Annotated in this window: 47 protein-coding genes, 1 tRNA gene, 2 pseudogenes and 1 CRISPR repeat array (1 of these 51 running past the window's edge); of the genes and pseudogenes, 31 read left to right on the plus strand and 19 right to left on the minus strand. The window is 64.4% G+C overall.

Going from position 1 to position 57,671, the window contains the following annotated elements:
- Positions 1 to 10: 10 nt before the first annotated feature.
- Positions 11 to 466: direct repeats of the CRISPR family, unit length 29 nt; unit sequence GGTACCCCCGCGCATGCGGGGATAGACCC.
- A gap of 41 nt (positions 467 to 507) precedes the next feature.
- The 4 genes and pseudogenes from ACK5JE_RS04660 to ACK5JE_RS04675 all read right to left on the minus strand — a co-directional run.
- A pseudogene (locus ACK5JE_RS04660) lies at positions 508 to 618 on the minus strand (integrase core domain-containing protein); the annotation flags it as partial.
- 106 nt (positions 619 to 724) lie between these two features.
- A complete protein-coding gene (locus tag ACK5JE_RS04665) occupies positions 725 to 1,114 on the minus strand; it encodes a hypothetical protein (protein ID WP_416800538.1) in 390 nt (129 codons plus the stop codon).
- Positions 1,115 to 1,361: 247 nt separating this feature from the next.
- Complete coding sequence (locus tag ACK5JE_RS04670) at positions 1,362 to 2,078, minus strand: hypothetical protein (RefSeq protein ID WP_416800539.1); 717 nt, start codon at positions 2,076 to 2,078, stop codon at positions 1,362 to 1,364.
- On the minus strand, positions 2,075 to 2,932 hold the full coding sequence (locus ACK5JE_RS04675; RefSeq protein ID WP_416800540.1) for a DUF2167 domain-containing protein: 858 nt from the start codon (positions 2,930 to 2,932) through the stop codon (positions 2,075 to 2,077). The genes ACK5JE_RS04670 and ACK5JE_RS04675 overlap by 4 nt, the downstream gene beginning before the upstream one ends.
- A gap of 438 nt (positions 2,933 to 3,370) precedes the next feature.
- Between ACK5JE_RS04675 and gnd the strand changes: the two genes are divergently transcribed.
- Both gnd and ACK5JE_RS04685 read left to right on the plus strand, forming a co-directional pair.
- The gene (gnd, locus tag ACK5JE_RS04680; RefSeq protein ID WP_416800541.1) at positions 3,371 to 4,384 is read left to right on the plus strand and encodes a phosphogluconate dehydrogenase (NAD(+)-dependent, decarboxylating); all 1,014 of its coding nucleotides are present in this window, start codon (positions 3,371 to 3,373) and stop codon (positions 4,382 to 4,384) included.
- Positions 4,385 to 4,751: 367 nt separating this feature from the next.
- A complete protein-coding gene (locus ACK5JE_RS04685; protein WP_416800542.1) occupies positions 4,752 to 5,600 on the plus strand; it encodes a mechanosensitive ion channel family protein in 849 nt (282 codons plus the stop codon).
- 67 nt (positions 5,601 to 5,667) lie between these two features.
- On the opposite strand, the gene cysE is transcribed toward ACK5JE_RS04685, so the two are convergent.
- A complete protein-coding gene (gene cysE / locus ACK5JE_RS04690) occupies positions 5,668 to 6,615 on the minus strand; it encodes a serine O-acetyltransferase (protein WP_416800543.1) in 948 nt (315 codons plus the stop codon).
- A gap of 50 nt (positions 6,616 to 6,665) precedes the next feature.
- Entirely contained in the window at positions 6,666 to 7,493 is an 828-nt protein-coding gene (locus ACK5JE_RS04695; protein WP_416800544.1) for an RNA methyltransferase, read from the minus strand.
- Positions 7,494 to 7,532: 39 nt separating this feature from the next.
- On the opposite strand from ACK5JE_RS04695, the gene ACK5JE_RS04700 reads away from it, so the two are divergent.
- On the plus strand, positions 7,533 to 8,315 hold the full coding sequence (locus tag ACK5JE_RS04700; RefSeq protein WP_416800545.1) for an inositol monophosphatase family protein: 783 nt from the start codon (positions 7,533 to 7,535) through the stop codon (positions 8,313 to 8,315).
- A 12-nt stretch (positions 8,316 to 8,327) separates the two neighbouring features.
- The gene (locus ACK5JE_RS04705) at positions 8,328 to 9,893 is read left to right on the plus strand and encodes a TerC family protein (RefSeq protein WP_416800546.1); all 1,566 of its coding nucleotides are present in this window, start codon (positions 8,328 to 8,330) and stop codon (positions 9,891 to 9,893) included.
- 1 nt (position 9,894) lies between these two features.
- Here ACK5JE_RS04705 and ACK5JE_RS04710 read toward each other — a convergent pair whose 3' ends face one another.
- The 3 genes from ACK5JE_RS04710 to ACK5JE_RS04720 form a co-directional block, all read right to left on the minus strand.
- Complete coding sequence (locus ACK5JE_RS04710; protein ID WP_416800547.1) at positions 9,895 to 10,722, minus strand: UDP-2,3-diacylglucosamine diphosphatase; 828 nt, start codon at positions 10,720 to 10,722, stop codon at positions 9,895 to 9,897.
- A complete protein-coding gene (locus ACK5JE_RS04715; protein ID WP_416800653.1) occupies positions 10,715 to 11,224 on the minus strand; it encodes a peptidylprolyl isomerase in 510 nt (169 codons plus the stop codon). The genes ACK5JE_RS04710 and ACK5JE_RS04715 overlap by 8 nt, the downstream gene beginning before the upstream one ends.
- Before the next feature lie 153 nt (positions 11,225 to 11,377).
- On the minus strand, positions 11,378 to 12,079 hold the full coding sequence (locus ACK5JE_RS04720) for a tetratricopeptide repeat protein (RefSeq protein ID WP_416800548.1): 702 nt from the start codon (positions 12,077 to 12,079) through the stop codon (positions 11,378 to 11,380).
- A gap of 131 nt (positions 12,080 to 12,210) precedes the next feature.
- Between ACK5JE_RS04720 and cysS the strand changes: the two genes are divergently transcribed.
- From cysS to ACK5JE_RS04755, 7 genes are all read left to right on the plus strand, one after another.
- The gene (gene cysS / locus ACK5JE_RS04725; RefSeq protein WP_416800549.1) at positions 12,211 to 13,653 is read left to right on the plus strand and encodes a cysteine--tRNA ligase; all 1,443 of its coding nucleotides are present in this window, start codon (positions 12,211 to 12,213) and stop codon (positions 13,651 to 13,653) included.
- 8 nt (positions 13,654 to 13,661) lie between these two features.
- Positions 13,662 to 14,309, plus strand: a complete 648-nt coding sequence (locus tag ACK5JE_RS04730) for a DNA-3-methyladenine glycosylase family protein (RefSeq protein WP_416800550.1) — start codon at positions 13,662 to 13,664, stop codon at positions 14,307 to 14,309.
- A gap of 36 nt (positions 14,310 to 14,345) precedes the next feature.
- Positions 14,346 to 15,308 (plus strand): acetyl-CoA carboxylase carboxyltransferase subunit alpha, encoded by a 963-nt coding sequence (locus ACK5JE_RS04735; RefSeq protein ID WP_416800551.1) that lies wholly within the window; start codon positions 14,346 to 14,348, stop codon positions 15,306 to 15,308.
- 76 nt (positions 15,309 to 15,384) lie between these two features.
- Entirely contained in the window at positions 15,385 to 16,422 is a 1,038-nt protein-coding gene (tilS, locus tag ACK5JE_RS04740; protein ID WP_416800552.1) for a tRNA lysidine(34) synthetase TilS, read from the plus strand.
- A 70-nt stretch (positions 16,423 to 16,492) separates the two neighbouring features.
- Complete coding sequence (locus ACK5JE_RS04745; RefSeq protein WP_416800654.1) at positions 16,493 to 17,761, plus strand: aspartate kinase; 1,269 nt, start codon at positions 16,493 to 16,495, stop codon at positions 17,759 to 17,761.
- A 69-nt stretch (positions 17,762 to 17,830) separates the two neighbouring features.
- Positions 17,831 to 17,923 (plus strand) — tRNA-Ser (locus ACK5JE_RS04750).
- Between the two features lie 310 nt (positions 17,924 to 18,233).
- The gene (locus ACK5JE_RS04755) at positions 18,234 to 19,376 is read left to right on the plus strand and encodes a YbfB/YjiJ family MFS transporter (protein WP_416800553.1); all 1,143 of its coding nucleotides are present in this window, start codon (positions 18,234 to 18,236) and stop codon (positions 19,374 to 19,376) included.
- Between the two features lie 8 nt (positions 19,377 to 19,384).
- On the opposite strand, the gene ACK5JE_RS04760 is transcribed toward ACK5JE_RS04755, so the two are convergent.
- The 3 genes from ACK5JE_RS04760 to ACK5JE_RS04770 all read right to left on the minus strand — a co-directional run bounded on the left by ACK5JE_RS04760 (position 19,385) and on the right by ACK5JE_RS04770 (position 22,448).
- A complete protein-coding gene (locus ACK5JE_RS04760) occupies positions 19,385 to 19,867 on the minus strand; it encodes a hypothetical protein (protein WP_416800655.1) in 483 nt (160 codons plus the stop codon).
- Between the two features lie 197 nt (positions 19,868 to 20,064).
- A complete protein-coding gene (locus ACK5JE_RS04765; RefSeq protein WP_416800554.1) occupies positions 20,065 to 21,294 on the minus strand; it encodes a nucleoside recognition domain-containing protein in 1,230 nt (409 codons plus the stop codon).
- Positions 21,288 to 22,448, minus strand: a complete 1,161-nt coding sequence (locus ACK5JE_RS04770; RefSeq protein WP_416800656.1) for an alpha-hydroxy acid oxidase — start codon at positions 22,446 to 22,448, stop codon at positions 21,288 to 21,290. Before ACK5JE_RS04770 ends, ACK5JE_RS04765 begins: the two co-directional genes overlap by 7 nt.
- Positions 22,449 to 23,167: 719 nt before the next feature.
- Here ACK5JE_RS04770 and ACK5JE_RS04775 point away from each other — a divergent pair.
- The 16 genes from ACK5JE_RS04775 (at position 23,168) to ACK5JE_RS04850 (ending at position 39,979) form a co-directional block, all read left to right on the plus strand.
- Positions 23,168 to 24,280 carry a porin gene (locus ACK5JE_RS04775; protein ID WP_416800555.1) on the plus strand — a complete coding sequence of 371 codons (1,113 nt, stop codon included), beginning with the start codon at positions 23,168 to 23,170 and terminating at the stop codon, positions 24,278 to 24,280.
- Positions 24,281 to 24,810: 530 nt separating this feature from the next.
- A complete protein-coding gene (locus ACK5JE_RS04780) occupies positions 24,811 to 25,170 on the plus strand; it encodes an NADH-quinone oxidoreductase subunit A (protein ID WP_416800556.1) in 360 nt (119 codons plus the stop codon).
- A 13-nt stretch (positions 25,171 to 25,183) separates the two neighbouring features.
- Positions 25,184 to 25,660 carry a NuoB/complex I 20 kDa subunit family protein gene (locus ACK5JE_RS04785; RefSeq protein WP_416800557.1) on the plus strand — a complete coding sequence of 159 codons (477 nt, stop codon included), beginning with the start codon at positions 25,184 to 25,186 and terminating at the stop codon, positions 25,658 to 25,660.
- Positions 25,661 to 25,698: 38 nt separating this feature from the next.
- Positions 25,699 to 26,310: an NADH-quinone oxidoreductase subunit C gene (locus ACK5JE_RS04790; RefSeq protein WP_416800558.1), complete on the plus strand. Its 612-nt coding sequence runs from the start codon at positions 25,699 to 25,701 to the stop codon at positions 26,308 to 26,310.
- 1 nt (position 26,311) lies between these two features.
- On the plus strand, positions 26,312 to 27,565 hold the full coding sequence (locus tag ACK5JE_RS04795) for an NADH-quinone oxidoreductase subunit D (protein WP_416800559.1): 1,254 nt from the start codon (positions 26,312 to 26,314) through the stop codon (positions 27,563 to 27,565).
- A 28-nt stretch (positions 27,566 to 27,593) separates the two neighbouring features.
- Entirely contained in the window at positions 27,594 to 28,079 is a 486-nt protein-coding gene (gene nuoE, locus ACK5JE_RS04800; protein WP_416800560.1) for an NADH-quinone oxidoreductase subunit NuoE, read from the plus strand.
- Between the two features lie 74 nt (positions 28,080 to 28,153).
- A complete protein-coding gene (gene nuoF, locus ACK5JE_RS04805) occupies positions 28,154 to 29,443 on the plus strand; it encodes an NADH-quinone oxidoreductase subunit NuoF (protein ID WP_416800657.1) in 1,290 nt (429 codons plus the stop codon).
- A gap of 14 nt (positions 29,444 to 29,457) precedes the next feature.
- On the plus strand, positions 29,458 to 31,788 hold the full coding sequence (nuoG, locus tag ACK5JE_RS04810; RefSeq protein WP_416800561.1) for an NADH-quinone oxidoreductase subunit NuoG: 2,331 nt from the start codon (positions 29,458 to 29,460) through the stop codon (positions 31,786 to 31,788).
- Entirely contained in the window at positions 31,788 to 32,861 is a 1,074-nt protein-coding gene (gene nuoH, locus ACK5JE_RS04815; RefSeq protein WP_416800562.1) for an NADH-quinone oxidoreductase subunit NuoH, read from the plus strand. Before nuoG ends, nuoH begins: the two co-directional genes overlap by 1 nt.
- 10 nt (positions 32,862 to 32,871) lie before the next feature.
- Positions 32,872 to 33,360 (plus strand): NADH-quinone oxidoreductase subunit NuoI, encoded by a 489-nt coding sequence (gene nuoI / locus ACK5JE_RS04820; RefSeq protein WP_416800563.1) that lies wholly within the window; start codon positions 32,872 to 32,874, stop codon positions 33,358 to 33,360.
- Positions 33,361 to 33,376: 16 nt separating this feature from the next.
- Positions 33,377 to 34,003 (plus strand): NADH-quinone oxidoreductase subunit J, encoded by a 627-nt coding sequence (locus ACK5JE_RS04825; protein WP_416800564.1) that lies wholly within the window; start codon positions 33,377 to 33,379, stop codon positions 34,001 to 34,003.
- Positions 34,000 to 34,308: an NADH-quinone oxidoreductase subunit NuoK gene (gene nuoK / locus ACK5JE_RS04830; protein ID WP_416800565.1), complete on the plus strand. Its 309-nt coding sequence runs from the start codon at positions 34,000 to 34,002 to the stop codon at positions 34,306 to 34,308. Before ACK5JE_RS04825 ends, nuoK begins: the two co-directional genes overlap by 4 nt.
- Positions 34,309 to 34,315: 7 nt before the next feature.
- Positions 34,316 to 36,427, plus strand: a complete 2,112-nt coding sequence (gene nuoL / locus ACK5JE_RS04835) for an NADH-quinone oxidoreductase subunit L (RefSeq protein ID WP_416800566.1) — start codon at positions 34,316 to 34,318, stop codon at positions 36,425 to 36,427.
- Between the two features lie 11 nt (positions 36,428 to 36,438).
- On the plus strand, positions 36,439 to 37,926 hold the full coding sequence (locus tag ACK5JE_RS04840; protein WP_416800567.1) for an NADH-quinone oxidoreductase subunit M: 1,488 nt from the start codon (positions 36,439 to 36,441) through the stop codon (positions 37,924 to 37,926).
- 12 nt (positions 37,927 to 37,938) lie between these two features.
- Positions 37,939 to 39,417 (plus strand): NADH-quinone oxidoreductase subunit NuoN, encoded by a 1,479-nt coding sequence (gene nuoN / locus ACK5JE_RS04845; protein ID WP_416800568.1) that lies wholly within the window; start codon positions 37,939 to 37,941, stop codon positions 39,415 to 39,417.
- 295 nt (positions 39,418 to 39,712) lie between these two features.
- Positions 39,713 to 39,979 (plus strand): DUF2818 family protein, encoded by a 267-nt coding sequence (locus ACK5JE_RS04850; protein WP_416800658.1) that lies wholly within the window; start codon positions 39,713 to 39,715, stop codon positions 39,977 to 39,979.
- Between the two features lie 55 nt (positions 39,980 to 40,034).
- Here the strand turns inward: ACK5JE_RS04850 and ACK5JE_RS04855 are convergent, their stop codons facing one another.
- Positions 40,035 to 41,156, minus strand: a complete 1,122-nt coding sequence (locus ACK5JE_RS04855; RefSeq protein WP_416800569.1) for an alpha-hydroxy acid oxidase — start codon at positions 41,154 to 41,156, stop codon at positions 40,035 to 40,037.
- 188 nt (positions 41,157 to 41,344) lie between these two features.
- Between ACK5JE_RS04855 and serB the strand changes: the two genes are divergently transcribed.
- Positions 41,345 to 42,196: a phosphoserine phosphatase SerB gene (serB, locus tag ACK5JE_RS04860; RefSeq protein WP_416800570.1), complete on the plus strand. Its 852-nt coding sequence runs from the start codon at positions 41,345 to 41,347 to the stop codon at positions 42,194 to 42,196.
- A 10-nt stretch (positions 42,197 to 42,206) separates the two neighbouring features.
- On the opposite strand, the gene ACK5JE_RS04865 is transcribed toward serB, so the two are convergent.
- The 3 genes from ACK5JE_RS04865 to ACK5JE_RS04875 form a co-directional block, all read right to left on the minus strand.
- Positions 42,207 to 42,887, minus strand: a complete 681-nt coding sequence (locus ACK5JE_RS04865) for a Fe2+-dependent dioxygenase (protein WP_416800571.1) — start codon at positions 42,885 to 42,887, stop codon at positions 42,207 to 42,209.
- An 11-nt stretch (positions 42,888 to 42,898) separates the two neighbouring features.
- Entirely contained in the window at positions 42,899 to 43,738 is an 840-nt protein-coding gene (locus ACK5JE_RS04870) for a tetratricopeptide repeat protein (protein ID WP_416800659.1), read from the minus strand.
- A gap of 140 nt (positions 43,739 to 43,878) precedes the next feature.
- Positions 43,879 to 46,122 carry a TonB-dependent receptor gene (locus ACK5JE_RS04875; RefSeq protein WP_416800572.1) on the minus strand — a complete coding sequence of 748 codons (2,244 nt, stop codon included), beginning with the start codon at positions 46,120 to 46,122 and terminating at the stop codon, positions 43,879 to 43,881.
- Between the two features lie 194 nt (positions 46,123 to 46,316).
- Between ACK5JE_RS04875 and ACK5JE_RS04880 the strand changes: the two are divergent.
- Positions 46,317 to 48,332: pseudogene (locus ACK5JE_RS04880) on the plus strand (prolyl oligopeptidase family serine peptidase); the annotation flags it as partial.
- A gap of 30 nt (positions 48,333 to 48,362) precedes the next feature.
- Here ACK5JE_RS04880 and ACK5JE_RS04885 read toward each other — a convergent pair.
- The 3 genes from ACK5JE_RS04885 to mfd all read right to left on the minus strand — a co-directional run bounded on the left by ACK5JE_RS04885 (position 48,363) and on the right by mfd (position 55,589).
- Entirely contained in the window at positions 48,363 to 49,694 is a 1,332-nt protein-coding gene (locus ACK5JE_RS04885; RefSeq protein WP_416800573.1) for an MFS transporter, read from the minus strand.
- The gene (locus ACK5JE_RS04890; protein WP_416800574.1) at positions 49,685 to 51,823 is read right to left on the minus strand and encodes a TonB-dependent siderophore receptor; all 2,139 of its coding nucleotides are present in this window, start codon (positions 51,821 to 51,823) and stop codon (positions 49,685 to 49,687) included. The genes ACK5JE_RS04885 and ACK5JE_RS04890 overlap by 10 nt, the downstream gene beginning before the upstream one ends.
- Positions 51,824 to 52,043: 220 nt before the next feature.
- Positions 52,044 to 55,589, minus strand: a complete 3,546-nt coding sequence (gene mfd / locus ACK5JE_RS04895) for a transcription-repair coupling factor (RefSeq protein ID WP_416800575.1) — start codon at positions 55,587 to 55,589, stop codon at positions 52,044 to 52,046.
- Positions 55,590 to 55,835: 246 nt separating this feature from the next.
- Here mfd and ACK5JE_RS04900 point away from each other — a divergent pair, with 246 nt between their 5' ends.
- Together ACK5JE_RS04900 and ACK5JE_RS04905 are read left to right on the plus strand one after the other, a co-directional pair.
- Positions 55,836 to 56,972 (plus strand): LacI family DNA-binding transcriptional regulator, encoded by a 1,137-nt coding sequence (locus ACK5JE_RS04900; protein WP_416800576.1) that lies wholly within the window; start codon positions 55,836 to 55,838, stop codon positions 56,970 to 56,972.
- A 147-nt stretch (positions 56,973 to 57,119) separates the two neighbouring features.
- A protein-coding gene (locus tag ACK5JE_RS04905) for an amino acid ABC transporter permease (protein ID WP_416800577.1) crosses the window boundary here: on the plus strand, positions 57,120 to 57,671 show its 5' portion. The gene runs 123 nt beyond the window's last position; the window shows 552 of its 675 coding nt (coding positions 1-552); it begins with the start codon at positions 57,120 to 57,122; the stop codon falls past the right edge of the window.

Genomic DNA, 57,671 nt, shown 5'->3' on the forward strand with positions numbered 1-57,671 from the left:
AAACCCATTAGGTACCCCCGCGCATGCGGGGATAGACCCAATCGGCGCGGCAGCTACCACCGCTTCCAGCCGGTACCCCCGCGCATGCGGGGATAGACCTTCAGCGGCCCCAAGGCGCTTGACCGTCAGCTAGGTACCCCCGCGCATGCGGGGATAGACCCCGATAGCGAATTTACAGGAGCCGGGAAATGAAGGTACCCCCGCGCATGCGGGGATAGACCCCGAAAGGCATGGATGTCAGGCCGGTGCCAAGGGGTACCCCCGCGCATGCGGGGATAGACCCTGGCGGCCCTGGACGCGCAAGCGGCCGAAGACGGTACCCCCGCGCATGCGGGGATAGACCCGTAATCGCCGTCGATCAAGCCATGGGCCGCCGGGTACCCCCGCGCATGCGGGGATAGACCCAGATGGCATTCCTTCATTACCTGGGGGTGTCTGGTACCCCCGCGCATGCGGGGATAGACCCTGTGGATTTGCCCCCGTATTACCGGACACAGAATCACCCTTGGTTGATAAATCCTGGTGATGCCTGAACTCCCTGGGGGATCTGTATTTCAGCGCACTGTGGGGGTGCCGTTCGTTGTAATGTTCGAAGGCGGTCGCCAGATTCTGCAACGCGACGGGTCACCTTACGCTTGCCAGCGAACTTGGCATCGGAAAAACTCAACTGGCTCATCGGACATGTCCTGATTGGCTCTCGTTCAACAAACCGTATTCTGACAGGTCATCGGGACTTGTTCAGACCATCCTTAGATGATCTGGAAGCGGTATGCCTTGGGATTCGTAATAGCTCTGCAATCGCTCTAAGGTTTCCTTCGGATAAGGGGACATCAGCCATTCCTTGACGCTGCCTGCCTGCGACGAAAGTGGCTCCAAGCTCTCGCCCTTCAATATCACGCGCGAGCCTGCCATCGCTTCCAACTGTTTGTGAGATATAGTCATCTGCAAATGGTCTCTGTGGTGTCGGTTTTGGATCATAAATACTTGGCTGTCTACTGGCGTAAGACGCTGTTTTATTTTCTAATTTTCGACCAAGATTCTTGACTATATTATACCCAGACAGGCCAATCCAAGCCACACCGGCCACATCCATCAACCCAGGATCTACCGTCATTCCGTTGACCGCACCGGTACCCCCGCGCATGCGGGGCGGCCCCTCTCCAGGAACGCCGCTCATTCCTGTAGCTTGTTTTCGTCCGATGGGGTTTTCCGGGAATGAGGGTCGAGATCGTTCTTTTTTTCTCTTTCCGTTTCTTTGCCGATCTGATGAGGTGGTCTTTCGTTATTGTCGATTATTTTTGATACGGCATAATATCCGATGATCAGGCATATGAAGATGATGATGATTTCGTTGCTGGATATCATTTGCTCATCTCCAGAATTGTTTTCCTTGATCTTTTCAATCGATTGATCGTTTCCTCGAGATCCGTTTCCAATATCGCATCATCGATGTTCTGTACGATCTCGGCCTTGAATTCATCCCATTGGCGGGGGCTGAGCAGCGCAAAAGCCGATTGGACAAGATTCGATTTCTTGTTTGCCGAGATGGACAGTTTTCTGACGATATTGATGGTCAGGACAGGACATAATATACATTCTGCCGCTATGGTCAGCATGTCCTTGTTGCTCAGCCACAATCTCTTTTTATGAAGATTGATCCCTATGCTCGTCAGGATGGGGATCAGGTAGATCAGGGCGACGCACCATAAAAGATCTCTGGTGAGCCCGGATAGATGATAGATGGCGGGTGTGAGGATGAACAAGGCGAAAAACATGCCGTATGCCGGGATCGAGAGCCAAGAAAAGGCTGGCTTGCCTGCGTCCCAGTCGACGGAGGCTTTTGCTATGGTTTCCGGATTCCAGGATAATTTATAGATCGGCCTGTGTGGAAGCAACAGGTTCGGGATGAATAATTTTTTGCCTGTGATGACCAGTCCGTTGCCGCCGGTGGTGGCGGCATATTCTTTTCTTTTCTTGGTGATGATGCCTTCATTGGCAAACAGAAGCTGGCAGGAGTCATAAACATAAATGAGTATGGCGACTGCCAGCGTCTGGGTTTCTGTTGATACAGAGATCATTTCTTTTTCTTGAATATCTTCATCAATCCAAAGAATCCAGCGGCAATGACGCCGACAATGATCTTCCAGAAGGCAGCCAATGCACCACCGATGATGGCCATGAATCCTTTTTTCGTGGCGACGGCCGCAGCCCCCCCGACAATGAGCGCGGCCAGACCGTATCCCGCGACCTTGTCGCCCTCTTTGAACTCGGCGTAGGTCTCCCCGGCGTTGTAGGTGAAACCTGCCAGGACCTTCTTGAGCTCCTTGGCATCCTGATCCATGGCTTCGGCATCGGTGACCAGCGTGACATTCATGACCCCGGTTCTGCCAAGAATCCGGCTGGTGTAATTCACGTTCTCCGAGCCGTCCGAAGAGCGCAATATGATGCCCCATTCAAGCCGTTTTGTATCGATGTCGTAATGTGGAGGGCTGGCCCAGCCGACAGTATGTAAAGCATCAAGATTCAATTTCCGCCGTTGCTTGTTGCTTTCTATGTCGTCTTCCTTGAGCTCCTTCAGCAAGGCGTCCGCGTCTATCTTGTCGTCATCCGTGATGTAGCCGATCTTGTCGAAATTGAGCACGGAAAACCAATTGAGGTCTTTGGGCGCGAGGGTGTAATTGTTGTCTTCCGGCAGGTTGCCGTTGAGTGCAAGAAACTTGCTGGTATTGGCTGAATCCAGGAAGACATATCCTTTGGGAACCTCGATGGATGCCATGGTCCCGATGGCCCCTTTCGAAGGGCCTTCTTGCCATGCCAGTTTGGCCAGTTCCTGACTGAGTTGGTTCTCATCCTGCTGTGCGGGCGCCAGAGAGGGAAGAGACAATAGAATTGCAAAAATACCCGCCGTGAATTTTGAGATTTTTTGTTTCATGATTTAATGGAATTAAAGGTTGTTCGAGTAAACAATCGATTTTTGTTGTGACAAAATCGGGCGGGGAACTGCGTATTCCCAGCGTGACTCATAATAGATAAGCACTTCGTCAAAGTACATATTCATTGTTGGGTTTCTGATTTTTTTGACGTAATTTGACCCTTTTCTCCGATATATTATTCGGCATGGAAAAGCGCCCTGCTTTGTGGTTTTTACGCCCAGGCATCTGGTCTGTGGTTGGTCCGAAAAATGGGTCGGCTCGAAGCGAAGCCTCGGAAAAGGCGACCTGGCATCACGCCTTCATGCATGCCGAACGGCAACGGCCTCAAACTGATGCGCAAGGACGTCATCGGCAGTCGGGCGCCGTGTGCCGGATCCGGCACACGGCTTGACGCCTTCCCTGTACCATGACTCCAGCCGCAAAACACGGAGATTCACATGCAGATCGGCATGGTAGGTTTGGGCCGCATGGGCGCCGGCATGGCGCGCCGGCTCATGGGCAAAAATATTGGCTGCGTCGCCTACGACCCGCAAGCGGACGCCATCGCGCGTTTGGTCGCGGATGGCGCTGTCGGCGCGGCCTCGCTGGCCGATCTGATCGAACGACTGCCGCGTCCCCGAGCCGTCTGGCTGATGGTGCCGGCGGGCCTGGTCGATGATGTATTGGGCCAGCTGGAACCGCTGCTCGATGCCGACGACGTCGTCATCGACGGCGGTAATTCCTGCTATCACGACGACATCCGGCGGGCGCAAGCGCTGGCCGGTCGAGGCATCCATTATCTGGATGTCGGCACCAGCGGCGGCGTGCACGGACAGGCCCGGGGGTACTGCCTGATGATCGGTGGCGGCAGCGCTGCGGTCGCTCGCCTGGATCCGGTGTTCGCCGCCCTGTCGCCGGGTCGGGATGCCGCCGCGCGAACGCCGGGGCGCGGCGACGGCGCGGGCACGGCCGAGCAGGGCTATCTGCACTGCGGGCCGGTGGGCGCGGGGCATTTCGTGAAGATGGTGCATAACGGCATCGAGTACGGGATCATGCAGGCCTATGCCGAGGGCTTCAATCTGTTGCGTCATGCGAACATCGGCAAGCGAGATCATGCGACCGATGCGGAGACGGCGCCGATGCGCGATCCGCAGCATTATCAGTACGACATGGATCTGCCTGAGATCGCCGAACTCTGGCGTCGGGGCAGTGTGATCGGTTCATGGCTGCTGGACCTGACCGCACGCGAGTTCCAGGCCGACCCCGGGCTGGAGGGGTTCTCGGGCCGGGTGTCCGATTCCGGCGAGGGACGCTGGACGCTGCATGCGGCCATCGACGAGGGCGTGCCGGTGCCGGTGCTCAGCGCCGCGCTGTTCGAGCGCTTCCAGTCGCGCGGCAATGCGGAATTCGCCAACCGGATCCTGTCGGCGATGCGCAAGGGATTCGGCGGACATGAGGAACGGGACGCATGACGCGTTCCCGTCATGAATCGGTCATTTTGTTGTCTTGCGGAATATCCCCTTGATCTGCAAAGAGGAAACCGGTTCTCTCGTGACTTGTCCATGGATTTGTCCACAATCCGGGTGGATAAATCGGCGCGGTCCGCCCATGTCATCAAACGGTCATTTTCTTGTCTTGGATCTCATCTGATTGATTCAAAAAGGAAAAACCGAGTCCCCCAGGACTTGTCCATGGGATTGTCCACAAACCGCGTGGATAAAATATGCCGGATGTCAGGCGATGCCGGCCGGATCGGAGGGGAGCGATGGCTGATCGAAGCCGCCTGCGGGCCAACGTAAAATTATCTTTTTCTGTATTTCACATTTGGAGAATTCAGCCATGGAACAGCTTCAGGCGCTTTGGCCAGGCATGCCCGATCTGAGCGGCATCGTGATCAATTTCGGGGTGACGCTGGCCATCCTGGTGATTGGCTGGATCGTGTCCAATCTGCTGGGGCGCTGGATGCGCCGCATGGCGGACCGCTCGCCGCGGATCGATCCGACCATCGTGCCGATGGTGCGCACCATCACCATCTGGGCGGTGCGCATCGTGGTGCTGCTGGCCGTGCTGGCGCGCCTGGGCGTGCAGACGGCCAGTCTGGTCGCCATGTTGGGGGCTTCCGCCCTGGCCATCGGTCTGGCCTTGCAGGGCACGCTGCAGAATTTTGCCGCCGGCATCATGCTGTTGGTGCTGCGGCCGGTCCGCACTGGGGAATTCGTCATGATCGGCACCCAGGGTTCCGGCGTGGTCGATGAGATCGGCCTGTTCATGACGCGGTTCGTGCAGGTCGATGGCGTGCACATCATGCTGCCCAACACGCTGGTCTGGGGCAGTCCGATCACCAATTACAGCCGCAACAAGACGCGTCGCCTGGACATGATGCTGGGGGTGCGTTACGACGATGACCTGAATGCCGCGCTGAGCACCTTGCAGACGCTGGTGGATCAGGATGACGACATCCTGGTCGATCCGGCCCCGCTGGTCGCGGTGATGGAATACCGCGACAGCACCATCATGGTGAACATCCGGGTGTGGGTGCTGGCGGACAAATACTGGGATGTGTATTTTGATCTGCATCGCCGTGCGCCCCAGGCCTTGCGTCAGGCGGGCCTGCGTTCGCCCATCCCTCTGCGCGAGGTTCAGTCCATTCCCGCCATGGCTGTGGGCGGCCAGGCTGTCAACGAGTGAGGCTGGACGCAGGACGTCCGCGCGGGCCGTCCTGCATTCGCTGAGGCCGGGCCCTCGGCCCTGGTCCTTAGTCCACCATCCGGTTCAGTCGTTCCGCGTCCAGCGGATGCTGTCCGTTCTCGATGCGTTGACCCAGGTCTTCCAGGGCCGAGCACAGGCGCTGAATGCGCGCATCCTGTTGTGCGGTGTGATTGATCAGCTCGTGCAATACCTTGACCAGCGGATCGTCGTCCGCGCGGCCGACGCCGTAGGGGGCGAAGTCTTCCTGCGGCACTGCGGCGTGCTCCGTCGCGGACGCGGCCCGGCCGCGCTGCAGCAGCTCCTGCAGGGGGCGGGCGGCCCACTCGGATTGCGGGCGCGGGGTTTCTTCCTGGCAGGGAGATCCAGCCGCGCGCGCTGCGACCGGTTCAGCGCCGGAATCGGACGTCATGCCGTCCGGCTGGCTGGCACCCGTTGATGTCGGGGCCGGTGCCTCGCTGGCCGTGGGGGCGGGCTGGTCTTCCGGCAGGATCACTCGCGCCGGGTTGCCCACGGCAGTGGCGCCCGCGGGCACGGGTTTGATCACGACCGCATTGGAGCCGACCCGGGCATGGGCGCCCACAGTAAAGCCGCCCAGGATCTGGGCGCCGGCGCCCACCACCACGCCTTCTTCCAGGGTGGGATGGCGCTTTTCGCCTTTGTACAGGCGGGTGCCGCCCAGCGTGACGCCCTGGTAGATGGTGCAGTCGTCGCCGATCTCGGCGGTCTCGCCGATCACGACGCCGAAGCCGTGGTCGATGAATACGCGCCGGCCGATGCGCGCGCCGGGGTGGATCTCGATGCCGGTCAGCAGGCGCCCCAGGTGAGAGACGAAACGGCCCGCCCAGTACCAGCCTCGTCGCCACAGGCCGTGCGCCAGACGGTGAACCAGAATGGCGTGCAGCCCGGGGTAACAGGTCAGGATCTCGAGGCGGCTGCGGGCGGCCGGATCGCGTTCATGGATGCGGGCGATGTCTTCGCGAAGCTGGTCAAACATGTCGGTCGGGGCTCAGGGGCTGTTCGTGCGGATCAAAGAGAGGATGAAAATCAAAGGGTGCGCGCCGGGTCCGTCTCCCGTTGCGCGCTGCGGATCATCGCGGTGCACATGCCGCGCACCATGTCGACCTCGTCGGCGCTGAGCCGGTTGCGGGTCCACATCTGCCGCATGCGCGGCATGAGTTTTTTCGGATGCCTGGGGTCCAGGAACCCGACGGCCACCAGGGCTTGCTCGAAATGCGCCAGCATGGCCTGGACGCGTGCGTGGCTGGCCGGGTCCGATCCCGGGTCGTGCCGGGCGCTGGTGTCGGGCAGGCGCGCCGCGCCGGTCAGGGGCAGCAGGGCATAGCGCAATTCCCAGGCGGCCAGTTGCAGCGCCTGGGAGACGTTCAGCGAACTGTACGCCGGGTTGGCCGGGATGTGGCAGACCTGCTGGCACAGGGTGATGTCCTCGTTGGACAGGCCGGTGCGCTCGGTGCCCAGGACGATGGCGACGCGCGTGTCGGCGTGGGTCAGCTCGATGGCCGATTGTGCGGCGGCTTCGCGGATGTCGCAGGGCGGGGGACCGATGGCCCGGGCCCGGGCCGTCAGGGCAAAGGCCAGCGTCGCGGGTTCGAGCGCCTCGGCGAGGCTGGCATGCAGCCGGGCGTTTTCCAGAATGTCGCCGGCGCCGCTGGCCAGGGCCAGGGCGTCGGGCCGGTGCAGGATATCCGGGTCAGCGGGCGCGACTAGGCGCAGGTCATGGAACCCCATGGTCTTGATGGCCCGGGCCGCCGCGCCGACGTTGCCGGGATGGCTGGGGCTGACCATGACGAAGCTGACCCGGTCGAATGGAACCAGGCTGCGGGGAGGGGGGTCTGAGGAAACTGGCGGAGTCATTTAAAATAGGAGCCTATTACCCGTGATCTTTGGAAACCTATGCACCCGATGCTCAACACCGCCATCAAGGCGGCACGCCGTGCCGGCGCCATCATCAATCGCGCCAGCCTCGACCTGGAACGCCTGAATGTGGCGCGCAAGGGGCCGAAGGATTACGTCACGGAAGTCGATCGGGCCGCCGAGGCATCCATCATCGACATTTTACGCACAGCCTATCCCGACCACAGCATTCTGGCCGAGGAGTCCGGCCGTCTGCAGGCCGGGGACGGCCAATCGGCCGCCGAATTCCAGTGGGTGGTCGATCCCCTGGACGGCACCACGAATTTCATCCACGGCTTTTCTCACTATGCGGTGTCCATCGCGCTGATGCATCGCGGTCAGGTCGCGCATGCCGTGGTCTACGATCCCACGCGCAATGAGATGTTCACCGCCAGCCGGGGCAGCGGCGCCTTTCTGAACGACCGCCGGGTGCGGGTGTCCTCCTGCCTGCGCTATCACGATGCCCTGCTGGCCTCGCATATTCCCCAGTCCACGGCGCTGCCGGAGACCTCGCCCTTCATGCCGCTGCTGTCCGAATGCGCGGCGGCGCGACGTACCGGGGCTACGGTGCTTGACCTGGCCTGGGTGGCCAGCGGCCGGCTGGACGGGTTCTGCGGCGTCAGGCTCAAGCCCTGGGATGTCGCCGCCGGCAGCCTGCTGGTGCTGGAGGCTGGCGGCCTGATGGCCGATTTCCAGGGCGAGCAGGGGTGGCTGGAATCGGGCAATGTGCTGGCTGCGCCGCCCAAGATATTCGCGCAGATGATGACGTATCTGCAGGACTGACGGGGCACGATTATGGAATGGTTGCTGGATCCGGCAGCCTGGGTGGGCCTGTTCACCCTGATTGTCCTGGAAATCGTCCTGGGCATCGACAATCTGGTCTTCATCGCCATTCTGGTTGACAAGCTGCCGCCCAAGCAGCGCGACCGCGCCCGCGTCCTGGGGTTGAGCCTGGCGCTCATCATGCGGCTGTTCCTGCTGACGCTGATGTCCTGGCTGGTCAAGCTCACCGAGCCGCTGGTCCATCTGGGCGGTTTCTCGTTCTCGGGGCGTGACCTGATCCTGATCGTGGGCGGCTTCTTTCTGCTGTTCAAGGGCACCTTCGAGCTGCATGATCGCATCGAAGGCCGCACGCAGCATGCATCAGGGTCGCGCCTGCACGCGGGGTTCTGGGTGATCGTCACCCAGATCGTCATTCTGGATGCGGTGTTCTCGATCGACTCGGTGATCACCGCGGTCGGGATGGTCGATCACCTGGCCATCATGATGGCGGCCGTAGTGATCGCCATGGGCATCATGCTGGTGGCGTCCAAGCCGCTGACGGCCTTCGTCAATGCCCACCAGACGGTGGTGATCCTGTGTCTGGGCTTCCTGCTGACGATTGGTTTTTCGCTGGTGGCCGACGGGTTCAGCTTCCATGTCCCCAAGGGCTACCTGTACGCCGCCATCGTGTTCTCGGTGATCATCGAGAGCCTGAATCAATGGGCGCGGCGCAATGTGCGACGCGCCGAGATGCGTCGGCCGCTGCGTGAACGCACGGCGGAGACCGTGCTGCTGATGCTGGGCCGCAAGCCCTCGGCCGGCCCCGAGCCCGATGAGGACCAGGAGGCGCCGCCGCCGGAGGCCTTTGGCGACGAGGAGCGCAACATGGTCAGCGGCGTGCTGACGCTCAGCGACCGCAATGTGCATTCCGTGATGACGCCGCGCACCGATGTGTCCTGGATCAATCTCGATGCGCCGCCCGGCGAGTTGCGCGCCCAGTTGATCCGCGAACCGCACAGTTTCTTTCCGGTGTGCCGCGGCACGCTGGACGAAGTCGTGGGGGTGGGTCGCGCCAAGGACCTGCTGCTGGATCTGCTGGAACACGGCGGCATCCGCGAAACCCGGCTGCGCGAGCCCATCATCGTGCACGAGACGATCCCCATCTTGCGACTCATGGAAACGCTCAAGCGCTCACACGGGTTGCTGGTCCTGGTGGCCGATGAGTTCGGTTCCATCGTCGGTGTGGTCACGCCGATCGACATTTTCGAGGCCATTGCCGGCGAGTTCCCCGACGAGGACGAGACGCCCGACATCATCGACCAGGGCGATGGCCGCTGGCGTGTGGATGGCGCGGCGGATCTGCATCATCTGGAGCAGATCCTCAACATCGACGGACTGGTCGACGAGCACGAGGAATACTCCACCATCGCGGGCTATCTGCTGAGCCGCTTCGGTCGCCTGCCCGATGTCGGCGACCACTGTGAGCTGACCCGCGGTTACGGCGGGTTTCGCTTCACGGTCGCGGCCCTGGAGGGCCGCCGGATCGCCACCGTGCAGATCGACAGTCTGGAACCGATGGATCCCGAGGTCGAGATCTGAGTCAGTCTTGAGGACGCGCCTTGATGCGGTACCCTGACGCGCCTTCCGGAACGGGGTCCAGAGTCTTGGCGTATTCGAGCCGGATGCCGGCCGGATCGATTTCGATCCAGCCCCCCCGGGGGGGCGCGTCATGGTCGAATTCCCAGTCTGGCAGCACATAGCGCTGCGCCGTGTGGCCGTCCAGCGTCAATGGGTGAATGGCGGGCCGGTGCGTGTGGCCATGGACGAGGGTGGTGCAGCCGGCGCTGCGCAGTGCCTGCTCGATGGCGGCGGCGTTCACATCCATGAGGGCCATCGGCTTGGCCCGGCGGGCCTGCCGGCTGCGGGCGCGGGCGTGCGCGGCGATGGCGCGCCGCAGGCTCAGCGGCAGGCTCAGGAAGATCTGCTGAACCCGGGGCGCACGGACGATGCGGCGAAAGCGCTGATAGGCGAGGTCGTCGGTGCAGTATTCATCGCCGTGCGCCAGCAGGATCGGTCCGGCGTCCGTGTCCAGGACGACGGGTGCATCCAGCAACCGGGCGCCCAGCGCGTCGGCCAGGGACGGGCCCATCAGGAAGTCGCGATTGCCGCGTGCCAGCAAGAGCGGAATGGTCCGGGCGGTGGCGCGCAGTTCATCGAGCGCGGCGGCCAGCCAGGCGGGCGGCGTTCGCAGCGCGTGATCGTCGCCGATCCAGGCGTCGAAAAGGTCGCCGCACAGGATCAGGGCATCGGCCTGATCCCGGGCCTGTTCCAGGAAGTCGTAGAAGGCGCGGGCCGTTCTTGGAACGGCCTCGCCCAGATGGATGTCGGAGGCGACCCAGACGGTGCCTCGCAGCGCCAGTTTATTCAACCAGCGTGGCGCTTTCGATGATGACGTCCTCGGCCGGAACGTCCTGGTGGAAGCCCTTGCTGCCGGTCTTCACTTTCTTGATCTCATCGACGATTTCGGTGCCTTCGATGACGCGGCCGAACACAGCGTAGCCCCAGCCATTGGAAGTGGGCGCGCTGAAGTTCAGGAAGTCATTGTCGGCGACATTGATGAAGAACTGGGCCGTGGCCGAGTGCGGGTCGGACGTGCGCGCCATGGCGAGCGTGTAGCGGTCGTTCTTGAGACCGTTGTTGGCCTCGTTTTCGATGGGCGCGTGGGTCTGTTTTTGTTTCATGCCGGGCTCGAAGCCGCCGCCCTGGATCATGAAGTTGTTGATGACGCGGTGGAAGATGGTGCCGTCGTAAAAGCCTTCCTTGACGTAACGCAGGAAATTCTCGACGGTCTTGGGGGCTTTCTCGGCGTCCAGTTCGATCAGCAGATCGCCTTTGTTGGTCTGCAGTCTGACATGCGGATGAGTGCTCATGGTGGTGGTGCCTTGGGTAGAGGAGTTGGAATGGGTCTGGGCGGCGGCATCGCCCGCCAGGACCAGGGCGCAGCCCAGGCTGCAGGCGCGCATCCAGGGCAGGATGCGGGATGGAAACGAGGCGTGGGACATGGGGTGTCCAGAATAAAAGAATTATTGTGCCTGAGGAGCAGGGGGGATGTCGTTCGCCGGCCGGTCCGGGGCCGCTGAGGCGGGCGCGGACCGGGCCGGTTGCCCGGCCGCCCGGGCGCGGGCGAAGGACTCCTGGGCCATGCGCATCTGCACGTGGCCCAGGTTTTCCAGCGCCGGGGCGAAAGACGGGTCGGACACGAGGGCCATGTCCAGCGCGTCGCGGGCCAGTTGCAGCTGGCCCCGGCGGGCGTATTCGATGGCCATGGCGTTCCAGGGTTCGGGCAGCTCGGGATAGTCGCTGGTCATCTGGCGCCAGACGGCCATGGCTTCGTCGTGCCGACCCAGCGCGCCGAGGGCGCGGCCCTGCTGGTAGCGCAACTGGACGTCAGTGCCCGGGGTGACGTTCTCGTCGCGTCCGGCCTGGCTTTTGGCGATGATGTCCAGGGCCTCCTGGCCGCGGCCCGCGTCGATCAGCGCCGCCACGTGGGTGGCGATCTGGGCGGGCGTCAGCGGAATGGCCGTGTCCACGGAGGGCGCGGCTTTTTGCAGCAGATCGGCAAAGGCCTTCCAGCCGCGGTCCGGGGGCGGGGGTTCGGTGAACGCCCCGGTCTCGGGGTTGTAGTTCAGGCTGGGCAGGTCGGTCTTGCCCGTGGATGCCGCGAGGGCCGGACCCGCAGCCAGGCAGGCGCACAGGGCCAAAACAGGGAGGAAAGGGCGGGTCACGTCTCGGGGCGCCTATGGATGGGGTTCTGGGATTGGACCAGGGGACGGTATACTTGTCAGTTCATTTTACATCCCCGAGCGCTGTCCGTATGGTCCGGAGCGCCGGGTTCGTCTGTCTCATCCCGCCCGACATGCTTCATATCCACGACACCCTGACACGCCAGAAAATTCCGTTCCGGACGGCGCAGCCGGGGGTGGTGCGCATGTACGTCTGCGGGATGACAGTGTATGACTTCTGTCATCTGGGGCATGCGCGGATGCTGGTCAGCTTCGATGTGGTGCAGCGCTGGCTGCGGGCCACCGGCTACCAGGTGCGTTACGTGCGCAACGTCACCGACATCGATGACAAGATCATCCGCCGCGCGGTGGAGCGCGGCGTGACGATCCGCGCGCTGACGGAGTTTTTCATCGACGCCATGCGCGCCGACGAGCGCGCCCTGGGCGTCGAGTCGCCCGACGACGAGCCGCGCGCCATGGAGCATGTGGCCGGGATGCTCGAGATCATCCGCACACTCGAATCCCGGGGGCTGGCCTATCAGGGTGCCGATGGCGACGTCAATTTTCCGGTGCGCAAGTTCCCTGGCTATGGCAAGCTGTCGGGCAAATCCCTGGACGACCTGCGCGCGGGCGAACGGGTCGCCGTGTCGGCCGGCAAGCAGGATCCGCTCGATTTCGTGCTGTGGAAATCGGCCAAGCCCGAGGAACCCGCCGATACCCGCTGGGATTCCGCCTACGGGCCGGGCCGTCCGGGCTGGCACATCGAATGCTCGGCCATGAGCCATGCGCTGCTGGGCATGCCGCTGGATATCCACGGCGGCGGTCCGGATCTGAAATTCCCTCACCACGAAAACGAGATCGCCCAGAGCGAGGGCGCTTTTGGCGGCACCCTGGCCACGACCTGGATGCACTGCGGTCCGATGATGGTCGATGCCGACAAGATGTCCAAGTCCCTGGGCAATTTCCGGCGCATCCGCGACACGGTCGCGCTGGATGCGGCCGACGACCGCGCGGACTATGCCGTCAATCCCCGCGAAGCCGAGATGTTGCGTTTCTTTCTGGTGCGCAGCCACTACCGCAGTGCCCAGAACTATGCGCCCGACAATCTGCTGGATGCCCAGAACGCGCTGGACCGGCTCTATCAGACACTGGCGAGTGTGCCGCCCGCCGCTGTCGAGGTCGATTGGGACGATCCGGCGGCCCAGGTGTTTCGCGTCGCCATGGACGATGATTTCAATACGGCCGGCGCCGTCGCCGTGCTGTTCGATCTGGCCGGCCAGGCCAATCGCCAGGGCAGTGCCCGGGCCAGCGGCCTGATGCGGACCCTGGGCGGCCTGCTGGGCCTGTTGCAGGCCGATCCGGCCACCTACCTGAAATCTCCCACCCGTTTCCTGACCGGGGGCACGCGGGCGGATACGCTGTCATCCGAGGCGATCGAGGCTCTGGTGGCCGAACGCGCCCAGGCCAAGGCCACGCGTGATTTTGCCCGGGCTGACGCCATCCGCGCCCAATTGCGCGAGCAGGGTGTGGATCTGGCCGATGCCGCTGGCGGCGCGACCCAATGGCGGCGGGTATGACGGTGGACATGCCTCGTTCCGGCGTCGCCGCGCTGCCGCCCGTGTACTGGGCGCAGGCCTGCGAGCATCTGATGCAGCGCGACCGGATCCTGCGCAAGCTGATTCCGGTCTACGGCCATGAATCGATCCAGGCGCGCCAAAGTCCGTTCCAGACCCTGATCCGCATCATCGTGGGCCAGCAGATCTCCCTGCCGCTGGGGCGCAAGCTCTGGGCGCGGCTGGTCGAGGTCTGCGGTGACGACATGCAGCCCGATTGCATCGCCCGATTCACCGAGGCCGAACTGCGCGGACTCGGCCTGTCTCTGCGCAAGGCCCAGTATCTGCGTGATGCCGCCGAATTTTTCGCCCGTCCCGAACGGCTCGATCCCGCCTGGTGGGAATCCTTCGATGATGCGGCCGTGACGGCGCAGTTGTGCGATATTCGCGGTGTGGGCCGTTGGTCGGCCGAAATGTTCCTGATATTCTTTCTCGGACGTCCCGATGTGCTGCCGTTGGACGACACGGCGCTGCTCAAGGCCATCTCGCATCACTATTTCAGTGGCGAGCCGGTCTCGCGTTTCGAGGCTCGTGAGGTCTCGCAGGCCTGGGCGCCGTGGCGCACGGTCGCCAGCTGGTACCTGTGGCGCAGCCTGGACGTCGCCGCTGTCGAATACTGATCGAGTCCCGAAATCCACCCTGGAAATCCTGCTCTCATGCGAAATACATTTCTTGAATTCGAACAGCCTCTGGCCGAGCTCGATCAGAAGATCGAGGAACTGCGCTATGTGCAGACCGACTCCGCCGTCGATATCTCAGAGGAAGTCACCCGCCTGCAGCAGAAAAGCCAGTCCCTGGCCAAGAGCATCTACGCCAAGCTCACGCCCTGGCAGACCGCGCTGGTGGCCCGCCATCCTCAGCGGCCCTACACCATGGACTATGTCCAGGCGCTGTTCACGGATTTCCACGAACTGCACGGCGACCGGATGTACGCCGACGACCAGTCCATCGTGGGCGGACTGGCGCGTTTCAAAGGCACGCCCTGCATGGTCATCGGCCACCAGAAGGGCCGTGACACCAAGGAGCGCGCCCTGCGCAATTTCGGCATGCCGCTGCCCGAAGGGTACCGCAAGGCCCTGCGCCTGATGAAACTCGCCGAGAAATTCCGCCTGCCGGTGTTCACCTTCGTTGACACGCCGGGCGCCTATCCCGGCGTCGGGGCCGAGGAACGCGGCCAGTCCGAGGCCATCGGCCACAATCTGTACGCCATGGCCGGCCTCAAGGTGCCCATCATCGTCACCATCATCGGTGAGGGTGGCTCGGGCGGCGCGCTGGCGATTGCCGTGGGTGATACGGTCATGATGCTGCAGTACGCCACCTACGCCGTCATCTCGCCCGAGGGCTGTGCCTCGATCCTGTGGCGCAGCGCCGACAAGGCCTCGGTGGCCGCCGAGGCGCTGGCCATCACCGCGCCGCGTCTCAAGGAACTGGGCCTGATCGACCGCGTGGTCAACGAGCCCGTGGGCGGCGCGCATCGCGATCCCGACACAATGGCCCGCCAGCTGCAGCGCGCCTTGTCCGATGCGCTGCGCGAGCTCTCCGGTCTGGATGTGGACGAACTGTTGCGCCGTCGCCTCGAACGCGTCTCCGCCTATGGGCGCTTCCAGGAAGCCCGCTAGCCGGACGACACGCGACAGGAGGCCGCGTCGTCAGCCGGACGGATCGATTCCGTCAAACCCGAACCAGCCTGCCGTCGTGCCGGATGCCGCGTCTGATCCCTGGCGATCCGCGCTCGACCCGGCGTTGCTGCGGGCGGTGGATGCCGCGCTGAAACCGCTGCCCCGCGATGCCGCCATCGGCGTGGCCTTGAGCGCGGGGGCTGATTCTGCCATGCTGGCCCTGCACGCGGCCCATGCCGCCCGGCATCGGGGACAGCGGCTGCATTGTTTTCACATTCATCACGGACTGCAAGTGGACGCCGACGCGTGGCTGGCGCATGCCCATCGGCTGGCCGGGCTGCTGGAGGCGGACTGTCACAGCCTGCGCGTGGCTGTCGATATCGAGGGCCGGGGCATGGAGGCTGCGGCCCGGGCCGCCCGCTACGAGGCCCTGACCGGACTGGCCGCGCATGCCGGCGTCGGTCACCTCTTGCTGGCCCACCATCAGGACGATCAGGCTGAAACCGTGCTGCTGCGCCTGTTGCGCGGGACGGGACCGCTGGGCCTGGGCGCCATGCGCCCGGTGACCCGGCGCGACGGCCTGTGCTGGATCCGGCCCTGGCTGGACCAGCCCCGCGCCACGATCCTGGACTGCGCCGGACGGTTCGAGGCGCTGAGCGGGTGGCGGCCTGTCGACGACCCCAGCAATGCTGATGATCGCTATGCCCGGGCTGCCTTGCGCACGGGCCTGGCGCCGGTGCTGGATGCGCGCTGGCCCGCCTGGCGCCGGACCCTGGCCCGCCATGCCGGCCAGGCGCGGGAATTATCGGACTGGGCCGACGAGACCGTCCGGGCTGATTGGCTGGGGCTGGATCCTTCGCCCGATGGCCGGGATTTTTCGCTGGCGGTCTGGCGTGCGCTGGCGGCGCCGCGTCAGGCGGCGGTGTTGCGTCACTGGCTGCGCGACCAGGGGCTGCGCATGCCCACCGAGGCCCGCTTGCGGGACTGGCTGCGGCAGTTGCGTGAGGTGCATGCCCTGGGGCATGACCGCGATGTGCGGTTACGCCATGAGGATGCCTGGATCGTGGTGTGTCGCGGACGTGTCCTTTTGACTCGAAAAACCCGGGTAAAATAGTTCGCTTTGCCGGGGAGCCTTTGAATGAGCCCCTCTCCGGCTCGCACCGGGTTTCAATCTTCATCAAGGCATCATGCTAATCGTCCAGAAATACGGCGGCACCTCGATGGGTTCCGTCGAACGCATTCAGAACGTCGCGCGGCGGGTCGCCAAATGGCATGCCGCCGGCCATCAGGTCGTTGTCGTGCCCTCGGCCATGTCCGGCGAGACAAACCGCCTGCTGGGCCTGGCCAAGGAGATCTCGCCCCAGCCCGATTTGCGTGAGCTCGACATGCTGGCCGCCACCGGCGAACAGGCCAGCAGCGCGCTGCTGGCCATCGCGCTGATGCGTCAGGGCGTGGCCGCCCGCAGCTACACGGGCTGGCAGGTGCCGGTGCGCACCGACAGCGCCTACACCAAGGCCCGCATCCGCTCCATCGAGGACAGCCGCATCCGCGCCGACCTGGAATCGGGCCGCGTGGTGATCGTCACCGGCTTTCAGGGCATCGACGACGAGGGCCACATCACGACCCTGGGGCGGGGCGGTTCGGATACCTCCGCCGTGGCGGTCGCCGCCGCCATGCATGCCGACGAGTGCCTCATCTTCACCGACGTGGATGGTGTCTACACGACCGATCCGCGCGTCGTCCCCGAGGCCCGCCGCATGAACGTCATTTCGTTCGAGGAAATGCTGGAAATGGCCTCGCTCGGCTCCAAGGTCCTGCAGATCCGTTCCGTCGAGTTCGCCGGCAAATATCAGGTGCCGCTGCGGGTCCTGTCCTCTCTGACCGACCCCATGATCCCGATCGACGAGGAAATGCGCTCGGGTACGCTCATTACTTTCGAGGAAGACCAGAAAATGGAAACCGCCGTTGTCTCCGGCATCGCGTTCAGCCGCGACGAAGCCAAAGTCACCCTGCGCAATGTGCCCGACACTCCGGGCGTGGCCTATTCGATCCTGGGGCCCGTGGCTGCGGCCAACATCGATGTGGACATGATCCTGCAGAACATCTCGCAGCAGGGCATGACCGACTTCTCCTTCACGGTCAACCGCAATGATTTCGCGCGGACTCTGGATCTGCTCAAGCACCAGATCGGCCCGGCCGTGGGCGCTGGCGAGGTCGTCTCCGACGACAAGGTCGCCAAGGTCTCCATCGTCGGGATCGGCATGCGCAGCCACGTCGGCGTGGCCAGCCTGATGTTCCGCACCCTGGCCGAGGAAGGCATCAACATCCAGATGATCAGCACCTCCGAAATCAAGACGTCCGTGCTGATCGACGACAAATACATGGAACTGGCCGTGCGCGCGCTGCACAAGGCTTTCGACCTGGATCAGGCGCCCGTTCAGATCGAGGCCTGAGCGGAGCGTGCGGCCGTGCGCCGGGTTGCCGGCGTGCGCCTGTTCCTGTGCTAGAATGCCCGTCTTGCTGGAGACGTGGCCGAGTGGTTGAAGGTACTCCCCTGCTAAGGGAGCATGCGGCTTATACCCGCATCGAGGGTTCGAATCCCTCCGTCTCCGCCAGCTATCCCCTGTGAATCGTTGATTCCAGGGGATTTTTGTTGGCAGGTCCAGTCAATGGAATCGCATGTGCCTTAATTTGGCGGCGATCTCCTACAATCCCCAAAGTTTGTTGTCTGAATCAAAACCCGCCGGCGCGGCCGGCGGAGCCCGAACTGCCCCTGGGGGAGAGGACGATGGATTTTGACTTCAAGGCCATCAGGCGTGCGTGGCGGCTCGATGGCCGACGCTGGCAACGGGCCTTCTGCCGCCGTTTCTGCGGGATGGATCGCGATCGATTCCCGACGACGCCCCGGTTTTGCGGGAGAACGGCGTGAAACCTTCCTCCGTGGTCTGGGCGCTGTCGGGTGGCTCGGCGGTCGCCGTGGGCTTTGCCCGCTTTGGCTATGCCTTGGTGCTGCCGTCGATGCAGGCGGACCTGCAACTGAACTACGCGCAGGCGGGCTGGCTCAATACCGTGAATGCGCTCGGCTATCTGCTGGGCGCCGCGCTCGCCATCTATTTCGTCGCGCGGTTGGGAAACCGGCGTCTGTTCATCTGGGGCATGGTGTTGACGACCTTGTCTGTGCTGGCCAGTGGACTGACACATGATTTTTTCTGGTTGAGCGTCTTCCGTTTCGTGTCCGGACTGGGCGGCGCGGGCGCATTCGTCTGCGGGGGTGTGCTGGCCGGCGTGCTCGGGACGCGCGCCATCGTGATCTTTTTCAGCGGCGGCGGCCTGGGCACCTTGCTGACCGGCGCTGTCTTGCCCTGGCTGTTCGAATGGCATGGCGCTGCCGTCTGGCCCTTGGCCTGGATTGCGATGGGGGCGGTCTGCCTCCCGCTCTCGATCGCGGCAATTCTTTCCGTGCGCGCCATTGCCGAGCCTTCGTCCCGGCAAGTACGCGCCAGCTGGCCCTGGCGGCGGTGCCTGCCGGTGCTGGTCGCGTATTTCATTTTCGGTCTGGGCTATATCGCCTACATGACGTTCATGGTGGCCTGGGTCCGGGAGCATGCGAGCGGAACCGCCGGTCCGGCCATGATCATTTCCGTGATGTGGGTGCTGCTGGGCGCGATGACCTTGCTGGCGCCGCTGCTCTGGGCGCGGCTGTTTGACGGGCGTCGCGACGGTCTGCCCATGGGGGCCGCGCTGTTCGTCCTGATGGCGGGGGCTGCCTTGCCCCTGATGCTGCCCAATCTGGCGGGCATCTGGCTATCCGCCGCGCTGGTGGGCAGCAGCGTGTTCATGGTGCCTTCCGCTGTGACCGGATTCGTCAAGAACAACCTGGACCGGCCGGCGTGGGGCAATGCCATGGCGGTTGCCACCAGTCTGTTCGCGATCGGTCAGACGGTGGGGCCGGCCGCCTGCGGGTGGATCAGCGACAGGGCGGGGTCCTTGTCCTTCGGCCTGGCGGTCTCGGCGGTGGTGCTGCTGGTCTCGTGCCTGCTGGCCTTGCGTCAGAAGCCGCTGGGCTGAATGGCGATTCAGAATCTGGGGAACGAGTCTTCCTGGTCGTACATCGGGTCGGGGCCCGGATGAAATTGGGTGACCCGCACTCCGTCCCGGCCGAAATACACGTACATCAGTGAATTCCAGACGTGATCCTGTTTGTAGCGGTAGCTCCAGACGATCTGCCGCACGCTGGGCAGGCCGACGGTTTCGATGAGGGCCGGCGGTCCGAAGGCGCAGCGTACCTGGTCGGAGGTCCATTCGCCTTGTTTGAGGACCTTGAAATGCTCATCGGTCAGGACGGATTCGATGCCCTGGATGCGGCCCTGGGCGTCCACCGTGGTGCCCCAGGCGTATTGCCCCAGGGGCTGTCCCGACCAGACGGCGCGTGCTTGTCCCTGGCGGTCCACGCATTGCAGGGTGGGCGCGCCGAACTGCGCCACGACCTCGGTCAGCGGCGTGCCGGGCGGGGCGGAGGCGATGCTGACGCAGCTGGCCAGCCAGAGACTGGCGCCCATGACCAGGGTGCTGCGAATGAATGTCCGCCAGTGCGGGCAGGAATGCATGACAGGCCTCCGTGGATGGTGCTCATCCCTTGATGTCTCATTCTAGCTTTTTGAATGAGGCGGGGTGGATGCCTTGCACTCGCATCGAGATGAGTCCCTTCCGCTCCGCGTTGGGCTGGATCTCTCCGCCTCGCGCCTTGCAGCCTGTCTCATCCAAAAAACCAATAGCACACGGTGATCGAGGCCAGCACGCCTGCCAGATCCGCCAGCAGCGCGCAGCCCACGGCATGGCGGGCGCGCTGGATGCCGACTGCGCCGAAATAGACCGCCAGGACGTAAAAGGTCGTTTCGGTGCTGCCCTGGACGGTGGCGGCCAGCAGGGCGGGGAAGCTGTCCGGGCCGCTGTGCTGCATGGTCTCGATCATCAAGGCGCGCGCCGCGCTGCCGGAAAAGGGTTTGACCAGAGCGGTCGGCAGGGCGTCGACAAAACGCGTGTCCAGTCCGCCCGCCTGCACCAGCCAGCGGATGCCGTCCAGCAGCACATCGAGCGCGCCGGAGGCGCGCAGCACGCCGACCGCGCACAGCATGGCCACCAGGTAGGGCAGCAATCCCTTGCAGACGTCAAAGCCCTCCTTGGCGCCCTCGATAAAGCTTTCGTAGACCGGGATGCGTTTCCAGGCGCCGGCGATGAGAAAGATGATCAGGATGCCGAACAGGACCAGGTTGCCCAGCAGCGAGGACAGGGCGGCCACGGCGGTGACGCTCAGGGAGGCCAGCAGCGCCATGAAGCCGCCCAGCAGCAGCGCGCCGCCGCCCAGCCAGGCGAGCACCACGGGGTCGTGCAGCCGCAGCCGCTGCATGAAGGCCACCGACAGCAGCCCCACCAGTGTCGAGGCCGCGGTCGCCAGCAGGATGGGCAGGAACACCAGCGTCGGATCGGCGGCGCCCTGTTGCGCACGGTACATGAAGATCGTCACCGGCAGCAGCGTCAGCGACGAGGAGTTCAACACCAGGAACAGGATCTGCGCATTGCTGGCGGATCGCGGTGTCGGGTTCAGCGCCTGCAGCGCATGCATGGCCCGCAGGCCGATCGGGGTGGCGGCATTATCCAGTCCGAGCGCATTGGCGGCGAAATTCAGGGTGATCAGGCCGAGGGCCGGATGCCCGGCCGGCACCTCCGGCATCAGGCGCCGGAACAGTGGCCCCAGCAGCCGGGCCAGCGCAGCCACCAGCCCGGCCGATTCGGCGATCTTCAGAAAGCCCATCCACAGCGTCAGTGTGCCGAACAGCAACAGCATCAGCTTGACCGACAGATCCGCCATGTCGAACAGGCTGGCGATCAGGCGGGCGAATACCTCCGCATCGCCCAGCGCCAGCCATTGGAACAGCGCGGAGACTGCCGCAACCAGAAAGAATCCGAGCCAGAGGATGTTCAGCATGCGGCCTCCGGATTCACCAGTACGCGGCGGTCCACATCCTGGATGCGCGTGCGGCCGCAGAACGCCATCGAGACATCCAGTTCATTGGCCATCAATTCCAGACATCGATGGACGCCGGCTTCGCCGTAAGCGGCCAGGGCATACAGGAACGCCCGGCCGATCAGCACGCCGCGTGCGCCCAGCGCCAGCGCGCGCAACATGTCCTGGCCGCTGTAGACGCCGCCGTCCATCAACACCTCGATGCGGTCGCCCACGGCCTGCGCGATGGCCGGCAGGGCGGAGATTGACGAAGGCGCGCCGTCAAGCTGCCGTCCGCCGTGGTTCGAGACCACCAGCGCGTCCGCGCCAGCCTCCACCGCGCGGCGCGCATCCTGTGGGTCCAGGATGCCCTTGACGATCAGCTTGCCGTCCCAGCGTTCCTTGATCCAGGCCAGATCGTTCCAGTTCAGCGAGGCGTCGAATTGCTCGGCCGTCCAGGACGCCAGGGAGCGCATGTCCGCCACGCCTTTGGCATGTCCCACGATGTTGCCGAACGCCCGCCGGGGAGTGCGCAGCATCTCCAGGCACCATTGCGGCTTGAGCGCCAGGTTCGCCAGATTGGCGAGCGTCGGGCGCGGGGGCGTGGACAGACCGTTCTTGATGTCCTTGTGCCGTTGTCCCATCACTTGCAGATCCAGCGTCACCATCAGGGCCGAGCAGCGCGCGGCGCGGGCGCGGTCGATCAGCCGTCCGATGAACGCCCGGTCGCGCATCACGTACAGCTGGAACCAGAACGGCCGGCGGGTGTGGGCAGCCACGTCCTCGATCGAGCAGATGCTCATGGTCGACAGAGTGAACGGCACGCCGAATCGCTCCGCCGCCCGGGCCGCCAGGATCTCGCCGTCGGCGTGCTGCATGCCCGTCAGCCCTGTCGGCGCCAGGGCCAGTGGGATCGCCACCTCCTCACCCAACAGATAGGCGCGCAGGCTGCGTCGGGCGATGTCCACCGCCACGCGCTGGCGGAACCGCAACGCCTGCAGGTCGGCGGCATTGGCGCGGTAGGTGGACTCGGTCCAGGCGCCGGAATCGACATAGTCGTAGAACATGCGTGGCACGCGACGGCGCGCGACGCGGCGGAAATCCTCGGTGCAGGTGATCTTGTTCAGGGCGGGCAAAGGGTGGGTCTCCGGCGGGCCGAGGGGGTGGCGATGCAGCGATGATACGACGCGATGAGGAGGGGCGGACATTTCAATCGCATGTATGAAATGAAGCGTGAATCGTTCACGAGGGGCGAGGCCGGCAGGACGAGGGGCGACCCATGATGGATGATCGGTTGTCACCGCGTCGATGCACCGTTTTGGTGAGGATCTCTGGATGGACATTGCTCTGGTGGAAAGCATGACTGTCGTTCTGGTCCTGATTGATGCGGTTCGGAGTGATGCCGTGCGGGCAATTTCACGGCGGTGCGCCTCGAAAGCCGAACGGAGGGAGAGTGTCCTGAATGCGGCCGATGTCGTGGTCCGTCGTCTGGGGCGGCCTCCCGTGGCCGCGCTGCGGCAGGCGCTGACGTGGCGGCAGAGGGGGCGATCATCGGGATGGGCTGTCGGGGGTTCAGGTCGGCGGCTTCCATTGCAGTCGCCCCGTCGTTTGACTCCCATCGCTTCATTCAGCGTCGAACCAGGGTAATCCCTTATATTTGCCGTCAGCCTCCGGGAGGATGTTGTGATCATGCAACGGCTTCTTGGGAAACTCGGCGTTTTACCCCGCCCAACGTGGCGTTTGTCCCGGATTTTTGATGCAATACCTACAACTTCCCATCGCGGAGTTGGAAGAGCAGCGGCACAGGTTGTTGTTGGCCTGCTCTGATTCACACAAATCTACGGAGATTTCTTACATGAAAAAGACTCTGCTCGCTGCTGCTCTGCTGGCCGGCTTTGCCACCGCTGGCGTTGCTCAAGCAGAAACGTCCGTGACGCTGTACGGTATCGTTGATACCGGTTACGGTTACCAACACTACAAGTACGATGGTGGTGGTGCTGACTTCACCTCCGACACTTCCGGTCTGCGCAGCGGCACCGTCAACGGTAACCGTTTCGGCCTGAAGGGCTCCGAAGACCTGGGTGACGGCCTGCGCGCCATCTTCCAACTGGAACAAGGCTTCGATCTCGGCACCGGCAACGGCACCTCCGATCGCCAGTTCCATCGTCAAGCCTTCGTGGGTCTGTCCAGCGACAGCTGGGGTACCTTCACGATGGGTCGTCAGTATTCCGCCGGCGTTGAAGTCGGCAATCTGGTCGTCAACGGCTGGAACATGGGCGACGTGGATAAGGTTTTCGGTGGCTACGGCTACGGCAACCGTATCGACAACTCCTTCAAGTACGTGACGCCTGACCTGTCCGGCTTCAAACTGTACGCCTTGTACGGTTCCGAAGGCGACGACACGATCGAGCGTATTGACGACCATGGCTACGCCGGCTCCGCTGAGCGTACCTCGCGCGTGTCCCTGGGCCTGACCTACGTCAACGGCCCGATCAGCCTGGGTGCCAGCTACGACCGTCGTGGTGAGACCGGTGTCGAAGACGCCATCACCAACTGGACCGTCAACGGCGCCTACGACTTCGAAGTCGTCAAGCTGTCCCTGGCCTACGGCCAAGACCGTCATGGCAAGCTGGGCTGGGCTGGTTCCTCCAACTCCCTGGCTGGCCTGGCTTCTAGTGCTCTGAACGCCAGTGGCGACTTCAAGTCCAACAACTACCACGTCGGCCTGAGCGCGCCGATCGGTGGCGGTACCCTGTACGCTGGCTGGAACTACTCCACGTCCAACCTGGACGATGGCGACAAGTGGGGCGACGGTGCCGACAACATCAGCACCTATCAGGTCAACTACTTCTACCCGCTGTCCAAGCGTACCGGCGTGTACGTCTACGGTTCGTACGCCGACAACATCGGCTACATCAAGGATCTGACGGGTACCGAAGCCGGTATCGGCCTGAACCACAAGTTCTAATCGCTGCGCGTGGCACGTCCACGCTTGCGATGCGGCCCGGTTCGCCGGGCCGTCACGAACGGCGGGGGTTCCGGTCCCCGATGCAAAAAGCCATCTTTCGAGGTGGCTTTTTGCATTTCAGGCATTTTGCCCGTCAGGCGCACCGGGCTTTGTTCGGTCACGGGAAACCCGGAGGTTCCTTCCGGACGGTAGAATCGAGACATGGCGGCCTGTGCTTGAGGTGCGCGGGCCTGTGCGTCGGGTCATCATTGAGGTGTTGCGGCCTGTGCGCCGGGCCAATTCTTGAGGTATTGTGGCCTGTAGAGCCGGGCCGATCCTTGAGGCGTCATGTCTGTGGCGCCGGATCGGTCAAAAAAGACCGGTCTGCATCGCCTTTCAGGTGTGATGCGTGTTTTCAGGCGGTTGAAAGGTCTTCCGTGATCTTCTGAATTCTTGATCTGGAATATGTTTTCATCGCGGGTTTTCCCGGCGGTCGAGCTTGTCGGAATGCTACAATCCCGTAGTTTGATTTTCTGGAACAGGGGCTACACATGAATCTGGCACAGTACTTTCCCGTGCTGCTTTTCATCATCGTCGCCATCGTGATCGGCGCGGCCCTGATGGGCGCAGGCCGCCTGCTGGGCAGGAACGTGCCGGATCCCGAAAAGCTCTCGCCCTACGAGTGCGGCTTCGAGACCTTCGGTGATTCACGCATGAAATTCGATGTGCGCTACTACCTGGTGGCCATCCTGTTCATCATGTTCGACCTGGAAATCGCCTTTCTGTTTCCCTGGGCCATGGCCAATGGCGCGGTGGGCATGATCGGTTTCTGGGCAGTCGCCATTTTCCTCGGCGTGCTGACGATCGGCTTCATCTACGAATGGCGGCGCGGCGCGCTGGATTGGGAATAAACGGGGGTTCATCATGGCTATCGAAGGTGTCATGGACAAAGGCTTCATCACCACCAGCGCGGACAAGTTCCTGAACTGGGCAAAGACGGGTTCGCTGTGGCCCATGACGTTCGGTCTGGCCTGTTGCGCGGTCGAGATGATGCATGCCGGCGCGGCGCGCTACGACCTGGACCAGTTCGGCATCATCTTTCGCCCCAGCCCGCGGCAGTCCGATCTCATGATCGTCGCCGGCACGCTGTGCAACAAGATGGCGCCGGCCCTGCGCAAAGTCTACGACCAGATGCCCGAGCCCCGCTGGGTGCTGTCGATGGGCTCCTGTGCCAACGGCGGCGGCTACTACCACTATTCCTATTCCGTGGTGCGGGGCTGTGACCGCATCGTGCCGGTGGATGTCTACGTGCCGGGCTGTCCGCCGACCTCCGAGGCCCTGGTCTACGGTCTTCTGCAGATGCAGAACAAGATCCGCCTGACCAACACCATCGCCCGCTAGGCCCCGCCCGGCGCCGTCCAACCGTTGATACAACCGCTATGACACGGCTACAGACATTAGACAAGAATCTGCGCACGGTCCTGGGGGCCTCGGCCGACCTGACCGAGAACCGGGGCGAACTCACGCTGCAGGTGCCCGCCGACGCCTGGGTGGAAACCTGTCGTGTGCTGCGCAATCACGCCAATCTGCGCTTCGAGACCTGTGTCGACCTCTGCGGGGTCGATTATTCCGCCTGGAAGGCGCCCACCTATGCGGCCGGCGATGCGCATCCTCAGCGCTTTGCCGTGGTGATCCATCTGCTGTCGGTGACGCACAACTGGCGCTTGCGGGTGCGGACGTACGCGCCCGACGATGCGTTCCCGGTGGTCGCCTCGCTGGTGGACACCTGGCCGGCGGTCAACTGGTACGAGCGCGAGGCCTTCGATCTGTACGGCATCGTCTTCGAGGGCCATCCCGACCTGCGCCGCATCCTGACGGACTACGGCTTCATCGGCCACCCGTTCCGCAAGGACTTCCCGATTTCGGGCCACGTCGAGATGCGCTACGACCCCGAGCAGAAACGCGTCGTTTATCAACCGGTCACGATCGAGCCGCGCGAGATCACCCCGCGCGTGGTGCGCGAGGATCACTACGGAATAGAGCGGTACTGACATGGCAGAGATCCAGAACTACAACCTGAACTTCGGCCCGCAGCACCCGGCCGCGCACGGGGTGTTGCGCCTGGTGCTCGAACTGGACGGCGAAGTCGTCCAGCGCGCCGACCCGCACATCGGCCTGCTGCATCGCGCCACCGAAAAACTGGCCGAGACCCGCACTTTCCTGCAGACGTTGCCTTACATGGACCGGCTCGATTACGTGTCCATGATGTGCAACGAGCACGCCTATTGCATGGCCGTGGAACGGCTGCTGGGCATCCAGGTGCCGCTGCGCGCGCAGTACATCCGCGTCATGTTCGACGAGATCACGCGCATTCTGAATCACCTGATGTCGCTGGGCTCGCATGCGCTCGACGTGGGCGCCATGGCGGTGTTCCTGTATGCCTTCCGCGAACGCGAGGACCTGATGGACTGCTACGAGGCGGTGTCGGGCGCGCGCATGCATGCGGCCTACTACCGTCCGGGCGGGGTGTACCGTGATCTGCCCGACAGCATGCCTCAATACAGGGGTTCCAAATACCGTTCCGACAAGGAACTGCGGGCCATGAACGAATCGCGTTCGGGCTCGTTGCTGGATTTCATCGAGGACTTCACCAATCGTTTTCCGGCCTGTGTGGACGAATACGAAGTGCTGCTGACCGAAAACCGCATCTGGAAGCAGCGTCTGGTGGACATCGGCGTGGTCTCGCCCGAACGCGCCCTGGCGCTCGGCTTTACCGGTCCCATGCTGCGCGGCTCCGGCATCGAGTGGGACCTGCGCAAGCACCAGCCCTACGAGGCCTACGACCGCGTGGAGTTCGACATCCCCGTGGGCAAGAACGGCGACTGCTACGACCGTTATCTGTGCCGTGTCGCGGAGATGCGCGAATCCAACCGCATCATCCGCCAGTGCGTGGAATGGCTGCGCAACAACCCCGGCCCGGTCATCGTCGAAAACCACAAGGTCGCCCCGCCCAGGCGCGAGCACATGAAATCGGGCATGGAAGACCTGATCCATCATTTCAAGCTCTTCACCGAGGGCATGCATGTGCCTGAAGGCGAGGCCTACGCCGCCGTCGAACACCCCAAGGGCGAGTTCGGCATCTACCTGGTTTCCGACGGGGCCAACAAGCCCTACCGTCTGAAAATCCGCGCGCCGGGTTTCGCCCACCTGCATTCGCTCGAGGAAATGTCCAAGGGTCACATGATCTCCGACGTGGTCACCATCATCGGGACCCAGGACATCGTGTTCGGCGAGATCGATCGCTAGCCGTGCGGACATCACAGGGAATCTGATTATGCTGCTTTCCGAACAAGCCTACCGGGACATCGACCGGGAAATCGCCAAATATCCGGTGGACCAGAAGCAGTCCGCCGTCATGGCGGCGCTGACGATCGCCCAGGGCGAACAGGGCTGGGTGTCGCCGGACGTCATCCGCGACGTGGCCGCCTACCTGGGCATGCCGCCGGTCGCCGTCCAGGAAGTCGCGACTTTCTACAACATGTACAACACCAAGCCGGTGGGCCGTTATACGCTGACCATCTGCACCAATCTGCCCTGTGCGCTCCAGGGCGGCACGCAGGCGGCCGAGCACCTCAAGCGTTCGCTGGGCATCGACTTCCACGAAACCACCGCGGACGGCCTGTTCACGCTGGTCGAGGGGGAATGCATGGGCGCCTGCGGCGATGCTCCCGTGATGCTGGCCAATGGCACGCACATGTGCTGCCGCATGCAACCGGAAAAAATCGATGCCCTGATCGGCGCACTGAAGGAATCCGCATGAGCGCTCTGGACGTACTGCAGAAATTCTCCTCGGACGCTTTCTCGCCCGACCTGGGCGGAGATCCCGCCCGCAGCATGATCTTCCACGGCCGCCACATCCAGCCGCAGATCCTGGCCGACCTGGACGGGAACAACTGGGGCATCCGCGACTACATGGCGCGCGGTGGCTATGAGGCCCTCAAGAAAGTCCTCACCGGCATGACGCCCGACGACGTGATCGCCGAGGTCAAGGCATCGAACCTGCGCGGCCGCGGCGGCGCCGGCTTCCCGACGGGGCTCAAGTGGTCCTTCATGCCGCGCAACATCCCCGGCCAGAAATACGTCGTCTGCAACTCGGACGAGGGCGAACCGGGCACGTTCAAGGATCGCGACATCCTGCGCTACAACCCGCACGCCGTAATCGAAGGCATGATCATCGGCGGTTTCGCGATGGGCGCGTCGATGGGCTACAACTACATCCACGGCGAGATCTTCCAGGTCCACCAGCGCTTCGAGCAGGCGCTGGCCGAGGCCCGCGAGGCCGGCTTCCTGGGGGACAATATCCTGGGGTCGGGCTTCAACTTCCAGCTGCACTCGCACCACGGTTTCGGCGCCTACATCTGCGGCGAGGAAACTGCCCTGCTGGAATCCCTCGAGGGCAAAAAAGGCCAGCCGCGCTTCAAGCCGCCGTTCCCGGCCAGCTTCGGCCTGTACGGCAAGCCCACCACGATCAACAACACCGAGACCTTCGCCGCCGTGCCCTGGGTGATCCGCCTGGGGTCCCAGGCCTACGCCGAGCTGGGCATCGAAAAAGCGGGCGGCACCAAGATCTTCTCGATCTCCGGCGATGTCGAGCGCCCCGGCAACTATGAGATCCCGCTGGGCACGCCCTTCGCCAAGCTGCTGGAACTGGCCGGCGGAGTGCGCGGCGGGCGCAAGCTCAAGGCGGTGATCCCGGGCGGTTCTTCGTCCCCGGTGCTGCCGGCCGACACCATGATGCAGACCAACATGGACTACGACTCCATCGCCAAGGCAGGTTCCATGCTGGGGTCGGGCGCCGTCATCGTCATGGACGAGACTCGCTGCATGGTCAAGTCGCTGATGCGGCTGTCGTATTTCTACTTCGAGGAATCTTGTGGCCAGTGCACCCCCTGCCGGGAAGGCACGGGATGGCTGTACCGCATGATGAACCGCATGGAACATGGGCGGGGCACGATGGAAGACATCGAAACCCTTGATTCCGTGGCGCACAACATGATGGGGCGCACGATCTGCGCCCTGGCCGATGCGGCCGCCATGCCCGTGCGCAGCTTCATCAAGCATTTCCGCGACGAATTCGTGCATCACGTGGACCACAAGGACTGCGTGGTTGCCAAGTATCTGTAGGGTCAGGACACGCCATGGTAGAACTCACCATCGACGGGCTTAAGGTCGAAGCCACAGAAGGCAGCATGGTCATCCAGGCCGCCCACGAGGCGGGCCTGTACATTCCCCATTTCTGCTATCACAAAAAACTCAGCATCGCGGCCAATTGCCGCATGTGTCTGGTCGAAGTCGAAAAAGCGCCCAAGGCGCTGCCGGCCTGTGCCACGCCGGTCACCAACGGCATGGTGGTCTATACACGCTCGCCCAAGGCCATCGAGGCCCAGCGCGCGGTCATGGAATTCCTGCTGATCAATCACCCGCTGGATTGCCCGGTCTGCGATCAGGGCGGCGAATGCCAGTTGCAGGATCTGGCCGTGGGCTATGGCGAATCGGCCTCGCGCTACAAGGAAACCAAGCGTGTGGTCTACCACAAGCCCATGGGTCCGCTGATCTCGGCCGAGCAGATGCAGCGCTGCATCCACTGCACCCGCTGCGTGCGTGTGGGCCAGGAAATCAGCGGCTACATGGAAATCGGCATGCTGAACCGCGGCGAGTTCTCCGAAATCACCACGTTCGTGGGCGAGGCCGTGGAATCCGAACTCTCGGGCAACATGATCGACGTCTGCCCGGTCGGCGCGCTGCTGTCCAAGCCCTTCACCATGCATGCCCGCACCTGGGAACTGGCCCGTCGCCGTTCGGTCAGCCCGCACGACAGCGTGGGCGCCAATCTGGTGGTGCAGACCAAGATGGACCGCGTGCTGCGCGTGGTGCCTTTCGAGAACGAGCCGGTCAACGAATGCTGGATCAGCGACCGTGACCGCTTTTCCTACGCCGGCCTGTATTCGGACGACCGCTTGCAGCACCCGATGGTGCGCGGCTGCGACGGCCAGTGGCATGAGGCGTCCTGGTCCGATGCCCTGCAATCCGTGGTCACCGGCCTGAAGCAGGTGCGCGAGGAGGGCGGCGGCGCCCAGATCGGCGCGCTGGCGACCGAGACAGCCACCCTCGAAGAACTCGCCCTGCTGGCGCGCCTGACGCGCGCCCTGGGTTCGGACAATATCGATTTCCGCCTGCGCGGCGATGGCGCGGCCTTCGATGCCGTGCGCTCGGGCGCGCCCTGGCTGGGCCTGCCGATCGCCGACCTGAACACGCTGGACCGTGTGCTGGTGGTCGGTTCCATCCTGCGCAAGGATCATCCGCTGCTGGCGCAGCGCCTGCGCCAGGCGGCCAAGCGCGGCATGCAGCTGTCCCTGGTCGACAGCATCGCCGCCGATCCCCTGGTGCCGGTCGCCGGCCGCCTGACGGTCAAGCCGTCGGCGCTGGTCCAGTCGCTGGCCGAGATCGCCGTCGCGCTGGCCGGACTGAAATCCCGGCCCGTGCCCGAGGGCCTGTCCGGCGTCCAGCCGGGCGAATCCGCGCGCGCCATTGCCGACAGCCTGGCTTCCGGCGAGCGCGTGGCGGTGCTGGTGGGCAATCTGGCGCTGGCTGACGATCAGGCCGCGCAACTGGCGGCCAATGCCCAGGTCGTTGCCAACCTGGCGGGCGGGCGTTTCGGTTTCCTGACCCCGGGCGGCAACACGGTGGGCGGCTACCTGGCGGGCGCCGTGCCGGCCGACGGCGGCCTGGATGCCCGCCGCATGCTGGGCGCCGAGCCGCTCAAGGCCTATCTGGTGCTGCATGCCGAACCGCGCCTGGACAGCGAGCTGGGCGAGCGCGCCGTGCGCGCGCTGCAGGGCTCCGCCATGGCGGTGGCCTTGACGGCCTTCCGCTCGGCGGCCGAGGACTGGGCCGATGTGATGCTGCCGGTCGCGCCCTTCACCGAGACATCCGGCACCTTCGTCAACGCCGAGGGCCGTGTGCAGAGCTTCAAGGGCGTGGCGGCGCCGGTGGGCGATACCCGCCCGGCCTGGAAGGTCCTGCGCGTGCTGGGCAACCTGATGGATCTGCAGGGATTCGACGACGAGACCTCCGAATCGGTGCGCGACATGGTGATGACGGGAGGGCTCGAAGGCCGTCTGTCCAACGAGATCCGTCTGGCGCCGGCCGTGACGGCGCCGGCCGATGGCCTGGAGCGCGTGGCCGAACTGCCCATCTATCGGACCGACGCGCTGGTGCGCCGTTCGCAGCCGCTGCAGGAACACATCAATTCCGCGCCGCCGCGCGCGGCGATGAGTACCGCCACGTTGCAGGCACAGGGTCTGTCGGCCGGAGACGCCGTGCGCGTGTCCACGGCGCACGGCTCGGTCGAACTGGAGGCCGCCCTGGATGACACCGTGGCCGACGGGGCCGTGCGGGTCGCCGGGGCTTTTGAACAGACTGCCGCCTTGGGCATGGGCTCGGGCGCAATCCAGGTGGAGCGTTGCTAATGGACTGGCTGAACACCCTCAACGCCTTCGGTGCCGATCTGATCGGCGAGACCCCCTGGCTGGTGGTCTGGACGCTGGTGAAAATCGTCGTCATCGCCGTGCCCATCATCCTGTGCGTGGCGTACCTGACGTACTGGGAACGCAAGATGATCGCCGCCATGCACGTGCGCCTGGGGCCCACCCGGGTGGGCTATCGCGGTCTGCTGCAGCCCTTTGCCGACGTGTTCAAGCTGCTGACCAAGGAACTGCTGGTACCATCCAAGTCCAATCGCGTACTGTATCTGCTGGCCCCCGTGGTCACGCTGATGCCGGCGCTGGCCGCCTGGGCGGTGATTCCCTTCCAGCCCGAGGTCGTGCTGGCCGACGTCAATGCGGGGCTGCTGTTCATCCTGGCCATCACCTCGCTTGAAGTCTACGGCGTGATCATGGCTGGCTGGGCATCGAATTCCAAATACGCCTTGCTGGGCGCGCTGCGCGCCTCGGCGCAGATGGTGTCCTACGAACTGGGCATCGGCTTTGTCATGGTCACGGTGCTGCTGGTGTCCGGGACGCTGAACATGTCGGGCATCGTCGAGGGCCAGACCGTCGGTTACTTTGCCGGCATGGGCCTGAATTTCCTGTCCTGGAACTGGCTGCCGCTGCTGCCGCTGTTCGTGATCTACGTCGTGTCCTCGGTGGCCGAAACCAACCGCCATCCCTTTGACGTGGTCGAAGGCGAATCGGAAATCGTCGCGGGCCACATGGTGGAATATTCCGGCATGGGCTTCGCGCTGTTCTTCCTGGGCGAATACGCCAACATGATCCTGCTGTCGGCGGTGGCTTCGATCATGTTCCTGGGCGGCTGGGCCGCGCCGCTGGATTTCACGCCCTTCACCTGGGTGCCGGGCTGGCTCTGGCTGGGAATCAAGACCTTCGTGGTGGTGTCCATGTTCATCTGGTTCCGCGCGACCTTTCCGCGCTACCGCTACGATCAGATCATGCGACTTGGCTGGAAGGTCTTCATCCCGCTGACGGGGATCTGGCTGGTGGTGGTGGCGATCTGGATGCAGACGCCCTGGAACATCTGGCAGTAAGGGGTACGAGATGGAAGCGATCAAGGATTTTTTTGGCAGCCTGATGCTCAAGGAAATGCTCGAAGGCATGCGCCTGACGGGCAAATACTTCTTCAAGCGCAAGATCACGCTGCGCTATCCGATGGAAAAGACGCCGGCCTCGCCGCGGTTCCGCGGCCTGCATGCGCAGCGCCGCTACGCCAACGGCGAGGAACGCTGCATCGCCTGCAAACTGTGCGAAGCCGTCTGCCCGGCCCTGGCGATCTCGATCGAATCGCATCAGCGCGAGGACGGCACGCGCCGCACCACGCGCTATGACATCGATCTGACCAAGTGCATCTTCTGCGGCTTCTGCGAAGAAGCCTGTCCCACGGACGCCATCGTGGAGACGCATCTGCACGAATACCATGGCGAAAAGCGCGGTGACCTGTACTACACCAAGGACATGCTGCTGGCCGTGGGCGATCGCTACGAGTCGGAAATCGCCGCCCGACGCGCCGCCGACGCGCCCTACCGTTGAAGCCGGGATACCGATTATGAGTTTCGATACCTTTCTGTTCTACCTCCTGGCCATCGTGCTGGTCGTGGCGGCCTTCCGCGTCATCACGGCCACCAGCCCCGTGACCGGAGTGCTGCACCTGATCCTGACCTTTTTCACCGCGTCGATGATGTGGATGCTGCTCCAGGCGGAATTCCTGGCGCTGACACTGGTGATCGTCTACGTCGGCGCCGTGATGGTGCTGTTCCTGTTCGTCGTCATGATGCTCGACATGCGCACCGAGGGCCTCAAGCAGGGCCTGAAGGTCTACCTCCCGCTGGGCCTGACCATCGGCGGCGTGATGGTGGCGGAGATGGCGTTCGTAGTGCTGCGTTCCTGGGGGGATGCGCCCGCGCTGCCGGAACCGGCCGATGATTTCGACAATACCCTGGCGCTGGGCACAGCGATGTACACCCAGTACGCCTACGCGGTCGAGATCGGCGGCGTGGTGCTGCTGGTCGGCATGATCTGCGCCATTGCCCTGACCCTGCGCAAGCGCACGGACTACAAGCGCACCCAGCCGGGCAAGCAGGTACAGGTGCGTCCCGAGGAACGGATGCGTCTGGTGAGCATTCCGGCGCAGGTCGAAAAGACCGACGAGTCATCCGAAGGAGCCGAAAAATGACCATAGGCCTGAGCCACTACCTGATCATCGGGGCGATCCTGTTCGCCATGGGCGTGTTCGGCTTCTTCCTGAATCGTCGCAATCTCATCGTGCTGCTGATGTCGATCGAACTGATCCTGCTGGCGGCCAACATGAATTTCGTCGCCTTTTCCATCTGGTCGGGCAATCCGGCCGGACAGATCTTCGTGTTCTTCGTGCTGACCGTGGCTGCGGCCGAAGCCGCCATCGGGCTGGCCATCCTGGTGCTGCTGTTCCGCAATCTCAGCACCATCAACGTCGACAAGCTCGACCAGCTGAAGGGGTAGTCACGCCATGTCCGCACATAACCTGTATCTCCTGATTGCCCTGGCGCCGCTGGTCACTGCTGTGATCGCCGGCTTCTTCGGCACGGGCTTTCTCGGGTCGTGGCTGGGGCGCCGCGGCTCGCACCTGCTGACCATCCTCGGGGTGGCAGTATCCTTTGCCGGTTCGCTGCTGGTGTTGCAGCAGGTGCTCGATGGCCAGACCTTCGAGGGCACGGTCTACACCTGGTCCATGATCGGTTCGGTCAAGTTCGAGATCGGCTTCCTGATCGATCCGCTGACGGCGCTGATGATGGTGGTGGTGACTTCCGTGTCGCTGATGGTGCACATCTACACCATCGGCTACATGTCCGACGATCCGGGCTATCAGCGTTTCTTCTCCTATATCTCGTTGTTCACCTTCTCCATGCTGATGCTGGTGATGTCGAACAACATGCTGCAACTGTTCTTCGGCTGGGAGGCCGTCGGCCTGGTGTCCTACCTGCTGATCGGCTTCTACTACGGTCGTCCCTCGGCGGTGTTCGCCAACCTGAAGGCCTTCCTGGTCAACCGCGTCGGTGATTTCGGCTTCGTGCTGGGGATCGGCCTGCTGTACGCCTATACCGGCAGCCTGAACTATGCCGAGGTCTTCGCCCAGGTCGACAAGCTCTCCGGCCTGCTGTTCCCGGGCACGCAATGGCATCTGCTGACCGTGGTCTGCCTGGCGCTGTTCGTGGGCGCCATGGGGAAATCGGCCCAGGCGCCGCTGCATGTCTGGCTGCCCGACTCCATGGAAGGCCCGACACCGATCTCCGCCCTGATCCACGCCGCCACCATGGTGACGGCCGGGATCTTCATGGTGGCCCGCTTCTCGCCCGTGTTCGAGATGTCGCCCACGGCGCTGTCGGTCATCATCGTGATCGGCGCCTTTGGCGCGCTGTTCCTGGGCATCCTCGGGGTGGTGCAGAACGACATCAAGCGCGTGGTGGCCTATTCCACGCTGTCGCAGCTGGGCTACATGACGGTGGCGCTGGGCGCCTCGGCCTACCCGGTGGCGATCTTCCACCTGATGACGCACGCCTTCTTCAAGGCGCTGCTGTTCCTGGGTTCCGGCTCGGTCATCCTGGGCATGCACCACGACCAGGACATGCGCCACATGGGCGGCCTGCGCAAATACATGCCGATCACCTGGATCACCATGCTGATCGGCACGCTGGCCCTGGTGGGCACGCCGTTCTTCTCCGGCTTCTACTCCAAGGAACACATCATCGAGGCGGCCGGCGCGGCCGGGGTCTGGGGGGCGAATTTCGCCTACTACGCGACGCTGTGCGGCGTGTTCGTGACCTCGCTGTATTCCTTCCGCCTGTATTTCCTGGTCTTCCACGGCAAGGAACGCTTCGATACCGTGCATGGTCCGGCGCATGTGCATCACGACGAAGGCCGCACGCTGGCGGTCCACGGTCACGAGGCGCACGGTCATGACGCCCAGGGTCACGGCGCGAGCCATGACGGCCACGGCGACCATGCGCATGGCGATCACGGCCACGATGCGCATCATGGTGGCCTGCCCAAGGAATCGCCCTGGGTGGTGACGCTGCCGCTGGTCCTGCTGGCGGTGATGTCGGTGGTGGCCGGGATCTGGTTCATCGACCCGTTGCTGTTCAATGGCTTCTTCGGCAAGAGCATCACGGTGGCCGCTCACCATCCCGCCATGGCCGAGCTGGCCGAGGAATGGCAGGGCTGGATCGCCTTCGCGGTGCATGGCTTCTCGACCGTGCCGTTCATGTTGCTGGTGGCCGGTTTCGTGGTGGCCTGGTACTGCTGGCTGGTGAACCCGTCGGTGCCCGCCGCGCTGGCGCGCGGCCTGGCGCCGGTCTACCGCCTGCTGGACAACAAGTACTACTTCGACTGGTTCAATGAGAACGTCATCGCCCGCTTTGCCCGTGCCCTGGGGCGCGGCCTCTGGCAGGGCGGCGACCGTGGCATCATCGATGGCCTGATCGTCAACGGCAGCGCGCGTCTGGTGGGGGCTGCGGCCGCCGCCGCCCGCCTGCTGCAGTCCGGCTACATCTATCACTACGCCTTCGCCATGATCATCGGCATCATGGTGTTTCTCACATTCTTCATCTTGATGGTTCACTGATGGCTAGCGAAATGGCGTCCACTACACTCCCCTGGCTGACCCTCTCGATCTTCGTCCCGATCTTCTTCGGGCTGCTGGTGCTGCTGATCGGCCGGGACGACAATCCGGGGCCCGCCCGGGTGCTGTCTCTGGTCGGCTCGATTGCCGGGCTGCTGGTGACCATTCCCCTGTACACCGGCTTCAACGCGGATACGGCCGACATGCAGTTCGTCGAAAAGACTCCGTGGATCGAGGCCTTCAACCTCAACTATCACCTGGGGATCGACGGCATCTCGGTCTGGTTCGTGCTGCTGACCGCCTTCATCACCATCATCGTGGTGCTGGCCGGCTGGGAGATCATCAAATCGCGCGTGTCGCAGTACATGGCCTCGTTCCTGATCCTGTCGGGCCTGATGATCGGGGTGTTCTGCGCCCTGGACGGCATGCTGTTCTACGTGTTCTTCGAGGCCACCCTGATTCCGATGTACATCATCATCGGCGCCTGGGGCGGTCCGAACCGCGTGTACGCGGCATTCAAGTTCTTCCTCTACACGCTGATGGGCTCGTTGCTGACCCTGATCGCCTTCATCTACCTGTGGCACGCCTCGGGCGGGTCCTTCGATGTGGCGACCTGGCAGAAACTGCCACTGGACTACACCGAGCAGATCCTCATCTTCGTGGCGCTGCTGGCGGCTTTCGCGGTCAAGGTGCCGATGTGGCCGGTGCATACCTGGCTGCCCGACGCCCACGTCGAGGCCCCCACGGGCGGCTCCATCGTGCTGGCGGCCATCATGCTCAAGCTCGGCGCCTATGCTTTCCTGCGCTTCTCGCTGCCGATCGCGCCGGACGCTTCGCACAGCCTGGCCGGCCTGATGATCGCGCTGTCGCTGATCGCGGTGATCTACATCGGCCTGGTCGCCATCGTCCAGGACGACATGAAAAAACTCGTCGCCTATTCATCCGTGGCGCACATGGGTTTCGTGACCCTGGGGTTCTTCCTGTTCAATGTCACGGGTCTCGAGGGCGCCATCATCCAGATGATCTCGCACGGCTTCGTGTCGGGCGCGATGTTCATGTGCATCGGCGTGATGTATGACCGGCTGCACACGCGCCGCATTGACGCCTATGGCGGGGTGGTGCACCGCATGCCGCGCTTCGTCACGTATTTCGTGCTGTTTTCCATGGCCAATGCGGGACTGCCGGGCACCAGCGGCTTCATCGGTGAGTTCACGGTGATCCTGGGCGCGGTGCAGTACAACTTCTGGATCGGGCTGCTGGCCGCCACGGCGCTGATCTGGGGCGCGGGCTATTCGCTGTGGATGGTCAAGCGCGTGGCCTTCGGGCCCGTGGCCAACGAGCAGGTCGACGGCATGTCCGACCTGTGCAGCCGCGAGTTCCTGATCCTGGGCCTGCTGGCCATCCTGACGCTGTTCATGGGCATCTATCCCAAGCCCTTCACGGACCTGATGCATCCCTCGGTGCAAGCCTTGCTGCAGCACGTGTCCATCTCGAAACTGTAGGCCTGAACCACTATGCAAAATCTTTTCGACTTCGCGCTGGCGACTCCCGAGATCGTTCTGCTGGTGCTGACCGGGGCCGTGCTGCTGATCGATGCCTTCGGCAACGAACCGACGCGGCGCATGACGTTCATGCTGACCATGGGCACCGTGCTGGTCGCCGTGCTGGTGTCCTGGGGGCAATGGGGCGAGGCCACGCAGGGCCGCACTTTCGGCAGCCTGTACGTGGCGGATTCCCTGGGCCATTTCCTCAAGATCCTGTCGGCCATCGCCGTGGGCGTGACGCTGATCTACGGTCGCGCCTACGCCGAGAAACGCGACATGGTGGCGCGCGGCGGCGAGATGTATTCCCTGGCGCTGCTGGCGTTGCTGGGCGAGTTCGTGATGATCTCGGCCGGCAGCATGCTGACGGTGTACCTGGGCGTTGAGCTGATGTCCTTCGCGCTGTACGGTCTGGTCGCCCTGCGCCGGGATCATCTGGCCTCGACCGAGGCCGCGATGAAATACTATGTGCTGGGCTGCCTGGCCTCCGGCATCCTGCTCTATGGCATGTCCATGATCTACGGCGCCACCGGACAGCTGGGGCTGGCCGAGATCGGCCAGGTGATCCGCGAGGGCGGCGCCGATCGCATGCCGCTGGTGTTCGGCGTGGTGTTCATCGTCTCGGGACTGGCCTTCAAGATGACGGCCGCGCCTTTCCACATGTGGACGCCCGACGTCTATCAGGGCGCGCCGACCACGGTCACGCTGCTGGTGGGCTCGGCGCCGAAGTTCGCGGCCTTCGTCATCACGCTGCGCCTGCTGATCGATGCGCTGCATGGCATCGCCGTGGACTGGCAGCCGATGTTGCTGATCCTGGCCGTGCTGTCGCTGGCCGTCGGCAATATCGTGGCCATCGCCCAGACCAACTTCAAGCGCATGCTGGCCTATTCGACCATCGGTCAGATGGGCTTCGTGTTCCTGGGGCTGATGTCCGGCGTCTATGACGGCCAGGCCAGCGTTGCAGCCTACGGCTCTTCGCTGTTCTATGTGGTCATCTATGTGCTGACCACGCTGTCCACGTTCGGACTGATCCTGCTGCTGTCGCGCCAGGGCTTCGAATGCGAGGAGATCTCCGACCTCAAGGGCCTGAACCGCCGCAATCCGCTGCTGGCCGGCGTGCTGCTGCTGTCCATGTTCTCGCTGGCCGGCATCCCGCCGCTGGCGGGCTTCTACGCCAAGCTGGTCGTGCTGCAGGCGGTGGTCGGCGCCGGTCATGTCTGGCTGGCCGTGTTCGCCGTGATGTGTTCGCTGATCGGCGCCTTCTACTACCTGCGCGTGGTCAAGACGGCCTATTTCGACGAACCCGAGGACCATGTCAAGCTGGGTTCGGGCACGCTGGCCACTCGCGGCGTGATGTCGCTGAACGGCCTGCTGGTGATCGGCCTGGGCATTCTGCCCGGCGGTCTGATGTCCCTGTGCGTGGATGTCATCCGGCAGTCGCTGACTTTCTGATCCGGCAGCCGTACCGATGTCCCTGACGGCTGCGGTCTGGATCGTCATCCTCTGCGCTCTGGTGATGGCCAACCTGCCGTTCCTGCTGGAACGGCGGCTGGCGCCATGGCCCTGGAGCGCCGGATGCGCCGCGTATTCCGGGCCGACGCGCTGGGGGCTGGGCCTGATCTTTCTGGCTGCCCTGGGCCTGTGGTCCTGGGGCACGCTCAAGCTGGTGGGCGGGTCCTTTGCCGGTGGCGGCGCCACCACGGGGCTGTTCCTCCTGAAACTGCTGTTCAGCCTGCTGACCGCCGGTTTGCTGCTGGCGCTGCCGGGCTGGCGCCGGACCCCGTCCGGCGCCGATGCCCCGGCGAAGGCGGGCGTGAAATCCTTTTTCGACCGCCTGCTGGAGGTCCTGGTGGGCTATGTGCTGGTCGGGACACTGGGATTCGCGCTGGAACTGAATCTGGGCAATGCCTTTCCCCAGCGCTGGGAATTCTATGCCGTGACTTTGTCGTTGTTCCTGGTGCTGGGCTATCCCGGGTTCGTCTGGCGCTACATGCTGCGCCGCCGTTCGCGCTGATCTGCTGGCGCTGACGCGCGGATCCATGCGCTGGGGCATGCCCCGCGCCCGCTGTTCATTCCTTAGGGACTTCCAGCCCCAGACCCCGGGCGTCGGGCGGCCACAGGACGTCCGCGCTGATATCGGCCAGCGTGCGGCAGCCCGTCAGGGCCATCGCGACTTCCAGTTCTCCGCGCAGCACCTGGATCAGATGCGCCAGGGCGGGCGCCCCCCCCGCTGTCAGGGCGTGCAGGACGGGACGGCCGATCAGCACTCCCCGGGCGCCCAGCGCCAGCGCCTTGAGAATGTCCGTGCCCCGGCGAATGCCGCCATCCACCAGAAGCGGGATACGGTTCGCCACGGCCCGCGCCACAGCGGGCAGCGCTTCGCAGGTGGAGGGCAGGGTATCGAGGCAGCGGCCGCCGTGATTGGACACGATCAGACCGTCGATGCCGCAGCCCAGGGCACGGCGCGCGTCCTGTGCATCCAGCACGCCTTTCAGCCACAGAGGCGTGTCATCGGGCAGATGGTGACGCAGCCAGGTCACGTCGTCCCAGGTGGGCGCAGCATCCAGCAATCCGCTGTCGAACAGCGGGCTGCCACCCGGGGCGGCGGGCCGGGCGGCCGGTGGTGACAGGCCTTCCAGATGCACGGCGCGCAGCGTGTCGGGCACGCGAAAACCACTGCGCTGTTCAGCGTTGCGCACCCCGTTGACAGGGGCGTCCACCGTCAGCACCAGGGCGCGGGCCCCGGCTTGCAGCGCCCGGGACGCCAGCGCCAGCGTGTCCTCGCGGCAGGCCTGGGCATAGAGCTGGAACCACAACAGGGGCGGCTGCGGCAGAGCGGACAGCGTTTCGATGGCCGTGCCCGATTGGGCGCTCAGAATGTAGGATGTGCCGGTGGCCGCCGCAGCCAGGGCGGTGGCAGTCTCGCCATCGGGATGGACCAGGCCGTGCCAGGCGGTGGGCGCGATCAGGATCGGATGCGCCAGGGTCTGACCACAGAGCGTCAGCCGGGTGTGGGCGTCGCTCAGAGGGCGCAGCACATGGCTGCGCAGTCGCAGGGCCCGCCAGGCATCGAGATTGGCCCGGGCCGTGTGCGCGTCGGCGCCGCCGGAATCCAGCCAGGAGCGGATGGCCGGTTCGAGACGCTTGCCGGCCAGGTCGGCATAGTCCTGGGCGCAGAGGGGATCAGTCATGAGGGATTCCGGAGAGACGGGTGAAAAATGCCGGCCGCCCGCGCCGTGCGATGCATGGACTGGCAAGCCATGGGTCGTGATCTTGCGCGCGCGATCGAGTGCCGGGTCAGTCGTCCGGGGCCGGTCCGCAGGCGGCGGGGGCCGGACAGACGGTAAAATGGCCGCGCTGAATCCCGAGGACATTCCCCATGGCACATATCATTTTGCAGGCGCCGCGTCTGGCGGCAGCCGACATCGAACGGCTGGCGGCCGTGGCCTGCGCGGGCGGCGTTCAGGAATTGGGGCCCACGGCCGTGCGCCTGCTGGAGGTGGATCCGGGCTGCCGGGACGAGGCGCTGGCACAGGCGGCGGCGGTTCGCATGGATGCCGCCTGGCTGGACACAGTGCATCGTCTGGGCGACTGCCGGGTGCTGGCCATGGACATGGACTCCACGCTGGTCAATATCGAATGCATCGATGAGATCGCCGACGCGGCGGGCCGCAAGGCTGAGGTCGCCGCGATCACCGAGGCGGCCATGCGAGGCGAGATCAAGGATTTCTCCGAGAGCCTGCGCCGCCGGGTGGCGCTGCTGCGTGGTGTGCCGGAAACCGCGCTGGAACAGGTCTTTGCCCAGCGCCTGCGGCTCAATCCCGGCGCCGAGCGGCTCATCGAGGTCGTCCGGGCGCATGGCCTGAAGACGATCCTGGTATCCGGCGGGTTCACGTTCTTTACCGAGCGGTTGCGCCGGGGGCTGGCGCTGGATGAGGCGCATGCGAACACCCTGGAGGTCGTGGACGGGATGCTGACGGGCCGGGTGCTGGGCGACATCGTCGATGGTGCCGCCAAGGCGCGCTATGTGCAGGCGCTGATCGAAGCCACGGGCGCGGCGCCGGAACAGGTCATTGTGCTGGGCGATGGCTCCAACGACCTGCCGATGATGGCGCAGGCTTACTACTCGGTGGCCTATCGAGCCAAGCCCGTGGTGCGCGCCCAGGCGCGTTTCGCGCTGGATCACAGTCCCCTGGACGCGGTGTTGAACTGGTTCCGGCTGCGGCATTAGCGAGGACGCCCTACAGCTCCGACCACATGCGCAGCAGGTTGTGATAGACCCCGGTGAGCTGGGCGACGGTCTCGGAGTCGGCGCCCGCCTGAATCAGGCGCTGGATGGCGATGTCCTGGTTCAGCAGCAGTGCGCGGCGGCTGTCGTCGCGCACCAGGCTCTGGGTCCAGAAGAACGCGCCGTAGCGCACCCCCCGGGTGACGGGCGTGACGCGATGCAGGCTGGTGCCGGGATAGACCACGGCGTGCCCGGCGGGCAGCCTGACGCGTTGATCGCCGTAGGTGTCCTGAATGATCAGTTCGCCGCCTTCGTATTCGTCCGGGTCGCTGAAAAAGACCGTGGTGGAGACGTCGGTGCGGATGCGTTCCGCTCCCCCCGGGACCTGGAAGATCGCATTGTCGATATGGAACCCGTAGTGCTCGCCGCCTTCGTAGCGATTGAATCGCGGCGGCAGGATGCGTTCGGGCAGGGCGGCGGACTGGAAGACGGGATGCTGGCTCAACGCCTGCACGATCCGCGCACCGATCCGGCGGCCCGTCGAGTCGTCGAGCGCAAGTTGACGATTGGCCTTGATGTGGGTGGCCACGTGACCTGCTGTGCGGCGGCCGTCCGTCCAGGGCGCTGCTTCCAGCTCGGCGCGGCACTGGCGTACTTCGTCGGGGGTCAGTAATTCAGGAATGGCGATCAGCATGAGGGGATCGATCAGGAGGATTGATTGGAGACGGGCGCATGGATGCGTGGTGCGGGCACACCGGCGCCAGGCGCCGGCGTGCCCGGGTGCTGTGCATAGTGCAGGATCAGACGCTGGATCGTGGCGATCGCCTCGGGCGTCGGCGCGGGGCCGTTGCGACTTGTTGCGTCGATCCAGGATTGCAGCCATGCGGCAGCCTTGCGCAGAAAGGCCGGCGTGGCGGTCTCGGGGATCCTCGCCAGCCAGGGGAGGGCATCGCCCACCTGGCCGCGCGCGATGAACAGGCGGGCAGTGTTGAACTGGCCCCGGAAATCGCCCCCCCGGGCCGCTTCCAGGTAATGCGCCAGGGCGGTCTCCTCATCCTGTTCCACGACCCAGCCGTCTTCGTAGAAACTGCCGATCATGTTGCTGGATTTGGCGTGGCCCGCCGCGGCCGCCCGGCGGAACCAGTCCAGCGCGGCGGCGCGGTCCTGGGTCACGCCCTGGCCCAGGGTCAGGGCGGTGGCGTAGTTGTACATGCCCCAGTCCAGACCGCCCAGCGCCGCCAGGCGAAACCAGTAGGCGGCCAGCAGGGGGTTGGCCGGCACTCCCCAGCCGTGTGCGTGACACTGGCCCAGCATGTTCAGGGACATGGGGTCATTCTTGCGGGCTGCATGCTCGAACCATTGCACGGCCTGGGCCGGATCGCGTGCGACGCCGTGGCCATCGAGCAACCATTGGCCATAGACCAGCTGCGCTTGCGCGACGCCGCCCTCGGCCGCCGCGCGCAGGGTCGCGGCGGCCTGTTCGGGCGGACCGTCCAGAATGCGCTGCAGATTGGCTGCCAGGGTGTCGTCAGGCGCCTGGTTGATGGCACGGCTGTCCAGCGCACAGGCCGAAGGCGCAATGCCTTCGGCCTGTGACGGGGTCACCGTGAGCGCCGGCCCGGAGCGGGCCGGCGTCCGGCGCGGGCGGGCCGCGCCGGGTGTCAGTGAAGCAAGAGGGCGCACGGTCAGAAGTGCAGGTTCAGGGTGGCCACGGCCGAGCGTCCCGGCGCGATGGAGGCGTAATGAGACGGATAGGCCTTGTCGTAGTAGGTCTCGTTGGACAGGTTGTTCACGTTGATCTGCAGATCAACAGTCTTGTTCACCTGATAGCGCGCCATGGCATCGAAGCGCCAGTAGGACGGGATGCTGATGGTGTTGGCCTCGTTGCCGTACTGCTTGTCCACGTAATAGGCGCCGACGCCAGCCGTCAATTGCGGCGTGAAGGCGTAGGTGTTCCACAGGCTGAAGCTGCTTTCCGGCGTATTGGGGAATGCGTTGCCTTCGTAGGCGCTGTTCGTGCCGTTTTCGCCGATGCGGCTCTTCAGGTAGGTGTAGCCCGCGTAGATCTGCCATGCCGGCGTGAGGTTGCCCGACAGGCCCAGCTCGAAGCCGTCTACGCGCTTGTCGCCCGACATGGCGTAGGTGTTGTCAGGCAGCGTGATGCGCGCATTGGTGGTTTCGACGCGGAACATGGCGGCGGTCAGGCCCAGGCGTCCATCCAGGAAATCCCATTTGGTGCCCAGTTCCAGGGTGCGGTTCTTTTCCGGCGCCAGGTCGGCGGCGTTCTGGCCCACTCCGCCGCGTCCCGGGGTCAGGCTTTGCGTTTCGCTGCCTTCGCCCAGGGTGGCACCGGCCGGTGTCGATGACGTGCCGTAGGAAATGTAGATGCTGCCGTTGGATGCCGGCTTGTAGACCAGGCCCAGCTGATAGTTGAACAGGGTGTCGTGGCGGTCGATGCGGTTTCCGCCGGCCGCGTCCCTGCGCGTCGTGTAGTCATCCACGCGCAGCCCGAGCGTGGCCTGCCAGTGCTCATTGAATTCGATCGTGTCGAAGCCGTAGACCGATTTTGTCAGCGTGCGGGTGTAGGTGGGGTTCCCCGAGGGGCCGCCGTTCAGGGGGTTGACCCAGGGGTCGCTGGGGTCGGGGTCGTAGAGGCTGGTGCAGGTATAGTTGCCGGCCGCGCCGATGCCGTCGGGGCACTTGCTGCTGCCGCGGTCGATGTTCAGGCGGCCCGAGCGGCCGTCCTCGGCCGACAGTTCGATGCCGGTCAGGAACCGGTGCTGCCATTGCCCCGTGCTGAATTCGCCCTGCAGCTCGGTCTGATTGGCCCAGGTGCTGACGCGGCTGTCGCGATTGTTGTTGCGACGCCAGACCAGGCCGTTGTTCACATTGCCCTTGCTGTCGTCAGGCTGCGTCCAGACGTAGCGCTGCGTGCCGCGGGTGTAGCGGGTCGAGTTGCGCAGGGTCAGCCGATCGCTGAAGTCATGCTCGATCTGCAGCGTGCCCATGTCGTTGCGCGTGCGGCGGTAATCGCTTTCCAGACCGTAGAAATTGTCGCGGTCGATATCGGTGATGGGCGTGCGGTCGAAATCGGGGTCGTTCGAGCCCTTGGGTGAAATCGTGTACGGAATCCCGCCGTCCGGCGTATCGTCGGACTCCATGTGAAAATAGCTGAGCGTCACGCGCGTGGGGGTGCCCAGGCCGAAGGTGATCGTCGGCGCCACGCCCCAGCGCTTGTAGTCGACGGCATCGCGGCCGTCCACGTCCTGGCTGTGGTTCATGGCGTTCAGGCGGAAGGCGGTGGTCTCGCCCAGTTGCCAGTTGCTGTCCACAGTCTGACGGAAATAGTTGGCGGTGCCCACGCCCAGGGATACGTCGGTGAAGTCGCGCAGCTTGGCCGTTTTGCTGATCAGGTCGATGCTGCCGCCGGCGCCGCCCCGGCCCGCGAAGGCGCCGTCCGCGCCTTTGATGACTTCGACCTGCTCCAGATTGAAGACCTCGCGGGAGGTGGCGCCGATGTCGCGCATGCCGTCGATGAAGGTGCTGGACTGGGCATCATAGCCGCGGATGAAGGGGCGGTCGCCCAGCGGATTGCCGCCTTCGCCCGCGCCGAACGTGATGCCGGGAGAATTGCGCAGCACATCGGTCAGCGTCGTGGCGGCCTGACTCTGGATCAATTCCTTGGAAATGATCTGCACGGACTTGGCAGTGTCCAGGATGGGCGCGGTGAATTTGTCGGAAGCGGATTCCTTGACCAGGAAAGGCGCGGGCCGCTCGCCCTCGACCTTGATCGGACTGAGCTGGGTCGGGTCCGGTTCCGTTTCCTGGGCCTGGGCTGCCTGGGGCAGCAGGAACAGGCCGGGGGTCGCCAGCGCCGTGGCCAGTCCGCCCGTCAGCTTGCCCGTTCTGAATGCGCGATTTTCTTCCACTCGAATTTCTCCCTGAATTGACAAATGTCATAGAAATAATTCTCAATCAGGAATGGAATTCTAAACAAGAATTGTTCTTAATTCAAATTAAGGAGGAAATATGGAAAAATGATACGGATCAAAGCAAGCGGCCGGTCGGGCAGTGGGCAGGCACGGCCGCCATGTAGGATTGTTCGATCAGATAAGGCACAGCTATGTCGTACCCTTCGCTCTGCGTCGCGGCCGCCTGGCCCGACGTCCGGTCTCCCGTCGCGCCTCGCGAGAACCTCGAGGTCAGGCAATCCGGCCGTGTGCGGACCGATGCCTACGCCTGGATGAGATTCATCCCGCCCTCCGGCACGCGCACGCTGGACGATCTGCCGGTGCGATTGCGCGAGCACCTGGAGGCCGAGAGGCAGTATGCGCAAGCGGTCCTGCGCCCCCTGGAACCCGATGTCCAATGGTTTTACGAGCGGCTGGCCTCGGGCGCGCCGCAGATGCGCGAGCCGATGCCGGAGTCCCCCGAAGACTGGCGCTACCATGCCGAGCTGGCCGAGGGATGCGCCCATCGTGTCTTTTTCCGAACCGGGCCGAACGGGACGCAGCGCCTGCTCGACGAGGCCGCGCGTGCGAAAGGCCATGCCTACTATCGCTCGACGGATCATCAGCCCAGTCCGGACGGCCGTTATTTTGCCTGGGCGGAGGATGTGACCGGTGACGATCGTCATCGGATCTGCCTGCTCGATATCGAGCGCGGCGACATCCGCGTCCTGGTGGCTTCGGATGCCTTCGGCTATGAAGGCTTCACGTTTTCGCCCTCGTCTTGTTATCTGTTCTGGATCTGGCGCGATGCGTCCAGCCGCCCGACCCGCTTGTACCGCTCCCCGGTCGAAGGCGGCGAGGCGGCGTTCGTTTACGAGGAATCCGATCCCGCGTTGTTCATGCGGGTCGCACGCACCGCCGCCGGCCGCTTCGTGGCGCTGACGATAGCGGGCCCGGATACCGCCGAGGTCCGCCTCATCGCCGCCGGTGCAGAGACGGAACGCCCTGATCCGGTCCGGCCGCGCCAGCCAGGGGTGCGTTATGAAGTGAATGAATGGCACGATGCCCTGCTGATGCTGACCGATGCCGATGGCGCGGCCGATGGCAAGCTGTTGCGGCTCGATCCGGTGACGTTCGCTCTGCGCGATGAGCTGGTTCCCGGTCGTCCCGGGGTGTCCCTCATCGCCATTCATCCTTTTTCCAGGGCGCTCGTCCGGCTGGAACGCGCTCAGGGCCTGCATCGTCTCGTGCTGACGCATCTGGATGGGCGGGAGACGATGATCGGCTTTGATGGGCCGGCGTATTGCGTCGAGCTTCCCGCCGCCCAGCCGTATGGGGCGCGGGAAGTCCGCATGCTGCACCAGGCCCCGGCCAGCCCGCCGTGCTGGATCGACATCGACTTGACGAGCGGGCGCCGCCGAGAGGCGGAGCGGGCCGCGCCCTGCGGCTTCGATGCGGCCGCGTACCGTGTCGAGCGCATCGAGGCGCAGGCGCCCGACGGAGAAACCGTGCCGGTCACGGTGCTGTCCCGCAGGGATGCGGAGGGGCCGCAGCCTTTGCTGCTGACGGGATATGGCGCCTATGGCATTTCCCGGGAATCCGATTTTTCCTGGCCGGCGACTGTGCTTGTCGATGCCGGGTTCCGGTATGCGATCGCACATGTGCGGGGCGGATCAGAAAAGGGCGTGCGCTGGTACCAGGACGGATGCCGCGAAAAAAAGCGGCATTCGATGACGGATTTCATCGCCTGTGCGCGCCATCTCGTCGTGATCGGTTATGCCGAGCCCGGACGGATCGTGGCTCAGGGCGTGTCGGCCGGCGGGCTGCTGGTCTGCGGCGCGATGAACATGGCGCCGGAACTCTGGGCGGGGGTGATCGCGCAGGTGCCGTTCGTCGATATGCTCAACACCATGAGCGACGCGCATCATCCGCTGGTGCCGCTGCTGCGTCCGGACTGGGGCGATCCGCTGGCAGACCCCAAGGCCTATGACTGGATCGCCGATATTTCACCCTACGAGAACGTCGGCCGGGCAGACTATCCCCCCGTGCTGTGCACGGCCGGGCTGAAGGATGATCGTGTCCCGTACTGGGAGCCGGCCAAGCTGGTGGCCAACATCCGCCATCGGGGAACAGGAAACAGGCCGGCGATCCTGGTCCTGGATCCCGACAGTGGTCACCAGGGCAGTGCCGGTCGGGACCACGCCTTCGCGCAGGCGGCGCTATTGTGGGCCTTCGCCTGCCAGTGCGCGGCGGTTCCTGTGCCGTCTGGCCATGTGAACGGACCCGAGGGCGCAGAGCGCGGACACCGCCAGTGCCGGCAGGGCGACGGTGACGATGGCGCCCAGCAGGTGGTGGTCGAACACCCATTCTGACAATGCGCCGGCCAGCAGCGGGCCGGCGGCGCCGAACAACGAGACCACGAAACTCCAGATCGCGAAGCAGCGCGCCCTCAGCGAGGCCGGCGCCAGGTCCTGCAGCATGGTGGGCACCAGCGCATTGGCCGTGCAGGTCATGAACAGGAACAGTCCGACCGCGACGAACGCCTGATCGAGTGTGCGCAGGGCTGTCAGCACAAAAAGCGCCGGGATGGCCGCGATCACTGATATTCCCATGATCAGGGGGCGTACCGCCCGTCCGAAACGCCCGGCGAGCTTGCGGTCCAGCAGTCCGGCCACCGGCAGGCACCCGACGCTCGTGAGCAGGATGATCAGGCCCATGGCCTGGCCGATGTCTCCGGTGGCGGCGCCGAACTGGCGCTGCAATGACAGGGCGATCAACTGATTGAGTGCCTGCACCGCGGTGATCAGGCAGCCGGCCGTGCCCACGAACAGGCCGATGGCTTGCCAGCGCAGTCGCAGAAAGGCGAGCAGCGAACCTTGCGTCTCGCGGTCGTCCATGCCGAGATGCCGGATGGGGTTGGCCGTCAGCGTGCCGAGCAGCAGCAGTGGCAGGCCGGCCATGCCGAGCAGCAGGAAGGCCTTGCGCCAGGGTTCGGCAGGCCAGGCAAACAGCGTGCCTGCCGTGGACAGGAGGATGTCGCTGAAATAGAAGCCGCCGCTGGCGCCAGCCGCCATGAGGGCCGCGAACCCGAGGTTGGCGCTCACCCGGTGCCGCTCGGGCGCCAGATCGGGGATCAGCGAGTAGACCAGCGGAACCATGGCGAATTCCGTGATGCCCGCCGCTGCGCGGCCGATGAAAAAGAGCGGGAATTCGCGGGCGACGGCGCTCAGGCACATCAGCGCGGACGAGACAGCGATCAGGCACAGCAGTACCCGCTTGCGTGAGTAGCGGTCGGCGAATCGCGCCAGCGGAATCGCCAGCGCGCTGGCAATCAGGATGCCCGCCAGACCTTGCAGCGCGCCCAGGGCGGTGTCGCTGACGCCAAAACTCGCCTGGATGGCGGCCAGGGAGACGGCCTGCAGGCCCACGTCGGCCATTTGCAGGCCGGCGGCGATGCCCAGGAACACCACGGTGAAAATGCCCTGCGCAGTCCACGAGGCGGACGTGGCAGGGCGTGGGTCGCTCAGGGCTGAATCCAGGCTCAACGCCATTGATATTGAATCTGCATGTCGACGGTCCGTTCGCCCCCGTAGTAGCAGTAGAAGTCGCAGCCGCTGACATAGGTCTTGTCGGTCAGGTTGCGGGCATTGAGCTGTATGGCCCAGCGGCGATCGATCTGATAGCGCGCCATCAAGTCGATCAGCGTGTAGCTGGGGATGGCCTCGCCCGGATAGTAGCGCTGGTCTTCGGTCGAGCCGTTGTAGCGTGCGCCCGCGCCGAGCGTCAGCGCGCCGCCGTTCGACAGGGTCAGACGGTGGCTCAGCCAGACGCTGGCCTGGTGCCGGGGGATCAGCGGCGTGCGGATCGTCAGGCTGCTGTCGACGTCCTGGCGCGAATGGTTGTAGGTATAGGAGACCTTGAGGTCGGTGTCGGGCGTGACCTTGAAATCGCCCTGCAGTTCAAACCCTTTGTTGGTGCGTTTGCCGCTTTGCGACTGGATGTTGGATGCATCCGATATCAGGGCGTTCTTTTCCTCGATATCGAAGTAGGCCAATGTCAGGGTGCCGTTCAGCCATTCGGGGTCCAGCTTGATCCCGATTTCCTTTTGTTTGCCGACGTAGGGCTGGTAGGTATTGCCGTAACCGTCGACGCCGGCGATGGGCTTGAAGGATTCGGAATAGCTGAGGTAGGGCGAGATGCCGTAGTCGCTGATGTACATGACACCGGCGTTCACGCTGTTGCGGCTGACGTCGTAGCCGGTGTTCGTTCCATCGATGAAGCCATCGCTTCTGGCGCGGTCGTGACGAATGCCGGCGTTGAAGTTCCAGTGCGATCCGATGCGTGCCTGGGCGGCGGCATACAGGCCCCATTGATTGGTGTGCAGCTTATAGGGTGTTGCCGTGACCGGGAAGGGCTGGCCATAGACCGGATTGAACATGTCCAGGTTCGGCGCCGAACCAAAACCGTTGTTGCGGCCGGATGTGCTGGACTTCAGGTAGTCGATGCCGACGACGGGCAGGATCTCGACTGATTTGCCCAGCCGCACGCGACCCTTGATCCGGTTGTCGATGTAATGGTTGTTGGTGCTGCCATCGGTGAGCGAATAGCCGCGCCACAGTTCGCGATTGTCGTCCGAACCATAGGCGAACACGTTGCGCTGATCGATGTCCAGGTATGCGTACTTGTAGTTCTGGGTGAAGGTCCAGTCCGGCGCGATCTTGTGGGTGAACAGCCAGCCGGCGCTCACTTGCGTGCGCTTGAGCCGGTCGAAGCCGGGTTCGCCGGCGTTCAGGCGCCGATCGATCTTGCCGTAGGGGGTGTCGATGAGGGTGCCGTAGGCCGGCAGGAAACCATTGGTGGGATGGCCCTCTTCGTGCTGGATGCTGCCCAGCAGCGTCAGAGACGTGCGCTCGCTGAAGTCGATCGTCAGGCTGGGCGCGAGGTAGTAGCTTTTCATGTCCGTCTCGCGCTGCATGCTATCGGCGCGACGGGCCTGGGCAACGATGCGGTAGTAGACGTTGCCCGCTTCATTGGCGATTCCGTTGTAGTCGATGCCCAGTCCAAGACGGCCGCGATGGCCGGCCTCGGCATTGAGCAACAGGGATTCTTCCTTGTGAGGCCGTTTGGTGACCAGATTGACCACGCCGCCGGACTCGGATGCGCCGAATTCCAGGGCGCTTGGTCCTTTCAGCACTTCTATTTTCTCGACGCCGAAGATTTCAGGTTTCCAGACGAAGAATCCGTTCGGGGTCGTTGGTGTGCCATCCAGCGAAGTGGAGGCATTGAAGCCCCGGATCTTGAACCATTCGACCTTGTTGTCCGCACCGAAAGGTTCGCTGAAGATGCCCGCTTGATATTGCAGAGCCTCGTCGATTTTGCGGGCGCCTTGTGTTTCGATGTCCTGAGTGCCGATCACGGCGCTGGAATTGGGGGCATAGAAATCCAGATCCTGCAGGTCACTGACGGTCCCGACGACGGTGACCGCATCGAGCTCGCCCACGGGGCGGCTGTTGGCGTCGACAGGGTCGGATGCGGCCTGATCGGACGGCGCGGCCTGATGACTGGGGGGAGCCGTGTTGGTGGAAGTGCTTCGCGCATGCCCAGTGGCTGGCGCCAGCGCAAGATACCCGGTTGCGGCGAACGCCGCCCAGGTCTTGGGTGAAGAAATAGATTGCCGCATGTCTTTCCTGCGCGGAGGTTGGTGTGGAGGGAGCAGAAAGGGTGGAAAGATCTGCGTGGTTTTCAGGGCCTGTCAAAGGCTTCGACGCGAATTTCCCCTCTCTGGAATGAGGAATGTCTGACAGATATCCACAATGAGAAGCGAATTCTAAACAATATCGATTATCAATTCAAACAAAATGATGTCAAAACGGCAGGCCGCTACCTGCCGAAAGGACGGACTACGCGATCCCGCCGCCCAGTTTCTGCAATAAACCGCGTAATTTCTGCGTGCGGCCGGGGACGTCCACGGCACCGCCAAAGACGATTTTCAGTCGATCCGGGCCGTTCAGGCGGATCTGACGGTCCTGTTGCACCAGTTCGATGATGCGCAGCGGATCCACGTTGGGCTGGGCGGCGAACTGGATCGAGGCCTGGGTTTCGCCTGCGTCGATCTTGATGACGCCCAGCGGCTCGGCCAGCAGGCGCAGGCGATGCAGCGACAGCAGGTTCTGACCGGCCTCGGGCAGCTTGCCGTAGCGGTCGATCAGTTCTTCCTGCAGCAGCGTGAGCGTGTCGGCATCGGCGGCATGCGCCAGACGCTTGTACAGGCCCAGCCGCGCTTGCACATCGGCGCAGTAGTCCGAGGGCAGCAGGGCCGGCGTATGCAGATTGACTTCGCACTGGGTGCCGAAGGGCGAATCCAGGTCGGGCTCCTCGCCGGATTTCAGCGCGCGCACGGCGGCGGCCAGCATGTCGTTGTACAGGCTGTAGCCGATCTCCTGGATGTTGCCGGACTGCGATTCGCCCAGCACCTCGCCGCTGCCGCGGATCTCCAGGTCGTGCATGGCCAGGAAGAAACCCGCGCCCAGTTCCTCCATGGCCTGGATGGCCTCCAGGCGCTTTTTGGCGTTGGCGGTGATGGCGTCCTCGCCGGGGGTGAGCATATAGGCGTAGGCCTGATGGTGGGACCGGCCCACCCGACCGCGCAGCTGGTGCAATTGCGCCAGGCCCAGCTTGTCGGCCCGGTGAATGAGGATGGTGTTGGCCGAGGGCACGTCGATGCCGGTCTCGATGATGGTGGTGCACAACAGCACGTTGCAGCGTTGCTGGTAGAAGCTTTTCATGACTTCCTCCAGTTCGCGCTCGGCCATCTGGCCGTGGGCGATGGCGATCCGTGCTTCTGGGACGAGCTCCTGCAAGCGCGCATGGCGGTTGTGGATGGTCTCGACCTCGTTGTGCAGGAAATAGACCTGTCCGCCGCGCTTGAGTTCGCGCAGGATGGCTTCGCGGATGGTGCTGCCATCCTCGCGGCGCACGAAAGTCTTGATGGCCAGCCGCTTTTGCGGCGCGGTCGCGATCACGGAAAAATCGCGGATGCCTTCCAGCGACATGCCCAGGGTGCGTGGAATCGGCGTGGCAGTCAGGGTCAGCACATCGACCTCGGCGCGCAGGGCCTTCAGGGCTTCCTTCTGGCGGACGCCGAAACGGTGCTCCTCGTCGATGATGACCAGGCCAAGCTGTTTGTAGCGCACGTCCCTGGACAGGATCTTGTGCGTGCCGATGACGATGTCCACTGAGCCCTCGGCCAGGCCCGCAATGGCCTTGGCCGTTTCCTTGCCGGTCCGGAAACGCGAGAGCTCGGCGATGCGGACCGGCCAGTCGGCGAAACGGGTGGCAAAATTCTGCGCATGCTGTTCGGCCAGCAGCGTGGTGGGGCACAGCAGCGCCACCTGACGGCCATTCATGACAGCGAGGAAGGCCGCACGCAGGGCGACCTCGGTCTTGCCGAAACCGACGTCGCCGCAGACCAGGCGGTCCATGGGACGGCCGGAGGTCATGTCCTGGATCACCGCTGTGATGGCGGCGGCCTGGTCGGGGGTTTCTTCAAAGCCGAACCCTTCGGCGAAGGCCTGGTAGTCGCGGGCGGGGAATTTGAAATTGAGGCCTTCGCGTGCGGCCCGGCAGGCGTACAGCGCGAGCAGTTCAGCCGCGGTGTCGCGCGCCTGGCGGGCCGCCTTGCGGCGGGCTTTTTCCCATTGGCCGGAGCCCAGTGGATGCAGCGGCGCCTGGTCCGGATCGGCGCCGCTGTAGCGGGCGATCAGGTGCAGCTGCGAGACTGGCACGTACAGGGTGGCGTCGCGGGCATATTCGAGATGCAGCAGTTCGATGGGACCTTCGCCCAGGTCCATGTTGACCAGTCCATGGTAGCGGCCGATGCCGTGCTGCACGTGGACCACAGGATCGCCCACATGCAGTTCGGCCAGATCGCGCACCATGGCGTCAATATCGCTGATGCGCTCATGGCGGTGGCGCGCGCGGGCCGGCCGGCCCGCCTGGGCAGGGTAGAGATCGTTTTCCGTCAGCACGGCCAGCCCGGAGGAGGGCGCCAGGAACCCGCCCGACAGCGGAGCGACCACTAGAGCGAAATCGCCGCTGCGCGGCGTCCGCGGCCCGCCACGCTCCGGGGAGGGGCGGACTGTCCCGGGGCGGTCCGGCGATGAAAAACGTGCCTCGCTGCGCAGCCAGTCCTGCCACGTATCGAAGATGGCGTCGGGTTTGAGCCGGTAGTCCGCCAGCAGTTCCGCGATGGTTTCCCGCCGGCCGGCGGAATCGACGCACAGCGCGGTGCGCAGCGATGTCGAGGCCAGGTGGCGGCGCAGATCGGCCAGGGGGTCGTCGGCGCGGCGATTGACGGCGGCCGCCGGGCAGGGGGCGAAGTCCGGATGCGCGCCTTCGTCCGTGAAGGCCAGCCGCGCCAGGCCGCGCAGGTGACCGTGAAAAGTCTCGTCGTCCAGGAACAGCGCGTCGGGTGGCAGCACCGGACGTTCCGGATCGGATTTCAGGAACTGCCAGCGGTTGCGCGCGTCTTGCGTGAAGCGGACGATGGCGGCCGGGACATCGCCCAGCGTGACGGCGGTGGTGTCGGGTGGCAGATAGTCGAACAGTGTGGCGGTCTGTTCGAAGAACAGCGGCAGGTAATACTCGATGCCGGCGAAGGCGATGCCGTTGCCGATGTCCTTGTAGGGCAGGGCGCGCGACGGGTCGCCTTCAAAGACCTCGCGAAAGCGCGCGCGGAACCGGTTGCGCGCGGCTTCGTCCATGGGGAATTCGCGGCCGGGCAGCAACTCGATTTCCTTGACCGGGTACAGGCTGCGCTGTGTGTCGCCATCGAAGCTGCGGATGGATTCGATCTCGCGGTCGAACAGATCGATGCGGTAAGGCAGGGCCGAGCCCATGGGAAACAGGTCGATCAGGCCGCCCCGGATACAGAATTCGCCCGGTGCGCCCACCTGGGTCACATGGCTGTAATTGGCCAGGGTCAGCTGGGTGCGCAGGCGCTCCTCGTCCAGCGCGTCGCCCTGGCGGAAATGGAAGGTATAGGCGGCCAGGAAGGCGGGCGGCGCCAGGCGGACCAGGGCGGTAGTGATCGGGACGACCAGGATGTCCACCTCGCTCTGGCCCAGGGCGTGCAGGGTGCGCAGGCGTTCGGAAATCAGATCCTGGTGCGGCGAAAAGCTGTCGTAGGGCAGGGTTTCCCAATCGGGCAGAAAGCGCACGCGCAGATCCGGATCGAACAGGGCAATCTCGTCGGCCAGACGCCGTGCCGCCAGGGGATCGGCGCAGAACGCGGCCAGCAGATGCCGGGCTTCACGCGCCAGGGCGGCCAGCAGCAGGGCATCGCCCGATCCAGGCGGCCGGGGCTGCGTGTAACGCTGGCCAGGGCGCAAAGCGGCGAGCGTGGGGCCGGTCGATGGCAGGGGCGGGATATCGATTGAGGGGTCCATGGAGAATCGGGCGGTGACGGCTGACGCGCGCCGGTCAGGTTTTTCTTGGTTCTTTCGCGCAGGCGACCGCGCGGCGCGACCCGGGCAGGTGGCCGCGCAACGCGGGCAGAATGGGAATGGTCATCAGGGCATCAGTATAAAGGCGGGCCGTGACGTCAAGGCGGATCACGGTGTCCGGGCGGATCGTGGTGCGAAGAGGGGTCGTGATGCGAAGGTGGATCGCGGCGCGGAGGCGGACTGCGTTTCGTGCGCCGGCATGGCCTGCCGGGTGACTACAATGAATGCTTCTTCCATGCAGTCGCGCGCGGCCCGCCTGAATCCGGCCCGGCGCGTGCTCTCCGGACTTTTTCGCTCATGAGCCATCATCCGCCGCGCAGCACGATCGCCGATGTCGCCCGTCATGCGGGGGTCTCCAAGGCGACGGTGTCGCGGTTCCTCAACCACCGGGACACCCTGCTGTCGCCGGAAATCGCCCAGCGTGTCGAGGCGGCGATCGCCGCCCTGGTCTACACGCCCAGTCCGATGGCCCGGGCGCTCAAGCGCGGGCGTTCGCGGCTGATCGGCCTGGTGGTGGCCGACATCACCAATCCCTATTCCGTCGCCGTTCTCAAAGGGGCGGAACAGGCCTGCCGCCAGGCGGGCTACCTGATGATGCTGTTCAATCTGGACAACGAGCGCGAGCGGGAAAGCGAGGGCCTGCAGGTCCTGTCTTCGTACCGGGTCGAGGGCTTCATCCTCAATACCATGGGCCTGGAACAAGGGGCGGCGCTCTCGCCGGCTCTGGGAGGACGGCCCGTGGTGCTGGTCGATCGTCTGCATCAGGGGCTGGAGGTCGATTTCGTGTCCCTGGACAATGTCCAGGCCATCGATGCCTGTTTCGATCATCTGATGGCGGCCGGCTATCGGGACATCCTGTTGGCTACCGAGCCGTTGGGATCGGTCAGTTCCCGGATCGAACGCGTCCGGGCCTTCGATGCGCGTCTGGCCACGCAGGGTCCGCAGGCCCGTGGCCGTTCGATCGAGGTGGGGGCCGACGATGCCGAGAGGCTGACGCGTACCCTGCGGAACCTGCGCGACGCAGGGCGTCCTCCGCCCGCCGTGATCGCCGGCAACAGCATTGTCAGCATGCGCGTTGTGGCCGCTGCGGCGCGTCTGGGCTGGCGCCTGGGGCCGGATCTCGGCCTGATCAGCATCGACGACACGCCCTGGGCCCCGTACGTCGGCTCCGGCATCAGCGCGGTGGCGCAACCCACGGATGCGCTGGGCGGTCGGGCCGCGCAGTGTCTGATCGAGCGGATCGGTGGCCTGGCGGTGCCCGCCCGCTCGATCCGGCTGCCTGGCACGCTGATCGCGCGAGGCTCGACGCAGCCTCAGGCCGCCTAGGCGGAGGCGACCCGCCCGGAACCAGGGTTCCGCAGGCGCGGCATGTCCGGGGAACGGGGATTCCAGGGTTTGCACTGATTTTCATTTCAGGCTTGTTTCAGTACGATGAAACCGGTTTCATGGACACGAATTCTTCAGTAAACCGCCGTGAATTACACCTTTCAGTTTGGTCCGGTCTTCCAGGCGTGGCCGCTGCTGCTGCGCGGTACCTGGATGACGATTCAGCTCTCCGGCCTGGCCATGCTGTTCGGCCTGGGGGTGGCGGTGCTGTGCGCCTGGGGCAAGACTGCCGGCCCGGCGATCGCCCGGACGGTGATCCAGGTCTACATCGAACTCATCCGCAACACCCCTTTCCTGGTGCAGTTGTTCTTTTTCTTTTTTGCGCTGCCAGCCGTCGGCGTGCGCTGGTCGCCCTATACAGCGGCGCTGGTCGCCATGACGGTGAATCTGGGCGCTTACGCCACGGAAATCGTCCGCGCCGGGATCGAGGCCATCCCCCGGGGGCAGATCGAAGCCGGCCTGGCCCTGAACCTGACCCGGATCGAGGTCTTCCGCTTCATTGTGCTTAAACCTGCGCTGCGCGCCATCTATCCGGCGCTCACCAGCCAGTTCATCCTGCTGATGCTGGCTTCCAGCGTGGTGTCGGTGATCTCCGCCGATGACCTGACCTCGGTGGCCGCCACCTTGCAGTCTGAGACC

This window comes from Castellaniella sp., from assembly GCF_047971665.1.
GTDB lineage: Bacteria > Pseudomonadota > Gammaproteobacteria > Burkholderiales > Burkholderiaceae_B > Castellaniella.

Bases quoted from the DNA above. Each gene is read 5' to 3' on its own strand.
- ACK5JE_RS04665 (WP_416800538.1), bottom strand. From the start codon at position 1,114: ATGACGGTAGATCCTGGGTTGATGGATGTGGCCGGTGTGGCTTGGATT.
- ACK5JE_RS04670 (WP_416800539.1), bottom strand. From the start codon at position 2,078: ATGATCTCTGTATCAACAGAAACCCAGACGCTGGCAGTCGCCATACTC.
- ACK5JE_RS04675 (WP_416800540.1), bottom strand. From the start codon at position 2,932: ATGAAACAAAAAATCTCAAAATTCACGGCGGGTATTTTTGCAATTCTA.
- gnd (WP_416800541.1), top strand. From the start codon at position 3,371: ATGCAGATCGGCATGGTAGGTTTGGGCCGCATGGGCGCCGGCATGGCG.
- ACK5JE_RS04685 (WP_416800542.1), top strand. From the start codon at position 4,752: ATGGAACAGCTTCAGGCGCTTTGGCCAGGCATGCCCGATCTGAGCGGC.
- cysE (WP_416800543.1), bottom strand. From the start codon at position 6,615: ATGTTTGACCAGCTTCGCGAAGACATCGCCCGCATCCATGAACGCGAT.
- ACK5JE_RS04695 (WP_416800544.1), bottom strand. From the start codon at position 7,493: ATGACTCCGCCAGTTTCCTCAGACCCCCCTCCCCGCAGCCTGGTTCCA.
- ACK5JE_RS04700 (WP_416800545.1), top strand. From the start codon at position 7,533: ATGCACCCGATGCTCAACACCGCCATCAAGGCGGCACGCCGTGCCGGC.
- ACK5JE_RS04705 (WP_416800546.1), top strand. From the start codon at position 8,328: ATGGAATGGTTGCTGGATCCGGCAGCCTGGGTGGGCCTGTTCACCCTG.
- ACK5JE_RS04715 (WP_416800653.1), bottom strand. From the start codon at position 11,224: ATGAGCACTCATCCGCATGTCAGACTGCAGACCAACAAAGGCGATCTG.
- cysS (WP_416800549.1), top strand. From the start codon at position 12,211: ATGCTTCATATCCACGACACCCTGACACGCCAGAAAATTCCGTTCCGG.
- ACK5JE_RS04730 (WP_416800550.1), top strand. From the start codon at position 13,662: ATGCCTCGTTCCGGCGTCGCCGCGCTGCCGCCCGTGTACTGGGCGCAG.
- ACK5JE_RS04735 (WP_416800551.1), top strand. From the start codon at position 14,346: ATGCGAAATACATTTCTTGAATTCGAACAGCCTCTGGCCGAGCTCGAT.
- ACK5JE_RS04760 (WP_416800655.1), bottom strand. From the start codon at position 19,867: ATGGGCGCCAGTCTCTGGCTGGCCAGCTGCGTCAGCATCGCCTCCGCC.
- ACK5JE_RS04765 (WP_416800554.1), bottom strand. From the start codon at position 21,294: ATGCTGAACATCCTCTGGCTCGGATTCTTTCTGGTTGCGGCAGTCTCC.
- ACK5JE_RS04775 (WP_416800555.1), top strand. From the start codon at position 23,168: ATGAAAAAGACTCTGCTCGCTGCTGCTCTGCTGGCCGGCTTTGCCACC.
- ACK5JE_RS04780 (WP_416800556.1), top strand. From the start codon at position 24,811: ATGAATCTGGCACAGTACTTTCCCGTGCTGCTTTTCATCATCGTCGCC.
- ACK5JE_RS04785 (WP_416800557.1), top strand. From the start codon at position 25,184: ATGGCTATCGAAGGTGTCATGGACAAAGGCTTCATCACCACCAGCGCG.
- ACK5JE_RS04790 (WP_416800558.1), top strand. From the start codon at position 25,699: ATGACACGGCTACAGACATTAGACAAGAATCTGCGCACGGTCCTGGGG.
- ACK5JE_RS04795 (WP_416800559.1), top strand. From the start codon at position 26,312: ATGGCAGAGATCCAGAACTACAACCTGAACTTCGGCCCGCAGCACCCG.
- nuoE (WP_416800560.1), top strand. From the start codon at position 27,594: ATGCTGCTTTCCGAACAAGCCTACCGGGACATCGACCGGGAAATCGCC.
- nuoF (WP_416800657.1), top strand. From the start codon at position 28,154: ATGATCTTCCACGGCCGCCACATCCAGCCGCAGATCCTGGCCGACCTG.
- nuoG (WP_416800561.1), top strand. From the start codon at position 29,458: ATGGTAGAACTCACCATCGACGGGCTTAAGGTCGAAGCCACAGAAGGC.
- nuoH (WP_416800562.1), top strand. From the start codon at position 31,788: ATGGACTGGCTGAACACCCTCAACGCCTTCGGTGCCGATCTGATCGGC.
- nuoI (WP_416800563.1), top strand. From the start codon at position 32,872: ATGGAAGCGATCAAGGATTTTTTTGGCAGCCTGATGCTCAAGGAAATG.
- ACK5JE_RS04825 (WP_416800564.1), top strand. From the start codon at position 33,377: ATGAGTTTCGATACCTTTCTGTTCTACCTCCTGGCCATCGTGCTGGTC.
- nuoK (WP_416800565.1), top strand. From the start codon at position 34,000: ATGACCATAGGCCTGAGCCACTACCTGATCATCGGGGCGATCCTGTTC.
- nuoL (WP_416800566.1), top strand. From the start codon at position 34,316: ATGTCCGCACATAACCTGTATCTCCTGATTGCCCTGGCGCCGCTGGTC.
- ACK5JE_RS04840 (WP_416800567.1), top strand. From the start codon at position 36,439: ATGGCGTCCACTACACTCCCCTGGCTGACCCTCTCGATCTTCGTCCCG.
- nuoN (WP_416800568.1), top strand. From the start codon at position 37,939: ATGCAAAATCTTTTCGACTTCGCGCTGGCGACTCCCGAGATCGTTCTG.
- ACK5JE_RS04855 (WP_416800569.1), bottom strand. From the start codon at position 41,156: ATGACTGATCCCCTCTGCGCCCAGGACTATGCCGACCTGGCCGGCAAG.
- serB (WP_416800570.1), top strand. From the start codon at position 41,345: ATGGCACATATCATTTTGCAGGCGCCGCGTCTGGCGGCAGCCGACATC.
- ACK5JE_RS04865 (WP_416800571.1), bottom strand. From the start codon at position 42,887: ATGCTGATCGCCATTCCTGAATTACTGACCCCCGACGAAGTACGCCAG.
- ACK5JE_RS04885 (WP_416800573.1), bottom strand. From the start codon at position 49,694: ATGGCGTTGAGCCTGGATTCAGCCCTGAGCGACCCACGCCCTGCCACG.
- ACK5JE_RS04890 (WP_416800574.1), bottom strand. From the start codon at position 51,823: ATGCGGCAATCTATTTCTTCACCCAAGACCTGGGCGGCGTTCGCCGCA.
- mfd (WP_416800575.1), bottom strand. From the start codon at position 55,589: ATGGACCCCTCAATCGATATCCCGCCCCTGCCATCGACCGGCCCCACG.